This is a genomic window from Companilactobacillus futsaii JCM 17355 (genome assembly GCF_001435505.1).
GTDB classification, from domain to species: domain Bacteria; phylum Bacillota; class Bacilli; order Lactobacillales; family Lactobacillaceae; genus Companilactobacillus; species Companilactobacillus futsaii.
Genome location: NZ_AZDO01000011.1, coordinates 57,672 through 115,342, shown reverse-complemented (window position 1 = coordinate 115,342; position 57,671 = coordinate 57,672). Strand labels below are relative to the sequence as shown.

The 57,671-nt window shown below is 35.6% G+C and carries 66 protein-coding genes, 1 tRNA gene and 2 pseudogenes (2 of these 69 cut by a window edge); 47 read left to right on the top strand and 22 right to left on the bottom strand.

What is annotated here, in order from left to right; all coding sequences use genetic code 11:
- On the top strand, nt 1-2,051 hold the 3' portion of the coding sequence (locus tag FC88_RS01765) for an ATP-binding cassette domain-containing protein (RefSeq protein ID WP_057812163.1). The gene continues 214 nt to the left of window position 1, outside the view; 2,051 of the gene's 2,265 nt are visible here — the last part of the coding sequence; its start codon lies off the left edge, out of view; the stop codon is at nt 2,049-2,051.
- Nucleotides 2,052-2,093: 42 nt separating this feature from the next.
- On the opposite strand, the gene FC88_RS01760 is transcribed toward FC88_RS01765, so the two are convergent.
- From FC88_RS01760 to FC88_RS01735, 6 genes are all read right to left on the bottom strand, one after another.
- Nucleotides 2,094-2,720 (bottom strand): NUDIX hydrolase, encoded by a 627-nt coding sequence (locus FC88_RS01760; protein ID WP_057812160.1) that lies wholly within the window; start codon nt 2,718-2,720, stop codon nt 2,094-2,096.
- Nucleotides 2,721-2,781: 61 nt separating this feature from the next.
- The gene (locus tag FC88_RS01755; protein WP_057812158.1) at nt 2,782-3,603 is read right to left on the bottom strand and encodes a helix-turn-helix domain-containing protein; all 822 of its coding nucleotides are present in this window, start codon (nt 3,601-3,603) and stop codon (nt 2,782-2,784) included.
- A 150-nt stretch (nt 3,604-3,753) separates the two neighbouring features.
- Nucleotides 3,754-4,491 carry an oxygen-insensitive NADPH nitroreductase gene (nfsA, locus tag FC88_RS01750; RefSeq protein ID WP_057812156.1) on the bottom strand — a complete coding sequence of 246 codons (738 nt, stop codon included), beginning with the start codon at nt 4,489-4,491 and terminating at the stop codon, nt 3,754-3,756.
- Nucleotides 4,492-4,544: 53 nt separating this feature from the next.
- Entirely contained in the window at nt 4,545-4,925 is a 381-nt protein-coding gene (locus FC88_RS01745) for a PH domain-containing protein (protein WP_057812154.1), read from the bottom strand.
- A gap of 301 nt (nt 4,926-5,226) precedes the next feature.
- On the bottom strand, nt 5,227-6,405 hold the full coding sequence (locus FC88_RS01740; protein WP_057812151.1) for a site-specific integrase: 1,179 nt from the start codon (nt 6,403-6,405) through the stop codon (nt 5,227-5,229).
- Between the two features lie 50 nt (nt 6,406-6,455).
- Entirely contained in the window at nt 6,456-7,253 is a 798-nt protein-coding gene (locus tag FC88_RS01735) for a helix-turn-helix domain-containing protein (protein WP_057812149.1), read from the bottom strand.
- 142 nt (nt 7,254-7,395) lie between these two features.
- Here FC88_RS01735 and FC88_RS01730 point away from each other — a divergent pair, with 142 nt between their 5' ends.
- The 9 genes from FC88_RS01730 (at nt 7,396) to FC88_RS01695 (ending at nt 12,509) form a co-directional block, all read left to right on the top strand.
- On the top strand, nt 7,396-7,674 hold the full coding sequence (locus tag FC88_RS01730; RefSeq protein ID WP_057812147.1) for an excisionase family DNA-binding protein: 279 nt from the start codon (nt 7,396-7,398) through the stop codon (nt 7,672-7,674).
- 54 nt (nt 7,675-7,728) lie between these two features.
- Nucleotides 7,729-7,923 (top strand): hypothetical protein, encoded by a 195-nt coding sequence (locus FC88_RS01725; protein WP_057812145.1) that lies wholly within the window; start codon nt 7,729-7,731, stop codon nt 7,921-7,923.
- A gap of 2 nt (nt 7,924-7,925) precedes the next feature.
- A complete protein-coding gene (locus tag FC88_RS01720; RefSeq protein ID WP_057812144.1) occupies nt 7,926-8,147 on the top strand; it encodes a hypothetical protein in 222 nt (73 codons plus the stop codon).
- Nucleotides 8,148-8,418: 271 nt separating this feature from the next.
- On the top strand, nt 8,419-8,556 hold the full coding sequence (locus tag FC88_RS12745) for a hypothetical protein (RefSeq protein ID WP_157060406.1): 138 nt from the start codon (nt 8,419-8,421) through the stop codon (nt 8,554-8,556).
- 6 nt (nt 8,557-8,562) lie between these two features.
- Entirely contained in the window at nt 8,563-9,393 is an 831-nt protein-coding gene (locus tag FC88_RS01715; RefSeq protein WP_149029849.1) for a bifunctional DNA primase/polymerase, read from the top strand.
- Entirely contained in the window at nt 9,393-10,796 is a 1,404-nt protein-coding gene (locus FC88_RS01710) for a virulence-associated E family protein (RefSeq protein ID WP_057812140.1), read from the top strand. The genes FC88_RS01715 and FC88_RS01710 overlap by 1 nt, the downstream gene beginning before the upstream one ends.
- Nucleotides 10,797-11,075: 279 nt before the next feature.
- The gene (locus FC88_RS13045; RefSeq protein WP_057812138.1) at nt 11,076-11,498 is read left to right on the top strand and encodes a hypothetical protein; all 423 of its coding nucleotides are present in this window, start codon (nt 11,076-11,078) and stop codon (nt 11,496-11,498) included.
- A gap of 42 nt (nt 11,499-11,540) precedes the next feature.
- Nucleotides 11,541-12,125 (top strand): hypothetical protein, encoded by a 585-nt coding sequence (locus tag FC88_RS01700; protein ID WP_057812136.1) that lies wholly within the window; start codon nt 11,541-11,543, stop codon nt 12,123-12,125.
- A 42-nt stretch (nt 12,126-12,167) separates the two neighbouring features.
- The gene (locus FC88_RS01695; protein ID WP_057812134.1) at nt 12,168-12,509 is read left to right on the top strand and encodes a hypothetical protein; all 342 of its coding nucleotides are present in this window, start codon (nt 12,168-12,170) and stop codon (nt 12,507-12,509) included.
- Nucleotides 12,510-13,155: 646 nt separating this feature from the next.
- On the opposite strand, the pseudogene FC88_RS12560 reads toward FC88_RS01695, so the two are convergent.
- From FC88_RS12560 to FC88_RS13040, 8 genes and pseudogenes are all read right to left on the bottom strand, one after another.
- A pseudogene (locus tag FC88_RS12560) lies at nt 13,156-13,266 on the bottom strand (Arm DNA-binding domain-containing protein); the annotation flags it as partial.
- Between the two features lie 131 nt (nt 13,267-13,397).
- Entirely contained in the window at nt 13,398-13,946 is a 549-nt protein-coding gene (locus FC88_RS01690) for a DUF5067 domain-containing protein (protein WP_057812132.1), read from the bottom strand.
- 40 nt (nt 13,947-13,986) lie between these two features.
- Nucleotides 13,987-14,217 carry a hypothetical protein gene (locus FC88_RS01685; RefSeq protein WP_057812130.1) on the bottom strand — a complete coding sequence of 77 codons (231 nt, stop codon included), beginning with the start codon at nt 14,215-14,217 and terminating at the stop codon, nt 13,987-13,989.
- Between the two features lie 130 nt (nt 14,218-14,347).
- Nucleotides 14,348-14,713 (bottom strand): hypothetical protein, encoded by a 366-nt coding sequence (locus FC88_RS01680; protein WP_057812128.1) that lies wholly within the window; start codon nt 14,711-14,713, stop codon nt 14,348-14,350.
- A 102-nt stretch (nt 14,714-14,815) separates the two neighbouring features.
- A complete protein-coding gene (locus FC88_RS13350) occupies nt 14,816-15,235 on the bottom strand; it encodes an IS5 family transposase (protein WP_057812126.1) in 420 nt (139 codons plus the stop codon).
- An 11-nt stretch (nt 15,236-15,246) separates the two neighbouring features.
- Nucleotides 15,247-15,584: pseudogene (locus tag FC88_RS13340) on the bottom strand (transposase); the annotation flags it as partial.
- The gene (locus FC88_RS01670) at nt 15,580-15,774 is read right to left on the bottom strand and encodes a hypothetical protein (RefSeq protein ID WP_157060405.1); all 195 of its coding nucleotides are present in this window, start codon (nt 15,772-15,774) and stop codon (nt 15,580-15,582) included. The gene FC88_RS01670 and the pseudogene FC88_RS13340, both read right to left, overlap by 5 nt.
- Nucleotides 15,775-15,844: 70 nt before the next feature.
- Nucleotides 15,845-16,177, bottom strand: coding sequence for a helix-turn-helix domain-containing protein (locus tag FC88_RS13040; protein WP_187323350.1), 333 nt, complete (start codon nt 16,175-16,177; stop codon nt 15,845-15,847).
- Nucleotides 16,178-16,444: 267 nt separating this feature from the next.
- Between FC88_RS13040 and FC88_RS01660 the strand changes: the two genes are divergently transcribed.
- Together FC88_RS01660 and FC88_RS13335 are read left to right on the top strand one after the other, a co-directional pair.
- On the top strand, nt 16,445-16,669 hold the full coding sequence (locus FC88_RS01660) for a hypothetical protein (protein WP_057812122.1): 225 nt from the start codon (nt 16,445-16,447) through the stop codon (nt 16,667-16,669).
- Nucleotides 16,670-17,034: 365 nt separating this feature from the next.
- Nucleotides 17,035-17,178, top strand: a complete 144-nt coding sequence (locus FC88_RS13335; RefSeq protein ID WP_083484530.1) for a head-tail connector protein — start codon at nt 17,035-17,037, stop codon at nt 17,176-17,178.
- Between the two features lie 700 nt (nt 17,179-17,878).
- Here FC88_RS13335 and FC88_RS01655 read toward each other — a convergent pair.
- The 3 genes from FC88_RS01655 to FC88_RS01645 form a co-directional block, all read right to left on the bottom strand.
- Nucleotides 17,879-17,951, bottom strand: a tRNA-Glu gene (locus FC88_RS01655).
- A gap of 53 nt (nt 17,952-18,004) precedes the next feature.
- Nucleotides 18,005-18,235 carry a hypothetical protein gene (locus tag FC88_RS01650; RefSeq protein ID WP_057812120.1) on the bottom strand — a complete coding sequence of 77 codons (231 nt, stop codon included), beginning with the start codon at nt 18,233-18,235 and terminating at the stop codon, nt 18,005-18,007.
- Nucleotides 18,232-18,930: a CPBP family intramembrane glutamic endopeptidase gene (locus FC88_RS01645; protein WP_057812118.1), complete on the bottom strand. Its 699-nt coding sequence runs from the start codon at nt 18,928-18,930 to the stop codon at nt 18,232-18,234. Before FC88_RS01645 ends, FC88_RS01650 begins: the two co-directional genes overlap by 4 nt.
- 97 nt (nt 18,931-19,027) lie before the next feature.
- Between FC88_RS01645 and FC88_RS01640 the strand changes: the two genes are divergently transcribed.
- The 3 genes from FC88_RS01640 (at nt 19,028) to FC88_RS01630 (ending at nt 23,663) form a co-directional block, all read left to right on the top strand.
- Entirely contained in the window at nt 19,028-20,749 is a 1,722-nt protein-coding gene (locus FC88_RS01640) for an ABC transporter ATP-binding protein (protein ID WP_057812115.1), read from the top strand.
- Nucleotides 20,749-22,629, top strand: coding sequence for an ABC transporter ATP-binding protein (locus FC88_RS01635; protein WP_057812114.1), 1,881 nt, complete (start codon nt 20,749-20,751; stop codon nt 22,627-22,629). The genes FC88_RS01640 and FC88_RS01635 overlap by 1 nt, the downstream gene beginning before the upstream one ends.
- Before the next feature lie 65 nt (nt 22,630-22,694).
- Nucleotides 22,695-23,663 (top strand): serine hydrolase domain-containing protein, encoded by a 969-nt coding sequence (locus FC88_RS01630; protein ID WP_057812112.1) that lies wholly within the window; start codon nt 22,695-22,697, stop codon nt 23,661-23,663.
- Between the two features lie 24 nt (nt 23,664-23,687).
- Here the strand turns inward: FC88_RS01630 and FC88_RS01625 are convergent, their stop codons facing one another.
- Nucleotides 23,688-25,031: a Mur ligase family protein gene (locus FC88_RS01625; RefSeq protein WP_057812110.1), complete on the bottom strand. Its 1,344-nt coding sequence runs from the start codon at nt 25,029-25,031 to the stop codon at nt 23,688-23,690.
- A gap of 153 nt (nt 25,032-25,184) precedes the next feature.
- On the opposite strand from FC88_RS01625, the gene FC88_RS01620 reads away from it, so the two are divergent.
- The 22 genes from FC88_RS01620 (at nt 25,185) to FC88_RS01515 (ending at nt 41,944) form a co-directional block, all read left to right on the top strand.
- A complete protein-coding gene (locus FC88_RS01620) occupies nt 25,185-25,766 on the top strand; it encodes a thymidine kinase (protein ID WP_057812108.1) in 582 nt (193 codons plus the stop codon).
- Nucleotides 25,767-25,787: 21 nt separating this feature from the next.
- Complete coding sequence (gene prfA, locus FC88_RS01615; protein WP_057812106.1) at nt 25,788-26,885, top strand: peptide chain release factor 1; 1,098 nt, start codon at nt 25,788-25,790, stop codon at nt 26,883-26,885.
- The gene (prmC, locus tag FC88_RS01610) at nt 26,863-27,711 is read left to right on the top strand and encodes a peptide chain release factor N(5)-glutamine methyltransferase (protein ID WP_083484529.1); all 849 of its coding nucleotides are present in this window, start codon (nt 26,863-26,865) and stop codon (nt 27,709-27,711) included. The genes prfA and prmC overlap by 23 nt, the downstream gene beginning before the upstream one ends.
- Nucleotides 27,712-27,713: 2 nt before the next feature.
- Nucleotides 27,714-28,724 (top strand): L-threonylcarbamoyladenylate synthase, encoded by a 1,011-nt coding sequence (locus FC88_RS01605; RefSeq protein ID WP_057812104.1) that lies wholly within the window; start codon nt 27,714-27,716, stop codon nt 28,722-28,724.
- A gap of 11 nt (nt 28,725-28,735) precedes the next feature.
- Nucleotides 28,736-29,365, top strand: coding sequence for a uracil phosphoribosyltransferase (gene upp / locus FC88_RS01600; protein WP_057812102.1), 630 nt, complete (start codon nt 28,736-28,738; stop codon nt 29,363-29,365).
- Between the two features lie 87 nt (nt 29,366-29,452).
- Nucleotides 29,453-30,163, top strand: a complete 711-nt coding sequence (gene atpB / locus FC88_RS01595; protein ID WP_057812099.1) for a F0F1 ATP synthase subunit A — start codon at nt 29,453-29,455, stop codon at nt 30,161-30,163.
- Between the two features lie 23 nt (nt 30,164-30,186).
- Nucleotides 30,187-30,399, top strand: coding sequence for a F0F1 ATP synthase subunit C (atpE, locus tag FC88_RS01590; protein ID WP_010020175.1), 213 nt, complete (start codon nt 30,187-30,189; stop codon nt 30,397-30,399).
- Between the two features lie 82 nt (nt 30,400-30,481).
- Nucleotides 30,482-31,003 (top strand): F0F1 ATP synthase subunit B, encoded by a 522-nt coding sequence (gene atpF / locus FC88_RS01585; RefSeq protein WP_420838811.1) that lies wholly within the window; start codon nt 30,482-30,484, stop codon nt 31,001-31,003.
- Entirely contained in the window at nt 30,990-31,538 is a 549-nt protein-coding gene (atpH, locus tag FC88_RS01580) for an ATP synthase F1 subunit delta (protein WP_057812098.1), read from the top strand. The genes atpF and atpH overlap by 14 nt, the downstream gene beginning before the upstream one ends.
- A 15-nt stretch (nt 31,539-31,553) precedes the next feature.
- On the top strand, nt 31,554-33,098 hold the full coding sequence (gene atpA, locus FC88_RS01575) for a F0F1 ATP synthase subunit alpha (RefSeq protein ID WP_057812096.1): 1,545 nt from the start codon (nt 31,554-31,556) through the stop codon (nt 33,096-33,098).
- 17 nt (nt 33,099-33,115) lie between these two features.
- A complete protein-coding gene (locus FC88_RS01570; RefSeq protein ID WP_057812094.1) occupies nt 33,116-34,033 on the top strand; it encodes a F0F1 ATP synthase subunit gamma in 918 nt (305 codons plus the stop codon).
- Nucleotides 34,034-34,053: 20 nt separating this feature from the next.
- Complete coding sequence (gene atpD / locus FC88_RS01565; RefSeq protein WP_057812092.1) at nt 34,054-35,505, top strand: F0F1 ATP synthase subunit beta; 1,452 nt, start codon at nt 34,054-34,056, stop codon at nt 35,503-35,505.
- A gap of 17 nt (nt 35,506-35,522) precedes the next feature.
- A complete protein-coding gene (locus FC88_RS01560) occupies nt 35,523-35,951 on the top strand; it encodes a F0F1 ATP synthase subunit epsilon (RefSeq protein ID WP_057812090.1) in 429 nt (142 codons plus the stop codon).
- A 115-nt stretch (nt 35,952-36,066) separates the two neighbouring features.
- Complete coding sequence (locus tag FC88_RS01555) at nt 36,067-36,297, top strand: DUF1146 family protein (protein WP_010020165.1); 231 nt, start codon at nt 36,067-36,069, stop codon at nt 36,295-36,297.
- Nucleotides 36,298-36,325: 28 nt separating this feature from the next.
- Nucleotides 36,326-37,648: a UDP-N-acetylglucosamine 1-carboxyvinyltransferase gene (gene murA, locus FC88_RS01550; RefSeq protein ID WP_057812088.1), complete on the top strand. Its 1,323-nt coding sequence runs from the start codon at nt 36,326-36,328 to the stop codon at nt 37,646-37,648.
- Between the two features lie 105 nt (nt 37,649-37,753).
- Nucleotides 37,754-38,743 (top strand): rod shape-determining protein, encoded by a 990-nt coding sequence (mreB, locus tag FC88_RS01545; protein ID WP_057812086.1) that lies wholly within the window; start codon nt 37,754-37,756, stop codon nt 38,741-38,743.
- 8 nt (nt 38,744-38,751) lie between these two features.
- Nucleotides 38,752-38,934: a DNA-directed RNA polymerase subunit beta gene (locus FC88_RS01540; protein ID WP_057812085.1), complete on the top strand. Its 183-nt coding sequence runs from the start codon at nt 38,752-38,754 to the stop codon at nt 38,932-38,934.
- Between the two features lie 4 nt (nt 38,935-38,938).
- Complete coding sequence (gene yidD / locus FC88_RS01535; RefSeq protein ID WP_057812083.1) at nt 38,939-39,232, top strand: membrane protein insertion efficiency factor YidD; 294 nt, start codon at nt 38,939-38,941, stop codon at nt 39,230-39,232.
- A gap of 10 nt (nt 39,233-39,242) precedes the next feature.
- Nucleotides 39,243-39,464, top strand: a complete 222-nt coding sequence (locus FC88_RS01530) for a DUF2969 family protein (RefSeq protein ID WP_057812081.1) — start codon at nt 39,243-39,245, stop codon at nt 39,462-39,464.
- Nucleotides 39,465-39,475: 11 nt separating this feature from the next.
- Nucleotides 39,476-40,678, top strand: coding sequence for an FtsW/RodA/SpoVE family cell cycle protein (locus tag FC88_RS01525; protein ID WP_056945167.1), 1,203 nt, complete (start codon nt 39,476-39,478; stop codon nt 40,676-40,678).
- A gap of 8 nt (nt 40,679-40,686) precedes the next feature.
- Nucleotides 40,687-40,983 (top strand): glycine cleavage system H family protein, encoded by a 297-nt coding sequence (locus FC88_RS01520; RefSeq protein ID WP_057812079.1) that lies wholly within the window; start codon nt 40,687-40,689, stop codon nt 40,981-40,983.
- 103 nt (nt 40,984-41,086) lie between these two features.
- Nucleotides 41,087-41,944 (top strand): helix-turn-helix domain-containing protein, encoded by an 858-nt coding sequence (locus tag FC88_RS01515; RefSeq protein ID WP_057812078.1) that lies wholly within the window; start codon nt 41,087-41,089, stop codon nt 41,942-41,944.
- A gap of 79 nt (nt 41,945-42,023) precedes the next feature.
- On the opposite strand, the gene FC88_RS01510 is transcribed toward FC88_RS01515, so the two are convergent.
- From FC88_RS01510 to FC88_RS01500, 3 genes are all read right to left on the bottom strand, one after another.
- Nucleotides 42,024-42,497, bottom strand: coding sequence for a universal stress protein (locus FC88_RS01510; RefSeq protein ID WP_057812076.1), 474 nt, complete (start codon nt 42,495-42,497; stop codon nt 42,024-42,026).
- Between the two features lie 87 nt (nt 42,498-42,584).
- Nucleotides 42,585-42,863 carry a hypothetical protein gene (locus FC88_RS01505; RefSeq protein WP_010020152.1) on the bottom strand — a complete coding sequence of 93 codons (279 nt, stop codon included), beginning with the start codon at nt 42,861-42,863 and terminating at the stop codon, nt 42,585-42,587.
- Nucleotides 42,853-44,157 (bottom strand): replication-associated recombination protein A, encoded by a 1,305-nt coding sequence (locus FC88_RS01500; protein ID WP_057812074.1) that lies wholly within the window; start codon nt 44,155-44,157, stop codon nt 42,853-42,855. Before FC88_RS01500 ends, FC88_RS01505 begins: the two co-directional genes overlap by 11 nt.
- Before the next feature lie 51 nt (nt 44,158-44,208).
- Between FC88_RS01500 and FC88_RS01495 the strand changes: the two genes are divergently transcribed.
- A complete protein-coding gene (locus tag FC88_RS01495; RefSeq protein ID WP_057812071.1) occupies nt 44,209-44,814 on the top strand; it encodes a DUF1054 family protein in 606 nt (201 codons plus the stop codon).
- A gap of 347 nt (nt 44,815-45,161) precedes the next feature.
- On the opposite strand, the gene rpsD is transcribed toward FC88_RS01495, so the two are convergent.
- Complete coding sequence (gene rpsD, locus FC88_RS01490) at nt 45,162-45,773, bottom strand: 30S ribosomal protein S4 (protein WP_057812069.1); 612 nt, start codon at nt 45,771-45,773, stop codon at nt 45,162-45,164.
- Between the two features lie 320 nt (nt 45,774-46,093).
- On the opposite strand from rpsD, the gene FC88_RS01485 reads away from it, so the two are divergent.
- The 9 genes from FC88_RS01485 to mreD form a co-directional block, all read left to right on the top strand.
- A complete protein-coding gene (locus tag FC88_RS01485) occupies nt 46,094-47,782 on the top strand; it encodes a septation ring formation regulator EzrA (protein WP_057812067.1) in 1,689 nt (562 codons plus the stop codon).
- A gap of 76 nt (nt 47,783-47,858) precedes the next feature.
- The gene (locus tag FC88_RS01480) at nt 47,859-49,004 is read left to right on the top strand and encodes a cysteine desulfurase family protein (protein WP_057812065.1); all 1,146 of its coding nucleotides are present in this window, start codon (nt 47,859-47,861) and stop codon (nt 49,002-49,004) included.
- Nucleotides 49,005-49,013: 9 nt separating this feature from the next.
- A complete protein-coding gene (gene thiI, locus FC88_RS01475; protein ID WP_057812063.1) occupies nt 49,014-50,231 on the top strand; it encodes a tRNA uracil 4-sulfurtransferase ThiI in 1,218 nt (405 codons plus the stop codon).
- Between the two features lie 349 nt (nt 50,232-50,580).
- Nucleotides 50,581-53,229 (top strand): valine--tRNA ligase, encoded by a 2,649-nt coding sequence (locus FC88_RS01470; protein ID WP_057812061.1) that lies wholly within the window; start codon nt 50,581-50,583, stop codon nt 53,227-53,229.
- Between the two features lie 72 nt (nt 53,230-53,301).
- A complete protein-coding gene (locus FC88_RS01465) occupies nt 53,302-54,567 on the top strand; it encodes a bifunctional folylpolyglutamate synthase/dihydrofolate synthase (RefSeq protein WP_057812059.1) in 1,266 nt (421 codons plus the stop codon).
- Between the two features lie 9 nt (nt 54,568-54,576).
- The gene (radC, locus tag FC88_RS01460) at nt 54,577-55,215 is read left to right on the top strand and encodes a RadC family protein (RefSeq protein WP_057812057.1); all 639 of its coding nucleotides are present in this window, start codon (nt 54,577-54,579) and stop codon (nt 55,213-55,215) included.
- A 94-nt stretch (nt 55,216-55,309) separates the two neighbouring features.
- A complete protein-coding gene (locus FC88_RS01455) occupies nt 55,310-56,311 on the top strand; it encodes a rod shape-determining protein (protein WP_010020136.1) in 1,002 nt (333 codons plus the stop codon).
- Between the two features lie 45 nt (nt 56,312-56,356).
- Nucleotides 56,357-57,217: a rod shape-determining protein MreC gene (gene mreC / locus FC88_RS01450; protein ID WP_057812055.1), complete on the top strand. Its 861-nt coding sequence runs from the start codon at nt 56,357-56,359 to the stop codon at nt 57,215-57,217.
- Nucleotides 57,217-57,671: the 5' portion of a rod shape-determining protein MreD gene (mreD, locus tag FC88_RS01445; RefSeq protein WP_057812053.1), read on the top strand. Its footprint extends 88 nt past the window's final position; only the first 455 of its 543 coding nucleotides appear in the window; it begins with the start codon at nt 57,217-57,219; the stop codon falls past the right edge of the window. Before mreC ends, mreD begins: the two co-directional genes overlap by 1 nt.

Sequence of the window (57,671 nt, the reverse complement as noted above, 5' to 3'; positions counted from 1 at the left end):
CTAAGTATGGTCAACCACAATTTGATAGTATCGAACATTTGCCAGTAGCAATTGTAGTTGAACAAAAACCAATTGGACGTAATTCACGGTCTACTTTAGCGACTTATACAGGAATTTATTCAGTTTTAAGACTGATGTTTTCACGGATTGGTCAACCTTGGGTAGGGTATTCGGAATGGTTTTCCTTTAATTTGCCCCAAGGGATGTGTCCTAATTGTCAGGGATTGGGTTTTATCGATGATGTCGATGAGAGTCAATTGATTGACCCTAACAAATCTTTGAATGAAGGGGCAATGACCTTTGCTGGTTTTCAGCCGGGAACGTGGCGCTGGAAAGAGTATGGCAACAGTGGTCTCTTTGATCTTGATAAAAAAATCAAAGATTATTCTAAAGAGGAGTATGAAATGTTTATGCATGCTCCCAAACAAAAATTGAAGAATCCTCCTAAAACTTGGGCTAGAACTGCTCAATATGAAGGCTTGGTACCAAGAATGCTTCGCTCGGTAATTCATAGTGCTTCTGGTCGTCATCATCAAGCTGCATTGGAAAAAATTGTCACGAGAAAAACTTGTCCAGTGTGTCATGGAACTCGTTTAAATAGTAAAGCCTTGACTGCTAAGATTGAAGGAAAGAATATCGCTGAAGTCGGTGAGATGGATTTGGTTAACGTTTTGAAATTTTTAGACAGTATTACTGACTTTAAGGCTAAAACAATGGTTCGTGAACTTCGTAGTAAGGTTCAGTCATTAGTGGATATTGGTTTGGGTTATCTTTCTTTGAACCGTGGAACCGATACTTTGTCTGGCGGTGAGGCACAACGAATCAAAATTGCTAAATATTTAACTAGTTCTTTGTCAGATTTAGTTTATGTTTTAGATGAACCTAGTGTTGGATTGCATCCACATGATATTCAATTGATTACAAAATCATTGAAAAAACTGAAAGATCAAGGTAATACGATTGTTCTAGTTGACCACAATCCAGCAATTATTTCAGCGGCCGATTATGTAGTAGAAATTGGACCCAAGGCTGGTAAAAGTGGCGGAACGGTTACTTTTAAGGGAACTTATTCTGAATTATTGAAATCTAATACTATTACTGGGCAAATGTTGCGGACTCCTGTAAAATTTTCTCAGCCTAGAACAACAGCAGATTGGCTCAATGTGAAAAATGTGACCTCGCATAATTTGAATAAAGTCAGTGCTAAGATTCCTAAAGGTGTTTTGACAGTTGTTTCTGGGCCAGCTGGTTCAGGCAAAAGTACTTTAGTTGATGCATTTAAGCAACAGATGTCAGGAATTGATTATGTTGACCTCAGTCAAGATTCTGTCGGAGTAAATATTCGCTCAACGCCGGCCACTTATTTGAATATTTTGAATCCTTTGCGAAAACTTTTTGCCAACGCAAATAAAGTCTCAACACAATTATTTAGCTATAACGGCAAGGGTGCTTGTCCACGCTGCAAAGGTAAAGGCGTGACGATAACAGAAATGGCTTTCATGGATCCCGTCGTTCAAACTTGTGAATTATGTGGTGGAAAGAGATATAGTCGAGAAGCTTTACAATACAAGTATCATGGCAAAGATATTTCTGAAGTAATGAACATGTCAATCGATGATACTTTGGACTTCTTTAAGGACGTTCCTAATATTTTGAAAAAAGTCGACTTACTTGAAAAAGTCGGTTTAGGTTATTTGAATCTGAGTCAATCAATGACAACACTTTCTGGTGGAGAAGTGCAACGAGTTAAATTGGCGATGGAATTAGACCACAAGGGTAGTGTTTATTTCTTAGATGAACCAACTACAGGTTTGCATTTGAATGATACGAAACGCCTGATTGATCTATTTGAAAAGCTCGTTGATAATGGCAACACTTTAATTTTAATTGAGCATAATTTGTCACTTATTTCTCAAGCTGATTGGTTAATAGACATGGGACCTGATGCTGGTAAATATGGTGGTAAAGTTTGTTTTGAAGGCACACCTGAAGATAGTATGAAGTGTTCAAAATCACGAACTGGAGTTGCTTTGAAAAAATTAATTGGATAAAAAATGTCTAACTGAAATTATCAAAATTCAGTTAGACATTTTTTAGTCAAAATAAGTTTCCCAATTATTGGCTTTATGACAATCAAATGCACGTTTGAAGTCGTCTGGCATATTTCGGGCTAATGATAAATTTAATTTTAAAGCTTCATTTAAGGTGAAGTATCTAACATCGGAAGTTTCTACGCCGCTGTGAATGTCGTTTTCTGTAGGAATGCATTCAAAAAATAATTTGTATATGTAATTGAGGTTTTTCTTAGGGTAGTGATTTTTTTGCATGTCTTTGATGGAAATCATTCGTTTGGGTTTGACCTTGATACCAGCCTCCTCGAAAGTTTCTTTGACAGCAATTTCAGCAGCGGAATAGCCAATGTCGCCCCAACCACCCGGGATTGACCATTCGCCACTACTTTTTTCGCGGACGAGTAGTATCTTATCATCCTTGAAGGTTGCAGCGCGAATATCAACTTTTGGTGTAACATATCCAGTATCAGCATCAAAGAAAATATCCAATTGTTTTTGAGAAGAATTTTTAACAAGTTTAGTAATTAGTTGTTTTGAAACCTCTTCTAACTGGTCATATCGTTCACGATCAAAGACATCTTTACTGTAATGTTTACCAGTTTGTGCAATTGCTTGCAATTTTTCGATTAGTAATTCAATATTATCCATTTTTTTACCGCCTTTAATTGGATTATATCATTGGAAGACTAATCTTTAGAAAACGATTTCTTTAAGTGGCTTCTTCAAACGGTTGTTGAATGAAAGAGTTAAAGATGTTATAGCTCTTGAGAGTTAGACTGTGGTTTTCTTCTTTGACGATTTCAGCAATATTAGCCATTAGGTAAAGACTGTTGATCATCATAAAATGAGAATTATTTGAAAGGGCAAAATTAATTCCTTTTTCCAAAGTTTGAATTGCTAAATCAAATTTGGAAATATGGAAGTAAGATAGGGCAGCAATATAGAATAGTAAATTTAAATTCTCATTGTAGTTTGTTTTTTCAAGGTGTCTAAAGGCTAGTTTGATTTGATCAAAGGTAGAAGTCTTAAGTCCTTGCTGAGCATAAACATAAGCTAGAGTGATATTACCCAATCTAGTTAGAGTTTTTTGTTTACGGCCATTAGTTGAGCAGGCCAAAGATAATTTGAGATATTCTTTAGCCTTATCAAACCCTCGATCGAGATGCAATGAACACAATGCCAAATAAAAGTAGTAAGCTTGAGTTTGTTCGTCATTTTGAACGGTCTCTAAAACAGTTGGGCGATTCAGGAAAGCTTGCAATTGTTGATATTTTCTTTTTCGATAAAAACTAGCTGCTTTTTGATTGAAATATTTTTCACGACAAATTTGGAAACTTCCTACTAAACAAAGATCGTCAAAATCGACTGCTAATCGCTCACAAAGATTAATTAGTAGTTTCATATTGGGGATATATTTGTTGTGTTCGATTTCTGAAAGGGTTGATTGTGAACAAATATCTTCAGAGATTTCGCTTTGGGATATTTGTTGTTGTTGTCTAGTTTCTCGCAAGATATCGCCTAAATTATTCATATAATAAACACCCACTATTTATTTCTATGATTAAATAATATAGAACGAGTGTATATTTTCTGTTCAATTAATGTAAAGTTGTGTAATTTTTTTGTAAATATTTCAAAAAAAGCTATTTCCAGCAGAAAAAGGAAATAGCTTTTTTATAATTTAATGAAGTGAAAAACCTTGTTCCAATAAAAAGTCGGCAACTTCTGGACGGTGAACATGATTGAAAATAGTCAAATTCTTTTCAGTCCATGTTGTATCTTGAGGATTAGTCTTTCGATTAGCATAATAATCATTTACCTTATTATCATAGGAAGATAAATCGTTAAAGAGATTATTGTTGTAAGTATTTACTGAAACTTGATTTGCTTTTGGAAGTCTTGGCTTAGTTTGATTAAGTACTTTAGGAACACCAATAGTCATTCCAAAAAGTGGGAAGGTATATTTAGGGAGATTCAACAACTTAGCAACTTGTTTAATATTGTTGCGAATACTTCCAATATAGCAAATCCCTAATCCCATAGATTCAGCGGCCACAGCCATGTTTTGGGCAGCAATGGTCGTATCAACTGTTGCAACCAGTAGTGATTCCATATTTCTGATACTATCTAAATTTTGATTGTATGCTTTTAAAATTGTTGCTTGTCGATTAAGGTCAGCAACGAAGACATAAAAAGTATCGGCTTTTTTGACGTGTGGTGAACTGATGGTAATATCTGATAATTGATTTCGTAAATTAGAATCAGTAATTTCAATAATAGAGAAAGCTTGAACAAATTCAGAAGTTGAGCCACTCTGAGCAGCTTTAACTAATTCTTCTTTTGCATTTTCACTAATAGTTTCATCTTTAAAGTCCCGAACTGATACGTGTTTGATTAAGTTTTCAATGGTTTGGTTCATTTTGTTCCCTCATTTTTTGAAAATAATATTACTTGTTTTTGTATCATAACACTTTAAAGTAAAATTGCGGTGGCTAAAGCCTTTTGGATCGTAGTGATACTGTTGTCTTTTCTAAATTGTAATACTTGTGCTGGTTCAACTGCTCCGGAGATCCAAATTTTTAATTCAGCATCTAAATCAAAATGACCAGTAGTTTCAACAGAAAAACGAGAGATACTCTTATAAGGGAAAGTCTTATAGTCAACTTTTTTACCTGTAACGCCTTGTTTATCAACAACGATTAGTCGATGGTTAGTGAAGACCACTAAGTCACGAACTAATTTAAAAGCTAAGTCCACCTCTTCATTTGGGATTAAAACATCTTTTAATTCTTTTTTAATAGCGTCTCGATCGACATTAGTTGCATTACCAAGTAGTCCATCTAGTAAACTCATAGCTTGTAGCCTCCTTAATGTTTGTTAATATAATTATTTACTAGGAGTAGGTGTGAAAGCAAATAAAAATTGACTAAGCTTTTGACTAACTAGCTTTGTAAATTTTGTTAATCAAAGAATAAAATATAACAACAAAAAAGCTGTTATATCAGTCTCATTTTGACTAATATAACAGCTAATAGAATTTCACAATCACCCGTATGGGGGTTATATCCCCACATGATGAAATCCTATAATACCAGTGCTTACAAGGGCTTAATAGCGCTTAAACACCTAATGGCTCCGCTCGTGGCTCCGAAATTTAGAAGCCTACATAACTGGTAAATTTATCTATTGTTTCCTCGGTGGCTTGTTTGGTAACATGAGCATAGGTCGATAGGATTACGCTCACATCACTATCCCCAGCTTGCTTTTGAATTTGTTTGATTGTTAGTTGATTAGATTCAATAGCAAGTGTTATCCAGGTATGACGTAAACCGTGTGGTGTAATACGTTTCAATCTCTTTTTGTTATCATTATTGTATGAGTCAATAACTGCATCCATCCACTTGTTTGGTTTCATCATAGATAATAGTTGGTTGTGAGTATTAGGAAATATCCATTGGTTCCGTGAACCAGTATTATATCCAAGCATAAACATTTCTTTGTGCATTGTACTTATCCAATGGTTCAAAATATCCGCAGTATTTTGATCTAAGTGTAAAGTACGATAGCCATTAATAGTTTTAGGTGTACCAATAGTCTGGTGGTTATCAATATCCCTTGTAACAGTTTTATTAATTAATAATGTCTTATCTTTATAGTCAAAGTCAGCAACCTGTAAAGCCAATATTTCAGCTTTCCTGGCTCCCGTGAAGGCTAGTAGTCTAAACAATGCTACTGCTTTCTCATTTCGACCACCATAATACTTGTTAGTTTGATTTATGAAAGCCTGTAATTCGTTTTTATCCCAAAATTTATTATCATCATCACTTTGTATTTTAGCTTTCTTTTTTGGCATAATTACAAGATCCATAGGGTTTTCATATATGATACTCAAACGTCTGGCTTCTTTAAAAACAAGATTGGCATAATTCTTAATCTTTTTATAGTCTGAGAAATCATCATACCAACCGTTTACTATCTTTTGACAGGTAGTAACGGTTATTTTTTTTATCTTATATTTCCCGAAAGCTGGCAAGATATGTATTCTAAACATTCCTAAGACGTGGTTTAGCGTGCTTTCTTTGACCGTCTTCCTATAAGACTCAATGAAACTATCGTACACGTCTTTGTACGTTGCGTTAGTGTCTTCTTTAAAACCGTGATTATCTAAGTCAGCCAATTGATGAGCTACATAAATTTCACATTCTTTGCGTGTCTTAAAACCACGTTTTTGTCGTTTAGTTCTTTTGCCAGTTAATGGATCAGTTGCAATGGTGTACTGGCAACGCCAAAATTTACTACCATCTTTTGTTTTGTATTGTGTAAAACTTGCCATAGTTTAGTTTCCCCATTTCTAGCTTTGCACGGCGCTTTATGGGGAGATGGTTAATTAGATTTTTTTATGTTTAATAACTTGATTAAATCGCCATTAGAAAGAATCGATAAACTGTGAGTAGAATTCTCTACTTTGGAATTAATAATATCATCGGGTAATTCAAAGATATAGCCATCTTTATTTTTTTTGATATTGATAAATTCTACTTCCTGAATACCGAAACAATCAATCAAAAAAGGCAGTGAACCAGTCTTTAATGACTCTTCGTATAAATCTGTATCAGGTGAAACAAGATCAAGAGCGGTAGCGAACAATACAAATAATTGTTCTTTAGAAAATTTAGATAAAATTTTATTTATTCTTTTCAGTTCTTTTAGGACTTCATTCTTAGTTTCGTCTGCAAGCGCCTTATATTGTTGATCATTAAAGTCTAGAAGTTCAAATATTGAGATACCAAATATTTTAGCGCTATTTTCGCCATTCAAAAAACTTAAGATTATAGGATAAGAATGATAATAGAGTTTATTGTCATTGTTTTCATCAGATACTAGTTGCAATAATAACAAATTATTTTTATCAATATCAAGGTTTATATCTACTGGAATTGTAGTTTTATCATTATCAAATTTAATTATTGAGGCATAAGTATTGTCTATATTTATAAAAAAACTTTCGACTGGCAAATCAAAATGTTCCATGAGTTTTTGGAGGGTATTCAGTTGAATCCCCTTACTATCATTGTTTGATAATTGTGTGAGAGTTTTTCTTGATAAACCCGTTTCACGTGATAGTTCACTAATGTTCTCGTTATTATCTTTTAGTATTTTATCAAGATTAAATTTAAGCATTTTTCATTGCCTCCAATGCACTAAGAGTATCATTTGCTGGTGAAAATGGCAATTAAAGGTTGCACAATTATATCTATTGAGTATAATAGTAGTCAAAAGGTGATTAAATTGTTACCTTTAAGAACGGAAAGGAGAAATCGTTATGCAGATGAACGTACAGATGCCATCAAACTTTGATGAAGAAATTCAGATGGCAATTGATAAAGCAGTTACCGAGATATTAAGCAAAAGCCAGAACAGTTCAAAATATCCCGAGTATATGGATATTGGAACAGCAGCAGAATATTTAGGAGTATCACGAAATACTATGACACAAAAGGTTTTAAAAAATTCTAATATCCCAATGACTTTAATTGGTGATAGAATTACACGTTTCAAGAAGTCAGACTTGGATAAATATATGTCTGATAAAGCAATCTAAAAAAATATAATAGTGGCTTTGCACGGCGCACAGTTATATATGGAGATGGTGCCAATGGAACAAGAATTAATTGATGCAATTCAAGAATTAACCAATGATATTTCAGAAGTAACACGTGATTACATTTTTTTCAGAAGTGAAGATTACAGTGTTACTGGTGCATCAGACTTGTGCCAAGGTATTGCAGATAATGCAATGAAGGCAAAAGAGATCTTTAAAATTTATGAATCAATAATTAAGGAGAAATAATCATGTTTGAAAATGATGAAGAAGAAATGAATTTCCTTAAAGCACAAGATGAGGATATTCAAGCACACATTCGCAATATTGAAACAAACCTAGATGCTTTAAAAGGAAATAGCACGATCACAGTGAACGATGGTGAAAAGAAAGTAGTTGTACCAGCTATCGTATTAGCAGATGAAATTGCTCAATATGCTAAAGCTATTAGTGATGCTATTTTATTACAGTAATGAACCAAAAAAATGACAAAAAAAATAACCATTACTAACCGACCAAGTAAGTAATGATTATCCTGTATTTTTCACAACAAATACATTTGTCATTTTATCATGTATCAAAGATTTTAGTTAATAGATCAATGAGGTAAATAAATAGTGAAGATACAAAAAAAGACATACCCCCCGTGGATAAGCCCTTTAGATAAACTATTTAATACCTTAACTATACCAAAAATTAGGGAGTTTTTAAATACTTGAAAATGAATTAGAAGATATTGTTTGTATGAATTTGAACAATAAACAAAAGATTGATCTAGCGACAGCATTTATAGATGCGGTTCAAACCGTGTCGGCTTCAATTAATACAGTTGATAGTCGATTAGGTGATCTAATTGAAAAAATCCCCAATGAGGATAAATAAATTTGTTTGCGTACGCAACGAAATCAAGGAAGTGATAAATTGACCACTTATGAAATGGCACTAGAACTAGCCAAAAGAAATATATACTACTATCCTACTGCACCTGGTAGTAAGTCGGGTATGAAAGATACCCACGGTTTCAGTGATGCCGTAAATGATGATTCTATGGCACAGGAATGGTTTCAAGGAACTAATAACAATATCGGTATTAATTTAAAGAAGTCGGGCTTAATGGTGGTAGACGTTGATATGCATGGCAATGGCAACGGCAGACACAACCTACTGAAAGTATTTCAAACATATGGACGGTTACCAGATGATACGTTAATAGAACGAACACCGCACAATGGAATACATTACTTTCTAAAAGTCCCCTCTGGTGTCAAGGTCAAAAGTCAAACAAGTGCATTCTTTGACCAGTCTGGAATAGACCTAATGTGTAACAATATTTTGATTGCTCCCAGTACCATTGATGGTGCTAGTTACGCTCACGTGTCTGGTTCTTATGATGACATAAAACAAGCCCCCACCTGGTTACTAGAGTTTGCCCAGGATAAGCCAGCTAATAATGTTAATTCTGGCACGCCACGATTGAAAAAGTATACAGGAGCTTTGTTGGATAAGATCGTTAAGGGTGCTACCAAGGGACAACGAAATGATTTTATCACAAGTGTTGCAGGTTCAATGCTAGCAGTTGGTACCAGTGCTAGTAATGTTTATGAATTATTGTCGGTTATTAATAATAGTTTCGTGTCGCCAAGTTTACCACAAAAGGAACTTGAAACTATTTACAGATCAGTTCTTATGAGGGAAATAGAAAAATTGAAGGCGGACTGATGGAAAAAAAGCTAACAAGTTTAATGCAAGAAGCAGACCAATTAAATAGTACAAAAATAGTAGAAATTGAACCATGGAAGGAACAATTCCTTAAAACTGATAAAGGCACGATGCGATCTAGTTCAAGCAAAAATGTATTCTTAATACTTCAAAATGATGCCAGATTGAAAGACCTACTTCAATACAACGAGTTTTCAGAACAGCTTCAAAAATTGAAGCCTAACTACTCACTTGATACTAAACCAGGTGACTGGCTAGATAGTGATGATTCTAAACTCAAGTTGTTTATTGAGGATAATTACAATTACGTTCCTACAAAAGATGCTATCAGTGATGCAATTGTAAAGTTTGCTATGGATCACTCTTTTAACCCCGTCAAGCAACGTATTGAATCCGTCACATGGGACGGCGTGAAGCGAGTTGAAACTTTTTTCATAGACTACTTAGGTACAGAAGATACCGAATATACACGTGAGATATGTAAACGTTGGTTAACGGGTGCAGTCGCTAGAGTTTATAACCCTGGTGTGAAGTTTGAAATTGTTCCTATCTTATTTGGTGGTCAAGGTATTGGTAAAAGTACCCTAGTAGGTTCTATATACCGTGATTACTTTTTAGATGAGCTAGAGTCCATGGGTAAAACTAAGGACGACTTCCAGCAACTAAAAGGTAAATGGATTGTAGAAATTGGTGAGTTGTCAGCCATGCGTAGAACTGATGTGGATCACGTCAAGGCTTTTATATCAGCACAGTTTGACAATTACAGACCGTCGTACGGACACTACACGACAGATCACCCACGTAAGATTGCTTTTATTGGTACTTCAAATCCACCAGAATTCTTGAAGGATAAGACAGGAAACAGACGTTTTTTTCCTATTGAATGTAATGTTCAAGAAAAGAAGAAAGATCCGTTCAATATAGATGATGCTGATATTCTGCAAGTTTTGGCAGAAGCCAAAGTTTTATATAACAATGGTGGACAAATCTTTATAACAGATTCCTTACAGAAAATTGCAGAGAAATATCAAAAAGATGCTATGGTTCAAGATCCTAGCGAGGAACAAATATTGTCTTATCTTGATATGCCAGTACCAGTCAATTGGAATGAATATCCTGCTGAAAACAAACGTTATTATTTTAACGATTATATGAACGATCGTACTTGTGTTGACATGGACAAAAAGCCAGTTAAGGAAACTACAACCATTGACCAGGTAACCACCAATGAAATTCTACAAGTTGCTTTTCATATTAGTAACGATCAGTTAATTTCCGCATCACGTGGGAACGTAGGTAAACAGATTTCTGATGTTATGAATAGCTTACAAGATACCTGGCAAAGAAGTACCAATGTGAGAATTAATAAGACAAAACGCGGACGTGGATATAAACGTAAATGATACATGATACATGTGTGATACATGACACGTATCACTTCTTATCCTAACTGTATCAAGGATTACAGGAATAATGATACATGATACATGTAAATAACAAAGTATTAAAAAAGGTATTACTAAGTGTGTAACCGTGCTTTATTTGAAGTTTTAAAACATACATGTATCACGTATCACATAAGAGAAAGTAACTCTTATCCCTTGTGGCGCAAAGGTTACAGAGATGATACATGTTAAAAGCATGATGTATCACATGTATCAATTTAAGAAAGGAACACACAAATGGAACTACAAGATAATTACACCCGACTATACAGGTGGATAAAGCAACGACACCACTTAGTTAAGAATAAATTACCCCCCACTATCGGGGTATTAGATCCCGATGGTTACGATGATCCCATTAGATTTTTAGACCTGTCACCGTTGGAGCAAGTGGAGCTGGTTACGTGGGTACTCAATACATTGGCACCCAGTAAAGGAATTAATTACGCTGATGATTCTTACAGTCTTAAACACTATTTCAGTGATTCAGGTTGTGGCTTTTACATTATGAATGGAATGTTTAAAGGTGCAATGTTGGTTACTGGTTTCAAGGTTGCGGACAAGCAGAGTAAGAACTGGTGCTTCAATATTAAGCCGTCCAGTACCACCAACCTATATCGTACGAAGGCAAACATTATTGATAAGAAAATCAAATATTAAATTAATTGATTGATCTAATTTAAACAGAGGAGAATATAAAAAATGACAACTTTAAAAGAAATTGAATCAAAATTAACTAACTTAGTGACAGACAACCAAAGCAAAATTGATAGCTATCAAAAGAAGATTGAAACCGCTGATAAAGCTATCCAGGATGCAAACAAAAAATTGAAGAACGCCGAAGATACCGTAAATGTAGATGATTATAATAAGGCGAAAAATGCAATTTGGTCAGCAGATCACGCCAAAGAACTTTATACGAAAACTAAAAATAAGGTTCAAAATACCCCACTAATTAGTAAAGCAGAATATAGTTCATTGTTAAAAGAAATTACTGAAGGCGCTGATAATGAACAAGAGGCATTAAACGAAAAAGCGATAAAACTTATTTCAGACATTCGTTCACTTGCTAACGAATCGAGTGGAGTTACAAATAAAGCTAATAAATTAATGAACGTTTTACAACGAAAAATTTATAAAGAACCCGAGGGACGTATTTTGAAAAGCGATGGGGGTACAACCTGGTCAAGTGATAAGGAATACAGAAGTAAAATTTCAGTAAGTGGTTTTTACAATGCTAAAGTTAAGGGAACATCACTATCAAAATTAGCGGGTGAAGAAAAATAGAAATTCAATAATTATTGGTTATAAAAAAGGAGTATTAAAACTATGGATGAAAATAAATATATTAGTATAGATAAAATGCAAAAAGAAGTAGATGAAAAATTTGAAAAGGAAGTAAGAGAGCATAACGCCAAAGTAGATGCAAAACGTAAAGCTATACAAGATGCGGAGAATGCTGAAATGCAAAAACTTTATAAAGGCATGGCGGAAAGTATTAAAACCGAACAAGAAGAACAGAAGTCCCGTGAACTTGAAGAGGCTGTTTCAAAGGCATCCAAAGAAGTTGAAGATAAGTATGATAATAATTCAATAATAAAATCAGAAAAACGAACTTCTATGGATAAGGGTTACAAGAATTTGTTAGATGGCTTGGATTTAAATGATTGATTAGAACCCTGGTTTATATTGATACCCGCCATATAGTTGGGATAACAACCTCACTAGCCCGTGTACCTTGTGCCTGGTTGGGTTAATGAATAGAACAATAGTATTGGTATTAAAGGTAATCAAATGGCATAAGGAGCCTGTTAATAGGTTGCTACAATAGTTTGTAGTTACTTGATTTAGTTTGAAATATATTTTTAAAATAAATTTCTGAATCGCAGAGTTGCATCCGTCACTCCCTCGCCCCACTCACCTGGGTACTGGGGTGGATGGGTGGAGCTAGTCTGATGCTGACAAGATTTGAATTAAAAATAAAATAAAAAAAATAAATTATTTTTATTATTTGTTGGTGATTAAATAAAAAATAATTTATTTTTAAAAGTCCCTATTAAGCCGTGTACGGCGTTTATTGATGTTGCTTGGTAAATTGTAACGTGCCTGGTAATGGGGGGGCGTACCCACCCCCTCCCCGTTATAGCCGTGGTTCACGCCGTCACTGTACATTTTTTCTCATGAATTTGATTAGGGGGGTATCTATGGTAGTGATGTCAATGAATATAGAACAACTTAAATTCAAAATAATTGATGAAATGTGTGGGTACACTTTTACTTATAAAGGTGAGCCTTGTGGTATGGAACCAACGGTATAAGCTTCTTTTTTAGTCTTAAATCCGCTCTTAGATAAAGATTTACGTTTACCATTAGTATCCTTGTATCTGATACGATAAGTCCAAGCTTTACCACGTTTATATACTTCCATGAGTATTCCTCCAGTATGGTATACTAAAGGAGCTAAATAGGGGAGTTTTAGCCCATTTAGTATAGATTTCGTTTAAGTCATATTCCATCTACTTTGGTCGGTGTAGGAATATGGCTTTTTTTATTTTGTCTTTAATTTAACTTGTATGTCATTGATCCAAGACTTTTACCAGTAACAATATTTTCAGCGGTTAATTTAACCGGTGTGGTTGTATCATCTAATTCATATGAAACAGCCATTTCAACGGTTCCACCAACTTTAATTTCTTCAGATTGTGAATCTAAAAATCTATCATCAGGAAGTGAACCAACATCCAATTCATTGACTGAATCTTTATTATTATCCTGAATTGCTTTGAAAACACTTATCCAAGCCCCGTTTGGATCTAAGTCTTTAGCTTTCTTATTATGAACTTTGAACCAAAATGCCAATACAGGTTTTTCACCATATTCGTTTCCAGTTTCGCCAACTTGGATTACTTTTGTTTGAGTAATATCAATATCGTAATCCTTGGTTACTAACTTATTATCCTTGAAATAAGTTGATGCTTTCTTTTTAACCTTCACGGTTTTATCAGCTGTATCAGATTTTGAAGACGATTCGTTGCCACCGGAACAAGCTACCAATGTTGAAGCTAAAAGAATAGTTAATCCCGTTAATGCTAAACTTTTGGTTTTCATTTTCTTTTCCCCCGAAACAAATTTCAGCTTTTAAAGTCAGTCAGATTTTGGACATAGAAAGACCGTTGTTTAAATTGAATTTATAGCCCTTATACGTGAAGTCAATTCCACGTTTAATACGATAAGTGTCAATGGCTTTCCACATGTAAGATTCAGACACTTCAAAGAAGTCTGACATTTCCCAAGGCGTTCTAATTCCGGCTTGATAGCAAGCTATAATGCTATCCAAATCAACTATTAGACAATACCCTAGTGGCCGTTTTTGATCCATTATCAATGGCTTTTTAAATTAGGGCCTAGTACTTTTGGAATGGAAATACTTTCCAACACCAAAAATTCTAGACCCGTTTAAGTTGCTACGTTTTGCATCCAATAAAAGCCCCAAGTAGGGGCTTCGATTGTTACTTAGTTGCTTGTTTACGTAGTGCAATAAAGTGCCAAACGAAGAAGCCAACACCAATGACGAATGAAACCCAACCCCAGATTTGCAAGTCTGAATATACATGCGCGTTGCTGATCGCGAATAACCATGAAATGATCATCAAGACAAGACCGGCAATGTCACCACCAAGCTTTTCTGATTTGCGAGTGGCAATATAAATAATTCCAGAAACGATGAACAGGATTGCTACCACAAAGCCAGCACTTCCACCCACGTCCTTTGACTTATCAATAGCATTACCAACACCCACGGCGAATGATTGTAGCAAGATAAACAAGGACAAAACAATCTGCAAAATCCCAACAACTAATTTTGTTGTTTTCAATATATGATACCTCCAAAATATTCAGCTTTTATAGTCGTCAGTATTTGGACTGATTTTGAGTCACAGAAAGTGATTTTACAGGTTATAACCCTAAGAACGTATTTAGAATCTTTTCAAGAGTATTCGCAGGAAGGCTAAGCTAATCATCATCTTACTGGTGTTCAGCTTTCGCTCACAATTGCGCCAGAGGCGCCGATATTTTCCTAGCCAGCTAAAACTGCGTTCGATAACCCAGCGTTGCGGGGTCACTTGACCGTGCCTAAGGTCACTCTGTTTAGCAATAATGACTTCAGCGTTAATCATTGCCTGAACTGATTGAGCAAAGTTGTTACCAGTATAACCACCATCGGCCATTACTCGTTGAACCAGGTCAAACTGTGATTTGTTTAACGCCAGTAGCGCATTGGCGCCATCACGCTCAGAAACATTGGCGGTTGTCACATGGACTGCCATCGGCAGCCCATTGATATATACAGCAAGATGGCGCTTAATCCCACTCACCTTTTTACCGCTTAATCCCACTCACCTTTTTACCGCTTAATCCCACTCACCTTTTTACCACCATCGTAGCTGCTACTTTCAGCAGGATCGGTATTCTTGACACTTTGAGCATCTAGAATGACGAACGATGTATAAACTGAACGCTTCTGAGCCAACCGATGTTGGCTGACAATTTTTTTAAAACCTTATCCAGAGGAGTGATACCAGCAGGAGATGGCGTTTTAGTCCAAAGTAACCAGTAATAATAGACGGTTTCCCATTTAGGAAAATCGCTGGGTAAATCGCGCCAAACGCACCCATTTTTCAAGGTATAAAGCAGGGCACAAAAGATATCATATAAATCAACCTTTCTTGGCTTAGTCCGCTTACGTATACCCAAGTTGACGTGCTTTACGTTCTTGACTTAGGTCATCAGCAGTTTTGTATTTGCTAATATTACCAACTGTAGTTTGAACATGTCCTATTTCTTCACCAATATGCTGTAGTGTGTCAGTGAATCCACACCTGGTGGTTAGAAAGACATTGTTACCAACGGTTAAAGCATCTAACCCTGGTGGCATGTCGGTTTTATAAACAAAATTAATATTTGATTTATATTTATTAATTGTGCGTTCAAGTCTATTCATCCAATCAGTCTTTCTTATTATCTTTAGTAATAAAGTCTATATATTCAGTGATTTTTTCTAGTTGCTCTGGTGTTACATCATCATTTAAATGAGCTACTATAGTTTTTACATTATTATCTTTTTTTATTTTAGATTCATCATGATCGTTTACATGTCCCAAAATTAAATAATCAGGTGTCGTACCGAGATATTTAGCCACATGAACTAATTTATCTGTAGGTGCGCTATCTTTCCATTTACGTAAACTACCATTACTAAATCCTAAATCCATTTCAATTTGACGAATAGAAATTTTTTTCGGTTTAGCTACACGCTGAATATGTTGATATACCGTCATTTTCTTGCATCCATTTCTAAGCATAGTCTAAATATAGACTATGAATCTAAATTAAAGCATTTTACCTATAGACTACAGGTATATATAATTGCGCTTGTAAGTTGATTGAGAGTATTAAAAACCTATCGCAATTCCTAACTTATTAGCTTTGGCGGGCGAATAAAGGAATAACGGTGTTCTTTAATATGCCTCATCGTAGAATATCAGTCTATTTTTTGCAAGAGATATGTCGACCAACTTACTAAATTATATAAGGTGGTGAACGTATTGATTTATGAAACAATTCAAAACATTGCTAAGAAGAAAAACATTCCAATTAGAAAAATTGAAACTGATTTGGGCTTTAGCAATGGAACCATTAGAAAATGGGACACTTCACAAACTATTTCTATTAAGAGAGTGAAAGCAGTTGCCAATTATTTGAAGGTTGATCCATACACACTTTTATTAGTTGGTATTGCCACTTTTGGCAATGCCTTTTTTGATAGATGAGGCCGTTTCAACTGACCGCAAGAGGTCTGCCCAATTTTGCGCAACCCCCTCTTTTAAAGTATGCCGTGTACGCTGAAATGGAGTACATGAAAGATAGCTTTTACTTTTTTGAGTAATAGCTTTTTTATCACTTGTGGCAGAAAGACGGTTTATGACAATTTTGTCCTTTACCCCAATTTCGGGGAAAAGTTTCGTTAACCATTGGAAAGATAAGGGTACACAAAAAGTGAGTACCCTTTAAAGGTTGCCATCTAAAACATATCTTTTTGAAGGATATGAAACAGATTGCTTGAAACGATCTGTTTTAACTAAAATACCTGGACTGTCAAAATGGAGGTTCAGCTCAAGAAAGGAATTTAATATAAATGGTTACATTACAAGATGTTAAAAATAGTTTGCGTGTGACACACGCGCTAGACAACACTCTTTTACAAAATTACATAGACACTGCACAAGATTACATTATGAGCGCCGTTAATCACAACGTACCAGTATATAGGTTCATATAATCACTATCAATCTTTAATCTTATAAGATTGGATCATAACAAAAAATATTTTGCATCCATTGGTTAATTGCTCCGTGTCTATGTAGATATTTTGAATAACTCATTAACTAGTATAGTATATAAAATCTTTATAATTAACATATTGGGCAAATGAAACGCTCTGTATTTTTATATTAAATTAAATGCTGATAGGCGTGATATATAACGAAGTACATTAAATAAATGAATAGTCGTATGTACTTATTGTTACAGAGGATAGGTAAAGAAGATTAAAAGAAGATCTTGAGAAATCCTATTATAGCAGTGGTTGTAGATGATAAAGTGTAGGGCATGTGGTTGAAATTTGTTGCTTTTGATTCATTGAAATTAAGGTATAATTAAAGATGGTAGGTATTGAAATATCTATCAAATATAAATCTATATACATAAAATTCATGAGAAAATTTAGTATAGTTTTTTTAAATAGTACCGGGGGGTATTATTTATTTTAAGTCTGGTAGAGGTACCAGGCTTATTTTTGTACAAAAAAAGAACACCGATCAAGTCGATGTTCAAGCGCCGTACAAACTTAAATGTTTTTCGTGGCTCCGTCGTGGCTCCGCTTTATTGTAAATAAGTGATAACCAGTGAAGAACTCAATTTATAAAACGTTGATTTATCAAGGGCTTTGACGACCCATGACAACCTGTAAAACTCAATTATCACCCGTATGGGAATCGAACCCATAACTCCACCTTGAGAGGGTGGCGTCTTAAACCATTTGACCAACGGGCAATTAAACAACATTCATAATTTTACCCGTAAACAGGTAAATATGTCAATACGAATTATTGTTTTTTATGATTATTCTCATCCTTTGCCTTAATTATCAGTACATAGATCATTATGCTAATTAGAATTATTGTATAAATAGCACTTGCAAAACCAGCATATTCCATAATTATCCAACCAGTTATTCTTGCACTAGCTAACAATAACATTGATAAGACACCAAACATGACGACCTTCCGAAGTAAATCTTGATAGATTTCATTAAATTTCTTTTTATTATTTCTCATAGAAGAATAACTCCTGAAGCAATTGTTCCTGCCAAAATAGCTAGAATGTTATTTAAGAAGTGAACAGTTATATTAGCTTTAATATTTTTAGTTCGATAGTAGACCCCTGCTAAGACGACTCCTAGTAAAATTTTTGATAAGGCGTAGAACCAATCAGTATTGCTGCCAAAAGGTGCATGCACGTATCCGAAAATCACACCACTGACAATAACTGAAATTAGGGGATAATCAATGAAAAACCAATTCATAAAAATTCCTCTAAAAAGAATTTCCTCTAATATCGGTGCCACAAAAATAGTAAATATTATTAAAATAATCATGCTATTATTAGCAACTAACTGCAATGCTTCAACGTTTTCATTACTACTTTTCATAAAAGGTAGCGTTACAACATTAATTGCAAAAGTTAAAACAGTTGCAATTATGATGATGAACCAAGTACCTTTAGAAAAGCCTTGTGTTGGGAATTTTTGAGCTTTTTTGAAGGTCCAAATAATAATGGTTGCAGCGATTATCAATAGAACTAAGGTTACCAAAGGAGCCATTTTAATGTAGGATGAATATTTAGTGCCGAGATCTTTTTTTGTCAAAGTCAAAACACTTAATGGCAATTGTTCCATTAAAAATAACGCTAAAAAGGCTATAATATGGAGTATGACTTTTATAGGATGATAAGTATTTTTGGTATTATTCATTAAAGTACCACCTTTATCGGAATAATTATTAGAATTTTTTGATGATTAGTGCTTTAATACTATAATGCTATTAGTCAATTTTAAAGGGAGTGAATAAATGTTTAAGATTGCTAGAGGTCGGATTAATAACTGGCAAGTGCTTGCTGCAGTCATTTTTATGATATTCCAAGTCGTTGCAACGTTATATATCCCTAATCTTACATCAGACATTGTTAACAAGGGTGTCATTACTGGTGATACGGATTATATCATACATACTGGTATTGAAATGGTCGTTGTATCGTTAATCACAGCAATTGCTGCCTTCGGAAATGTTTTGATGGCATCACAAGCCTCACAAGGTTTAGGTCGGAAGTTAAGGTCCGATTTATTTAGAAAAATATTATACTTTACGCATGATGAATTCAATAAATTCGAGACCTCATCATTGACGACTAGAACAACTAATGATGTTATTCAAATTCAAAACGTAATGATCATGATGTTGAGAATGATGATCATGGCACCGATTATGTTGATTGGTGCAAGTTTCATGGCTTATCAAAAGAATGCTGAAATGACAAAAATCTTTTTGATTTCAATTCCAATTTTAATTGTTATCGTGGGATTAGTCATGTTCTTCGCTGTGCCATTGTTTAAAGCTATGCAGAAGAAGACTGATCGTTTGAACTTGGTATTCCGTGAGGGTTTGACTGGAGTACGTGTTATTCGCGCTTTTAGACAAGATCAATTCGAACAAGATCGTTTTAAAGAAGCTAACGAAGATTATACTAACAATGCTGTCAAAGTATTCAGTATCGTTGCTGTTATGTTTCCAGTTGTTACGTTAGTTATGAGTGGAACTAATGTTGGTATTACTTGGTTGGGAGCACATTATATTGCTAATCAATCAATGGAAATTGGTAACATGATTGCTTTCATGACTTATGCTATGCAAATTTTAATGAGTTTTATGATTCTTTCAATGGTATTTGTTTTTGTACCACGTGCCTCCGCATCTGCTGCTCGTATTCAAGAAGTTTTTGAAACTAAGAGTAAGATTGATGTAGTTGCAAAACCCGCTAAATTAAAGGATGAACCATCATTAAGCTTTAATGATGTTAACTTTAGATATCACGGTGCTGAAAAGTTAGCTTTGAATACTTTGAACTTCAAAGTTACTAAGGGTCAAACTTTGGCCATCATCGGTGGTACAGGTTCTGGTAAGAGCACTTTAATTAATTTGATTCCTAGATTTTATGATGCTGAAACGGGTGTTGTAAGTATCAACGGAACTGATGTCAAAGCTTTGAGTACAGAAGATATCAACAGTCAAGTTTCAATGGTTCCACAAAAGGCAATATTGTTCAAAGGAACTATTCGTGAAAACATGGCTTACGGTAAAGAAAATGCAACTGATGATGAAATTTGGCATGCATTAGAGATTGCTCAGGCAGCTGATTTTGTCAAGGAATTAGATGGTCGACTAGACGGTGAAGTTGAACAAGGTGGAGATAACTTCTCTGGTGGTCAAAAACAACGTCTAGCAATTGCCCGTGCATTGGTTAAAGATGCTTCAATTTATGTCTTCGATGATTCCTTCTCAGCATTGGATTTCAAGACTGATTTGAATTTACGTACTGCTTTGAAAAATGATGAAAAAATCAGTCAAGCGGTCGTTGTTATTGTTGGACAACGTATTTCAACAGTTGCTGATGCTGACCAAATCGTTGTTTTAGATAACGGCGATATGGTTGGATTAGGTACTCACCAAGAATTAAAAGAGAATAATGAAACTTATCAAGAAATCATTAAATCTCAATTAAAGGAGGGTAAGTAATGGCTGAAAAGAAAAACGAAACACAATCACCTTCAGTAGGACATGGTCATGGTCCTGGTCGTGGGCCTAGTGTTGTTGTCAAGCCTAAGAATTTTTGGAAGACTACCGGTCGCTTGGCAAAATATATGTCAACATATGTGATCGGAATTATCGTTGTTTTGGCTTTGGCCATTGCTTCAGCTGTTTTCCAAATTAAAACTCCAAAGATTTTGGGTGAAGCTACTACTGAGATTTATAAAGGTTTGATGACTGGTGTAGCTCAACAAAAAGCGGGTTTTAAAATCAATGGTTTGCCAATTAATTTTGACAAGATTGAACACATCATTTTCATTGTTATTTTGATGTATCTAGCTTCAGCCTTGTTTAACTTTATTCAACAGTTTGTTATGACACGGATTTCACAACGAACAGTTTATAAATTAAGACGTGATTTGAAAGGTAAGATGAGAAGATTACCAATCAATTATTATGATACACATTCTAATGGTGACGTTATGTCTCGTGCTATCAACGATATGGATAATATTGCTGGTACTCTGCAACAAAGTTTGACCCAATTAGTAACTAGTTCGGTTACCTTCGTCGGTATTATCTGGATGATGTTGACAATCAGTTGGAAATTGACTCTGATTGCTTTAGCAACTGTTCCATTGAGTTTGATCGTAGTTGGAATCATTGCACCACAATCACAAAAATTCTTTAAGCGCCAACAAGATTCATTAGGATTTTTAAACAACCAAGTCGAAGAAAACTATTCTGGACATGTTGTTGTTAAGAGTTTCAATCACGAACAAGAATCAATCGAAGAATTTGAAAAAGAAAATGCTAAGTTGTACAAAGCTTCTTGGAAAGCTCAATTAATTTCTGGTATCGTTATGCCAATGATGAACTTTTTGAACAACTTAGGCTACGTTTTCGTAGCTATGTATGGTGGTATTCAAGTTGCCAATGGTGGAATTTCTCTTGGTAATATTCAAGCCTTCTTACAATATATGAATCAATTCTCACAGCCAATTGCTCAACTAGCTAACTTGACTAACACGATTCAAGCAACGATTGCATCAGCTGAACGTGTCTTTGAAATTTTGGATGAACCTGAAATGGAAGACACAAACGTTGATGTACCCGATGTAAAAACCGATGATAAAGTTACCTTGGATCACGTTAAGTTTGGTTATGAAGGTAGTCCAATTCTTTTGAAAGATTACAATTTGGAAGTTAAGCCGGGCGAAATGGTTGCTATTGTAGGTCCAACCGGTGCTGGTAAGACAACTATTATCAACTTACTTGAACGTTTCTACGATGTCAGTGGTGGTTCAATCAAGTTAGATGGTAAAGATATTCGCAATATGACCCGTGAAGAAGTTAGAAGTCACTATGCTATGGTTCTTCAAGATACTTGGCTCTTTACTGGTAGTATTTACGACAACTTGAAGTACAGTCGTGAAGATGCCACTAAAGAAGAAATTATTGAAGCTGCTAAAGCGGCCCATGTGGATAACTTTGTTCGTCAATTGCCACAAGGGTATGACACTGTTTTGAATGAGGAAGCTTCTAATATTTCTCAAGGACAAAGACAGTTGATTACGATTGCTCGTGCCTTTGTAGCAGATCCTGAGATTTTGATCTTGGATGAAGCTACTAGTTCAGTTGATACAAGAACTGAATTACACATTCAACATGCGATGGAACGTCTATTGAAGAATCGAACGAGTTTTGTTGTCGCCCATAGACTTTCAACTATTCAAGATGCTGATAAGATTATTGTGATGAATCATGGTTCAATAGTTGAAACTGGTAATCATAAAGAACTTATGGCTAAGAATGGTTTCTATGCGGATCTTTACAATTCACAATTTGCTGGAAATGTAGCAATGTAAAAATTTAAGTTTTATAATTAGGACGTGTTTTTATAACACGTTCTTTTTTGATAGGAGAGGTTATTATGGCAGATTTTGAAGAAATCAAAGCACAAATTATTGATTTAGTTAATAAACAGGTTGTTCCAGGAGTCAGTTTTGGCTTCATAAACTCTTCTCAGACGAATAAATATTTTTATGGTGATAAGGAATGGCGTCCGCAAAGAAAACCGCTTAGAGGGACAGAATTGCACGATTTAGCCTCTTTAACGAAGGTCATGGGGACAATTCCGTTGATTATTAAATTAATAAATGAGAAAAAAATCGATTTGCATGATCCAATCAAGAAATATTTATCTGATTTTTCAGACGGACAAGTTGAGTTATTTCACTTGTTGACGCATACCTCGGGAATTCATGGTTATATTCCTGATCGTGATTCTTTAAACTGTGGTCAGTTGATTCAAGCCTTGATTAAATTGCCAGTGACTGACACTTTCAATAAAAAAGTCGTATATACTGATACTGGCTTGATTTTTCTAGGTTTGGTGATTGAACAAATCTACCATATGCCTGTTCAAGATGCGATTATGAAATACATTGTTGAACCAGAAGGATTAAAAGATGCCACATTCGACCCTAATCCTAAAGATTGTGTTCCAACTTATGAAGTCAATAATCAGATGCTTTTTGGAATTGCTAATGATCCTAAAGCTCGTCAGCTGGGTAAACATTGTGGATCGGCTGGGATGTTTGCTAGTTTAGATGACGTCATGAAGTTTGCCAAAGACATGTTGAAACCAGATAAGAAATTTTTGTATCACAATTTTACAAAATTAAATCCAGGTCGCTCACTCGGTTGGGATGTTAAACCAGATGGAACAGGACATGTTTTGTTTCATACGGGTTATACGGGACATTTCATTGCTTTAGATTATCAGCACCAAAATGCAATGGTTGTTTTAACGAATCGAGTTCATCCAATTGAACATAATCAGATTTTTCTGGAACGACGTGAAACAATTTTGAATTCATTTTTAAACGAGAGCAAATAAAAAAAGCAGCCGTTTTGGCTGCTTTTATTTTTGCTTGATATAACCTTTTTCCATTAAACTCTTACGTAAACTTAGCATGGCTGTATAAGTTGCTAGGACATAGATTTTGTCAGTAGGTATCTTTGGTATTTCTTTAACAAAATCTTCGATCTCAGCGGTTTCGATATTTTTCTTCATATCCAAACCAGCAATTTTAAAACGATAAGTGACGTCTTTAACACGTTTGCCACCAGTGATGACTAACGGCAATTTGTTATAGTCAAAATCTTCGAAATTGGCGTCCCAGATCCAACTAGTATCGATTCCGTCAGCGTAATTAGCATTTAACAAGAATGCTAGAGTATAGGGATCTTTGTCACTGAGAACAGTTTCGATAACTTGATTTAAGCCAACGGGATTCTTAACTAGAATAATATTGACGTCTTTACCATCAACATTGATAGTTTCTTGACGACCAAAGACTTTTTCATCATAAGTGAAGGCTTTTTGCATTTGTTCGATGCTGATACCCATTTCCGAAGCAACTGCATAAGCGGCTAAAGCGTTATAAACGTTGTATTTTCCACCAATATTCATAGTGAACTTGTTACCGTCGATTTCAAATTCTGTCTTATTAGGGAGCAAAGTTGAGATATCAGTGACTTGATATTTCAATTCATGACGCTTGAAACCACAATTAGGACAGAAATAACTTCCTAAGTTAGCATAAGAAATCATGTGATAATGAATAATGTGGTTACACTTAGGACACAAGACACCGTCAGTATTGGTTGGTGCTTTGAAGTCTTCAGTTTCATGACCTTTATCGCTGAAACCGTAGTAGATAAACTTGTTTGGTAAATCCTTTGAAGAAAAGATTGCTGCGTCGCCGTTAGCAATGACTGTAGCGTCTGGCGCCATTTTGATACCATCGACGATTTTTTGATAAGTAGTATAGATTTCACCATAACGGTCCATCTGATCACGGAAAATGTTAGTTAAGACAAAATATTTTGGCTTGATGTATTTACAAATGATTGGAACATTAGCTTCATCAACTTCCAAGACTGCCAAAGGTTTTTTGCTCGTTTTGTGATGAGTAACGAAACTAGTAACGATTCCTTGGATCATGTTGGAACCAGTTGGATTAGTTAAGACATCGTTATATTTTTGAATCAACATCTTATTGATTAAAGAAGTTGTCAAAGTTTTCCCATTTGTACCCGTAACGACAATCAAATCGTAATCCTTACCAAGACTTTTTAAAATATCTGGATCAATTTTATAAGCAATTTTTCCGGGATACGAAGAACCACCGTTAAAAAATTTACTCAAAATAAAATATGATGTTTTACCTGTAATTGTTGCTATACTTGATTTAAATGTCATTAATAAAAACCCCAAATTGAATTAATTAAAAATATATTATCATACCTGAACTATATTTTATCCGTTTTTGATTGAAAATGGGAAATCTTTGCTGTGTTCAAGAGCCATTTTTTTCGTTATAATCTTGAAGGACATATTTTTGGAGGCGTAAATTTGGCTCAATTATTTTTTAAATATGGTGCTATGAATAGTGGAAAATCGATTGAGATTTTGAAAGTAGCCCATAACTATGAAGAACAAGGCAAGTCAGTTATCTTAATGACTAGTATTTTGGACACTCGCTCTGGACATGGAAAAATCGAAAGTCGTATGGGATTGAATCGTGATGCGATTGCTTTAAAAGATGATTCCAATGTTTATAAAATCGTTAAAGAAGAAAATCCTAATGCATCTTGCGTTTTGATTGATGAATGTGAGTTTTTGACTAAGGACCAAGTTTTACAAGCAACTCGAGTTGTTGATGATTTAGGGATTCCTGTTATGGCATTTGGTTTGAAGAATGATTTCAAGAATGAGTTGTTTGAGGGAACTAAGTATCTTTTGTTGTACGCAGATAAATTGGAAGAAATGAAGACAATTTGCTGGTTCTGTACAAAAAAAGCTACAATGAACATGCGTATGGCTAATGGTAAACCAGTTTATGATGGTGAACAGGTTGTGATTGGTGGCAATGAAATGTACTACCCAGTTTGTCGTCGTCACTATAACCATCCTCCAATGCTTGATGAAAACTAATAAAAAGAAAGGATAGTTGAGTTGGATAAAATATTTGAACAACTAGAAACATTGCTTGAAAGATATCAAGAACTTCAAGAATTAATGAGTGATCCTGAAGTTATCAACGATACAAAACGTTATATGGCTTACTCAAAAGAAGAAGCTGACATGCGTGATGTTGTTGCTGCTTTCAAGCATTACAAAGAATTAAAGCAAAGTATCAGTGATAGTGACGAGATTCTTCGTGAAACTGATGATCCAGAAATGGAAGCAATGGCAAAGGATGAATTAGAAAGCTCCAAGAAAGAACTTGATGAGGTTGAACATCAAATTACTTTGTTGATGCTTCCTAAAGATCCTAATGATGATAAAAATATTATTATGGAAATTCGTGGTGCCGCTGGTGGTGACGAAGCTAGTTTGTTTGCGGCTGATTTATTGACTATGTACAGTAAATACGCTGAAAAGCAAGGCTGGAATTTTGATATCATCGATGAAACTGACACTGAAGTTGGTGGCTACAAAGATGTTGCGGTCATGATCACAGGAACAAAAGTTTACTCGAAACTTAAGTTTGAAAATGGTGCTCACCGTGTTCAACGTGTTCCTTCTACTGAGTCACAAGGTCGTGTTCATACCTCAACTGCAACAGTTGCTGTTATGCCCGAATACGATGAAGTAGATATTGATATCGATCCAAAAGACATTAGAACTGATGTTTATCGCTCATCTGGTGCCGGTGGTCAACATATCAATAAGACTTCATCAGCTGTTCGTATGACCCATTTGCCAACAGGTATTGTTGTTGCCATGCAAGATCAACGTTCACAACAACAAAACCGTCAAAAAGCTATGCAAATTTTGAAATCTCGTGTTTATGATTATTATGAATCACAAAATCAAAATGAATACGATGAACAAAGAAAATCTGCTGTTGGTACTGGTGACCGTTCTGAACGTATTAGAACTTACAATTATCCACAAAACCGTGTTACCGATCACCGTATCGGTCTATCTTTGAATAAACTTGACCGTATTATGAATGGTGATTTAGAAGAAATAATTGATGCCTTGATCGTTCATGACCAAGCTCAAAAGTTGGAGCAAATTCAAAGTGGAGAAGCTAAGCTATTCTAACGCCCTGAAAAGGGCTTTTTCTGTGTTAAAGAGCCAAAATAAATTTCCTGAAGATGCACAATACTTAATGGAAGAGTTAAGTGGTTTTAACTATACCCAATTACAATTGCATCGAAATGATGAGGTCCCTCATGATATCATGAGGAAATTTCGTGATGGATTGATGCGCTTAGGGATGGATGAACCTGTGCAATATATTTTAGGGTACGCATATTTTATGAATCGTAACTTTTCTGTTAATGAGAACGTACTGATTCCAAGAAATGATACTGAAGAAATGGTTCAACAGATTATCGATGAACATCCGAAGAAAAATTTATCTATATGTGATATTGGAACAGGTTCAGGAATTATTGCGATAACTTTGGGAATTGAATTTCCTGAAGATAATATTTTGGCAACTGATATTTCAAAAGGAGCTCTACAAGTGGCACGGTTAAATGCCGATAATTATCAGACAAACAATGTCTTTTTTAAGCAAAGCGATTTATTTAAAAACATCGAATCGCAAAAATTTGACCTTGTTGTGTCTAATCCACCATACATTGCCGAAGACGAAAAAAAGGACATGGATCCGAGTGTTATTAAATTTGAACCGGATTTGGCTTTATATGGGAAGGATAATGGGTTAGAATTCTATGAGAATATTACGCAACAGATCGATAATTATCTTTCTGATGATGGTATTTTGTATATGGAATTCGGTTTTCGACAAAAAAACGCAATAAAAGCGATTTTTCGTGATAATTTACCTAATTATGTTGTAGAATTTCATAAAGATATAAGTGGGAATTACCGATATCTAAAAGCTAAAAAGGAGATGTAGTATTGGAAACTGAGATACTAGAGAATACACAGATTCAAGAAGCTGCAGATTTCCTGGCCAAAGGACAACTAGTTGCTTTTCCGACTGAAACTGTCTACGGCTTAGGTGCTGACGCGACGAGACCTGATGTAGTCAAAGATGTCTATGCTGCTAAGGGACGTCCAAGTGACAATCCTTTGATCGTCCACGTTGCTAGTCCAGAAATGGTCTGGGAATATGCCGATAACAGCTATCAACCTTTGGCCCAGAAGCTGATGAAGGCTTTTTGGCCGGGTCCATTGACGATCATTATGCCAATACAACCTGGAAAACTTTCTAAGGCAGTTACCGGGGGACTGACGACTGCTGCTTTTAGAATGCCTAATAATAAGGCGACTTTGGATCTTATTAAGACTTTTGGCAAGCCAATTGTAGGGCCTTCAGCTAATACAAGTGGCAAGCCTAGTCCAACTTTAGCAAAACATGTTTACCACGATTTACATGGCAAAATTGCAGCTATCTTGGATGATGGTCCAACTAAATTGGGAGTAGAATCGACTGTCATTGATTTATCTGTTGATGTACCAACGATTTTACGCCCAGGGATGATCGACTCAGATGACCTATTGAAGGTTATTGACAATGTCAATTCAGATCACCACAAGGTAACCGCAACAGAAGTTCCAAAGGCACCAGGGATGAAGTACAAGCATTATGCACCAAGCGCTCAAGTCATTATTGTTGATGACGTCAAAGACTTTCCAGAAGCGATTGCAAAATACAGCAAAAAAGATGCTTCGTTAGGAGTCTTAGCTACTGATGCAATTCTAAAAGAAGTACCTGAAAACATCACTACTTTTTCTTTGGGTGATGATGTTTATAGCGCTTCCAAAGAATTATTTGCAGGATTGCGTCAATTGGATGTAGATCATATGGATTACATCTTGGCTCAAGGTTTTCCTGATGAAGGTCATGGAGTTGCATACAACAACCGTTTGAATAAATCAGCAGGCAATGCACATTACAAAAACTAAGGAGATTTAAAATGTCTAAATTTACAGTATTGAACCACCCATTGATCCAACATAAACTTACAATTATCCGTAACAAGCACACAGGTACAAAGGTATTCCGAGAAGTTGCCAACGAAATTGGTAAATTAATGGTTTATGAAATTACTCGTGACTTGCCATTAAAGGATGTTGAAATTGAAACACCAATGGGTAAATCTACCCAAAAGGTGCTTGCCGGTAAGAAATTAGCAGTTATTCCTATTTTGCGTGCTGGTTTAGGAATGGTTGACGGTGTACTAGAATTGATTCCAGCGGCCAAAGTTGGTCACATCGGAATGTACCGTGATGAAAAAACATTGAAACCACATGAATATTTTGTAAAACTCCCTAGCGATATTGACCAACGTGAATTATTCATCGTTGATCCAATGCTTGCTACTGGTGGTTCTGCAAATATGGCCATTGACGCTTTGAAGAAACGTGGTGCTAAACACATGCGTTTAGTAGTCTTAGTTGCTGCTCCAGAAGGCGTTAAGGCAGTTCAAGAGGAACATCCAGATGTTGATATCTACGCTGCTTCACTAGATGAAAAGATTACAGACAGTGGTTATATTTTCCCAGGTCTAGGTGATGCCGGAGACAGATTGTTTGGGACAAAATAAGAATTTCATTGTTTGAATATATAAAATTTAGTGTTATTATTTTGTGGTATCAATTGTTTTCAATAAGCGAAGAAAGGAGGGTTATTATTGGATGATAAGTATAAGTTTATTGATTTCTTAGGCTTAAGATTCAATGTTGCAAATGACTTGTCAGTACTTGTCTCTGCAGTCCTTGTTTTCATTTTGGTGTTTGCATTATCTCGTAAAGTCACAATGAGACCAGGTAAAGCACAGAACGTACTTGAATGGATGATTGATTTTACTAATGGTATTGTAAAATCAGCAATGCCAGATGGTTCAGGTAAACAGTTCAATCTTTACGCGTTTGTATTATTCCTATTTATTTTCGTTTCTAACCAATTAGGATTATTCTTCCAGCTAAAGATTGGCGGTTTCACATATGTTAAGTCACCAACATCTAATCCTTTGATTACAATGGGGCTTGCGACGGTTTCATTGTTGCTTTCACACTATTATGCTGTGAAAAAGTTTGGATTTGGTGGTTATTTATCCAATTATGCGAGACCGGTAAAGTTTTTACTACCAATTAACCTTCTGGAAGAATTTACCAACTTCCTAACATTGTCACTACGTCTTTACGGTAATATTTTTGCCGGTGAAGTACTTCTTGCACTTATTGGAACTGTTGCCAAAAGCGTTGGTGCTGTGACATTTATTGGCGCAATGCCATTAGCCATGATTTGGCAAGGTTTTTCTGTATTTATTGGAGCCATCCAAGCGTACGTATTTACCACATTATCTATGGTTTATATTTCACGTAAAATGGAACAAGAATAACATTTATTGGAGGATTTTTAATTATGAAGGATATTGCGGCAGCTCTTGCAGCTGGTATCGCTGCTCTTGGAGCATCAATCGGTAACGGACTTGTTATTTCAAAAACTCTTGAAGGTATGGCTCGTCAACCAGAAGTAGCTGATAAATTAAGAGGAACAATGTTCATTGGTGTTGGTCTTATCGAAGCTGTTCCTATCATTGCCATTGCTATTGCGTTCGTTATTCTTTTCGTTTAATACATACGATTTTAAACTTGGCGATGTCTAAAGATAATCGCCTTTTAATGCTATGTATTTATTAGAAAGGAAGGAGTGAAGAATATTGGCAGGTTTATTAGTTCTCGGAGCTGGTCAAGTAGCTTTGGGTGACATGCTTTTCATTCTTATTTCTTTCATCATTTTGGCACTCTTAGTAAAACATTTTGCTTGGGGTCCTGTTACAAAGATGATGGATGCCAGATCTGAAAAGATCACTGGCGATCTTGATTATGCGGATCAGGAACGCACACGTGCTAAAAAGTTGGCTGAAGAACGTGAAGATGCTCTTAAAAATTCACGTGCTGAAGCAGTTGAAATTGTTAACAAAGCAAAGGAAAGCGGTGAGACTCAAAAGAAGTCTATCGTGTCCGATGCTCATAGCGAAGCTGAAGAATTAAGACAAAGAGCTAAATCTGATGTAGCTAAAGCTAAACAAGATGCTTTGTCAGGTGCTCAAAATGACATTGCAAACTTGTCTTTGGAAATTGCTTCAAAAGTTATTTCTAAAGAGCTTAATGCAGACGATCAAAAGTCACTAATCGACTCTTATATTAAGGAGTTGACGGTAAATGAAACTAAGTAAATATCAAGTGGGAAAGCGATATAGTAAGGCACTTTTTGAAGTAGCCGAAGAACAAAATTCCGTAGAAGAAATACTTGAAGACTTGAAGTCTTTAAAAAAGGTCTATGAAGAAAATCCTAGCTTGAGTTTTGCTCTTGCGGGACGTTCTATTTCTCGCACTGAAAAGATCAAAATTTTGGATACATTAAAGAGCCAGTTTGGTGAATTGATGCAAGATTTCTTGGGATTAGTTTTTGACAACAATCGTATGGACTGTGTGATCGATATTGCTGATGCATTCATTGAAAAATATGATGAAGTTAACGGTATCGTTGAAGCAACAGTTAAAACAGCGATTGATTTGGATGAAGCACAAATCAGTCATCTTGAATCCGTAATTAAAGAGAGATTTTCAGTAAATAAAGTAAATTTAACGAAAATAGTTGATCCTACTATTATTGGTGGAGTTGTGATCCGTGTTGGAGATCAAGTTATCGATGGTAGTGTCGTTAAGAGATTTAATGACATCAAGAGGACACTATTGGTTAATAATTAAGTCGAGGTGAAAAGAATGAGCATCAAAACTGAAGAGATTAGTTCACTGATCAAAGAACAGTTAAAGAACTATAAAAATGAACTCTCAGTTGATGAAGTAGGTACAGTTACATACGTCGGTGATGGTATTGCTCGTGCTAATGGCCTTGAAAATGCTATGGCAAGTGAATTGCTAGAATTCCAAGACGGTACTTTTGGTGTGGCTCAAAACCTTGAAAGTGATGATGTTGGTATTATCATTTTAGGTAACTACGATAAAATTCGTGAAGGCGATACTGTTAAAAGAACAGGTCGTATCATGGAAGTTCCAGTCGGTGATGAAATGATTGGACGTGTCGTAAATTCTTTGGGACAACCAGTTGATGGTCAAGGAGAAATCAAGACAGACAAAACAAGACCTATTGAATCACCTGCACCCGGTGTTATGCAACGTAAGTCAGTTTTTGAACCTCTACAAACAGGTTTAAAATCAGTTGACTCACTTGTTCCTATTGGTCGTGGTCAACGTGAGTTGATCATTGGTGACCGTAAAACTGGTAAAACATCAATTGCTATTGATACAATTCTTAATCAAAAAGATGAAAATATGATTTGTATCTATGTTGCAATTGGACAAAAGGAATCAACAATTAGAGCCCAAGTTGAAACCTTAAGAAAGCATGGCGCAATGGATTACACAATCGTTGTTGAAGCTGGTCCTAGTCAACCAGCACCTATGCTTTACTTTGCACCATATGCTGGTGCTGCAATGGGTGAGTATTTCATGTATAACGGCAAGCATGTTTTGATCGTCTATGATGATTTAAGCAAGCAAGCTAATGCTTATCGTGAAATATCACTATTGCTTCGTAGACCACCTGGGCGTGAAGCATATCCTGGTGACGTTTTCTACTTGCACTCACGTTTGCTAGAACGTGCTGCTAAGTTGAGTGACGATTTGGGTGGCGGTTCAATGACTGCTCTACCTATCGTTGAAACACAAGCCGGTGATGTGTCAGCCTATATTCCAACTAACGTAATTTCTATCACTGATGGACAGATTTTCTTGAGTAGTGATATGTTCCACTCAGGTACACGTCCAGCTATTGATGCTGGTACTTCTGTTTCTCGTGTTGGTGGGGATGCCCAAATCAAGGCTATGAAGAAAGTTGCTGGTACTTTACGTCTAGATCTTTCTTCATATCACGAATTGGAATCATTCGCTCAATTCGGTTCAGATCTTGATGAAGCTACAAAGGCAAAACTAGATCGTGGTCGTCGTACAGAAGAAGTTCTAAAACAACCTGTACACTCACCAGTTCCTGTTGAAAAACAAGTTTTGATTTTGTTTGCTTTGACAAGAGGATTCTTGGATAAAATTGATGTAGATAATATTAAAGAATATGAAACTTCACTTTCTGAATATTTCGATGCAAATCATGCAGATATTTTACAAACAATCAAAGAAAAAGGTACATTGCCTGATGAAGATAAGTTCAAGGCTGCTGTAAAAGACTTTACAGAAAACTTCTTAGCTTCAAAATCAGGAACAGATTCAGATAGCAAGCAAGCAGAAAAATAATACAGGAGGTTTAAATAATGGCTGAGTCCCTTATGGATATTAAAAGAAGAATTTCTTCTACTAAGAAAACCGGTCAAATCACAAAGGCCATGCAAATGGTATCTGGTGCTAAACTCTCTCGTATTGAAAAGAAATCTATTGCTTATCAATTGTATGAAAAAAAGGTTGAAGATATTGTTAGACATTTGAAAGCAGCTGATGTTTTCAAAGAATTGTCAATTGCTGATGATTCTGATGATCCATTAAGTCTAAACAGTCTTCTAAAAGTTCGTGAAGTCAAAAAGACCGCTTACGTTGTTATTACTAGTGACCGTGGTCTTGTTGGTGGATACAATAGTAATATTTTGAAAGCTATGATGGAATTGTTCGAAAAGAAATATCATGGCGACCAAAGTAAATTTACTATTATTTCCTTAGGTGCTACTGGAACAGAGTTCTTCAAAGCACGTGGTTATGATGTATCGTATGAATATCGTGGATTACCTGATATTCCAACGGTTAAAGATATTACTCCAATCATGAAAACAATTCTTCAAATGTATCAAGCAGAATTGTTCGATGAAATTGATATTTGTCATAATCATCACGTAAACTCATTAGTTTCTGAATTTACGAATCAAAAGCTTTTGCCATTAGGTGATCCTGATGACGTTACACCAGAAGAACAACAAGCTGCAACAGAATACATCACAGAACCAAACCCTAAAGCAGTTCTATCTGCAATTGTGCCTCAATATATTGAGTGTTTAGTTTTAGGAGCAATGATGGATGCAAAAACAGCAGAGCATGCCGCTTCTGTAACAGCTATGAAGAGTGCCAGTGATAATGCCGATGATCTTATTTCAAGTTTGTCACTACATTATAACCGCGCTCGTCAGGCTCAAATCACAACAGAAATCACCGAAATCATCGGTGGTGCTGCTGCACTTGAATAGTTTAGAAAGGAGCCAAATTAATGAGTAGCAAAGGTAAAGTTATTCAGGTAATCGGTCCAGTTGTCGATGTTGAATTTTCTTTAGATGCAGATTTGCCAGAAATCAATGATGCTCTTAAAGTTAAGAAAAACGACGGATCAGAGATTACCCTCGAAGTTGCTCTAGAACTAGGTGATGGCGCCTTGCGTGCTATTTCCATGAGTTCTACTGATGGACTTCAAAGAGGTGCACAAGTACTTAACACAGCTAAACCTATTTCTGTACCAGTTGGTAAAGAAACTTTGGGCCGTGTGTTTAACGTTTTGGGTGAATCTATCGATGGAGGCAAGGAATTTCCTGCTGACTTTAGAAGAGATAGTATTCACAAACAAGCACCTGCTTATGATCAATTAAATACATCAACAGAAGTTCTTGAAACAGGAATCAAAGTTATCGATCTTCTCGAACCTTACGTTCGTGGTGGTAAAGTTGGTTTGTTCGGTGGTGCCGGTGTTGGTAAAACCGTTTTGATTCAAGAATTAATTCACAATATTGCTGAAGAACATGGTGGTATCTCAGTATTTACTGGTGTTGGTGAAAGAACGCGTGAAGGTAATGACCTTTATTATGAAATGAAGGAATCTGGTGTTCTTTCTAAGACTGCCATGGTTTATGGACAAATGAACGAATCACCTGGTGCTCGTATGCGTGTCGCCTTAACAGGTTTGACAATTGCTGAGTACTTCCGTGATGTTGAAGGACAAGATGTTCTATTGTTTATCGATAACATCTTTAGATTTACACAAGCTGGTTCAGAAGTTTCTGCCTTGCTTGGTCGTATGCCTTCTGCCGTTGGTTATCAACCAACACTAGCTACAGAAATGGGTCAATTGCAAGAACGTATTACATCAACTAAGAAGGGTTCAATCACTTCTATTCAAGCTGTTTATGTTCCTGCCGATGATTATACTGATCCTGCTCCAGCTACAACATTCGCCCACTTGGATGCAACTACTAACTTGGAACGTAGATTGACACAACAAGGTATTTACCCAGCTGTTGATCCACTAGCTTCAACATCTTCAGCTCTTGATCCTGATATTGTAGGTCAAGAACATTATGATGTTGCTACACAAGTCCAAGAAGTTCTTCAAAGATACCATGAACTTCAAGATATTATTTCTATCTTGGGTATGGACGAATTGTCTGATGAAGAAAAAACAGTCGTTGCTCGTGCAAGACGTATTCAATTCTTCTTGTCACAAAACTTCAGTGTTGCTGAACAATTTACTGGTAAGCCAGGTTCTTACGTTCCTGTTTCAGAAACAGTTAAGGACTTCCGTGCTATCTTAGACGGTAAATACGATGATGTTCCAGAAGATGCCTTTAACGGTGTTGGTGGAATTCAAGACGTTATCGATAAAGCTAAGGATATGGGTTGGACACCAGCTGATAGCCAAGATGAAAATACTGATCAAGCAGTTGCCAATTAACGATAGGAGGAGATAATATGGCTGAAAACATTATGACGGTCAATATTGTTACTCCCGATGGTGTTGTTTATGATCATCATGCAAAACTCGTTGTTTTAAGTACCATTGATGGTGAAATTGGTGTTATGGCTCACCATGCGCCAATTATCGCTCCTTTGGTTATTGATGAAGTGCGTGTCCGTCGTGTGGACAAACCTCACCATGAAGATTCAATCGCTGTAAATGGCGGGTTCTTGGAGTTTAGCAATGATCTAGTGTCAATCGTCGCCAACAGTGCTGAAAGAGCTAGAGACATTGATTTAAGACGTGCAAAATATGCTAAGCAAAAGGCCGAAGATACTATCAAGGTTGCGGAAGAAAAACACAACGTTGATGAGTTGGCTCGTGCCCAAGTATCCTTGCGTAAGGCTATTAATAGAATTAACGTAAGTTCGCATAGAAATTAACTCAAAGGATTAGGGAAACCTAGTCCTTTTTGTTTTAAATAATTTTAAAGTATTTGACTTCTAGCAGAATAATTTGATTAAAAATGTTACTATCTAGAAAAGTGAGGTTTATAAAATGACAAATATCGGAATAAATGCCATAATAACGCTTATAAGTCATGTTATATTTATTTGGATCAGCTTCAACGTTTTACAAGTAGTTGATTGGAAAAAGATTTATAACAAAACCAATCCTAAAATGTTACAATTACTTGTAGCGTTTATAGCAATCGCTCTAGGTTATACAGTTAGTTCATTTTTCATGAGTATTTTTAGTTTAGCTCGAAATATAACCTTACTTTTTTAAATGATCCCAGGTTTTGGAGGAGAATATTGTGCAACAAATAATCGTTAATGGACCTACGCAATTAAAAGGAACTGTAAGAATTGAAGGTGCAAAGAATGCCGCTTTACCAATTTTGGCGGCGACTATTTTAGCCTCAAAAGGTAAGACCTTCTTGACTAATATCCCTCCGTTATCGGACGTTATAACGATGTCTAAAGTTTTAAAAGCTCTAAATGCCGAAGTTTCTTATGATGAGGCTGACGAGGTTTTGACTGTTGATACATCTAATGGAACTGCTACAACTGCACCAGAAGACTTGGTTGACAAAATGCGTGCCTCAATCGTTGTTTTAGGACCTCTCCTAGCTCGTAATAAGGAAGCCCATGTTGCAATGCCTGGTGGTTGTGCAATTGGTTCTAGACCGATAGATTTGCATCTTAAGGGTCTAGAAGCTATGGGTGCACAATTCAGCCAAAGAGGCGGTTTCATCGATGCAAAAACTGATGGTTTGCACGGAGCTAATATTTATCTAGATTTTCCAAGTGTTGGTGCAACACAAAACATTATGATGGCAGCTACTTTAGCCGATGGTGAAACGGTTATTGACAACGCTGCTAGAGAACCCGAGATTGTTGATCTTGCCAATGTTTTGAGCAAGATGGGTGCAGATGTTACTGGAGCCGGTACTAATACCGTAAGAATCAAGGGAGTATCCACTTTGCATGGATGTGAACATTCAATCATGCAAGATCGGATTGAAGCCGGTACCTTCATGGTTGCTGCTGCGGTAACAAATGGTGATATCTTTATTAAAGACGCTGTTGGCGCACACAATCGTCCTTTGATTTCCAAATTAATCGAAATGGGCGTTTCAATTGAAGAAACTGATGATGGAATTCACGTTATTGGAACTAATCAATTAAAACCAGTTGATGTTAAAACTATGCCACACCCGGGTTTTCCAACCGATATGCAAGCTCAAATGACTTTGGCTCAATTATTGAGTGTTGGAACTACGGTTATGACTGAAACGGTTTTTGAAAATAGATTTATGCATTTCCCAGAATTTGGAAAAATGAAGGCCGACTATAAGATTGAAGGTAATTCAGTTATTATGTTTGGTCCAGCGCAATTAAGTGGTGCTAACGTTGCTGCTACTGATTTACGTGCTGCTGCAGCACTAGTATTAGCAGGATTAGTTGCTGAAGGCGAAACTAGAGTTTCAAACCTTCAATATTTGGACCGTGGATATTATCATTTCACTGAAAAATTAAGAGATTTAGGTGCTAAAATCAGAAGAGTCTCAATTGATGAATCTGGTAGAGAAAGATTAGTATTGAATACAATACCAAGTGTTACAAAATTGGCTTAAAGTTCGCTTAAGGAAGTGGAAAAACCACTTTCTTTTTTTATTGGCAATTTAATGATTAGGCTGGTTATGATATACTTTTTGTGTTCAGATTTTGGAGGATATAGTATGTCGAAATATCTAGGAATTGATTTAGGTACAGCAAATGTACTGATTGATGTCAAAGGTGAAGGAATTGTCTTAAATGAACCTTCGGTTGTGGCAATCAATACAAATAACAATGATGTAGTAGCAGTTGGTAAAGACGCTTATATGATGGTTGGTAGAACTCCAGCTAACATTAAAGCTATTCGCCCTTTAAAGGACGGTGTAATCGCTGACTTTGATATTACTGAAAAAATGCTTCAATATTTTATTGAAAAGCTAAATGTCGGTGGACGTTTCTCGAAGCCAACAATTATGATTTGTGCACCAACGAATGTAACACCGGTTGAACAAAAATCGATTATCGAAGCAGCCGAGCAAGCTGGTGGCGGTAAAGTTTATCTTCAATTGGAACCAAAAGTCGCTGCTGTTGGAGCTGGTTTGGATATTTTCAAACCACAAGGAAACATGGTTATTGATATTGGTGGTGGTACAAGTGATATCGCTGTTATTTCAATGGGTGACATTGTAACTAGTCAATCACTTCGTTTTGCTGGTGATAAGATGACTAGTGCCATTCAAGCTTACATTAAGCAACATCACAACTTGATTATCGGTGAAAGAACAGCCGAACAAATCAAGATGGAAATTGGTTGTGTCATGGATGCTGATGAAAGTAAGACATTTTCAGCTAGCGGTATCGATATCGTTTCTGGTTTACCAAAGGAAATAACTACTAATGAAGTAGAAATTCAAGAATCTTTGGCTGACGGAGTTGATCAAATCGTGGCTGCAGCTAAAAATGTTTTGGAACAAACACCTCCAGAATTATCTGGTGATATTATCGATCGAGGTATTATGTTGACTGGTGGTGGTGCTTTGTTGAAGAACTTAGATAAGTTGTTGTCTGAAAAGCTTCAAGTACCAGTTCTTTTGACTGATAGTCCATTAGATTCCGTTGCTTTAGGTACAGGTGTATTATTGGATCATATTGAAAAACATCAAAAATACTAGGGTGAAAAATGAAAAGAGACTTTGGCAAAGAATATCGTCGTGATATTTTTAAAAAAATTGGCTGGGTATTATTATTAATGCTCATTTTCTTGGTTTTAGGTATGTTGATTGGATCAGCACTAGGTGGTTCAAATCCGTTGGCTGTTTTATGGCCAGGAACATGGATGCACATGTTTGAATTCTTAAGGTAACTAGATGCTAAAAAAACTTTTAATTGGAATAGTTCGTATTTATCAGAAATTTATTTCGCCAGTTTTGCCACCTAGTTGTCGCTATTATCCAACGTGTTCGACTTACTTTATTGATGCGGTTAAAAAGCATGGTGGAATTTTAGGTACGGTCATGGGGTTAGCACGTATTCTACGTTGTAATCCCTTTGTTCGCGGCGGAGTAGACCCAGTACCTGATAATTTCACTATTTTTAGAAACCCTCATCCTGAAAAATATGAAGATGAAATCATCGCCAAAAAATTTCATAGCAAAGAATAGGAAAGATTTAATGTCTAATAGAAAAAAAACAGTTGAAATCAACTTAAAAGATATCAGTGATGATCCTGAAACTTATGAACTTTGGGATCGTAAGAAATATATTGGTACCATAAAAAAAGATGGAGATCGTTATCTTTCATTTGTCGAAAGTAATGATACTCCATTCAAATCAGTAAAATTGGACGATGCAATCAATGAATTGTTAATGCAATATAATTTACATAATCATTAGCAGGTGTAAATATGCAAATAAGAGAAAATAGAAAAAAGAATGATGTGGATTCTCGAATCGATTACGGAATTATTTTTTCTGTGATGATGCTTGCGATGATTGGACTAATGTCTATTTACGTAGCCACGATTCAGGATTCACAAAATCCATTAAGAAATGTAGTTTCACAGTTAGCATGGTATGTTATCGGTGCAATTGGGATAGCAATTATCATGCAATTTGATGCGGAGCAACTGTGGCAAGTAGCTAATTATGCTTATTTTGCCGGGATTGCTTTGCTGTTCTTAGTTTTGATTTTTTATAGCCGCTCGTATGCCGCCAGTACCGGTGCTAAGAGTTGGTTTGCTATTGGGTCATTTACGTTTCAGCCATCAGAAGTAATGAAACCGGCATATATACTGATGCTGGGAAAAGTTATTACTAATCATAACAGTGAATATCAAGTTCACACTATAAAAAACGACTTTATCTTATTGGGCAAATTATTCTTGTGGACTTTGCCAGTCATGGTTCTTTTGAAATTACAAAATGATTTTGGTACTATTTTGGTTTTCGTAGCCATTTTAGGTGGAATGATCTTAGTTTCAGGAATCGATTGGCGGATCCTCTTAACTGGTTTTCTGATTGTTGCCGTGATCGGTGGAACAGCTCTGTTATTTGCTACAACTGATTGGGGCCGTGAGATCTTAGGACATTTTGGCTTTAGATCTTATCAATTTGCTCGTATTGATAGTTGGCGTAATCCGTCGGCTGATACGTCAGAAAACGGTTATCAGATTTGGCAGAATATGAAAGCTATCGGATCTGGTAAGTTGTTTGGAAAGGGCTTTAATGTTTCTAATGTTTATGTCCCTGTTCGTGAATCTGATATGATTTTCTCCGTTATTGGTGAGAATTTTGGTTTTATTGGCTCATGTGTTTTAATTTTGCTTTATTTCTTATTAATTTATCAAATGGTTCAAGTTACTTTTGATACTAAGAATGAATTTTACGCTTACGTATCAACTGGTGTAATCATGATGATTTTGTTCCACGTTTTCGAAAATATTGGTATGAGTGTCGGTTTATTGCCATTGACAGGTATTCCGTTGCCGTTTATTTCGCAAGGTGGTTCAGCTTTGTTAGGTAATATGATCGGTATTGGCTTAGTAATGTCGATGAGATTCCATCATAAGAGTTATATGTTTGAAAATGGTACTTTTAAGCAAAGGTAGGAATTTTTATGAGTGAAAAGAAAAATTATTATTGGATAAAAAAGGGTGACAAGACAACTCGTATAGGCTTAACAAAAGAGGCTCAAGAAGCTTTAGGCGATGTCAAATATGTTGAATTACCTGATCTAAATTCTGAAATTAAAAAAGGTGAATCCAGTGGTGAGATTGAAGCTCAAAAGGCTGTTATAGAGCTAGAATCACCAATTGACGGGAAAATCGTTAAGGTAAACGATAAATTAAATGATAATCCTGAATTATTAAATGGTAGTGAAAAAGATGCATGGTTCTTTGAAGTAAATAATTAAATTTTTAAAATTTATCTTTTTATCGTTGCTTATTTCTTGCAACATTTTTTAATAACTGTTTAAATTATCCATGGAATTAATAAATGAATGGGGATAGTTTAGAATGAAAATTTTAGGTGAAAAGATTCGCCACTACAGAAAACTCAGAGGAATTTCTCAATCTGAGTTAGCTGATGGTATTTGTACACAGGCAACTGTCAGCCTGATTGAAAAAAAAGACAAGATTCCAAGCATGGAAATTTTGGTTCGCATTTGTGAAAGACTGGGTATCACAATGAACCTTGTAATCGTCAATGACGATAGTCAAATATATTCCATCATTAGTGATATTAAGAAATCATTTTATCAAGATGACTTCGAAGGTATCAGTGACAAACTGGGTAAATTAAAAAACATCAATGTCAATAATAAGCAAGAAATCAAATTGATCCACTTCTTCAATGGATTGATTGAATATGTAACTAGCAAGAATTATGACAAAGCTATTTTTGACTTCAACCGAGCTATGAATGTCAATATTGCTAATGTGGATATGTATGACATTTTAATCGATGTCTTTACTGCCAAAGCATACATCAACAAGAAGTCAATGGACGAAGCTCGAGTTTATTACAATCAAGCAAAAGATCTCATTAAGTCAAGTCTTGATAAGATTGGCGATGAAAATTACCACGATAGTATTTTGATTTATAGCAACATGGCTGACTTGTCATTGAAACTAGATGAAAATCAAAAAGCTATGGAATATGCTAACGAAGGTATCTTCATTGCTAGAAGAGAACAAACTTTGTTCAAACTAGATGAAATGTACTGCTACTTGGCAGATGCTGGTACTCGTGAAGGTCAAAAGACTGACGAGGATTATATCAAAGCATATGTAATCTCAAGCATCAGTGAAAATAAAACAGTTTTTGAAAAATTAAAGATTAAAATGAAAGATATGCATTTGAATATCTTTTAAATAAAAAAATAAGTTTATTAATTTCAACCAAAAAAAAGAGGGTCGATTCTTTTCAGAATCGATCCTCTTTTTAATATTACTATTTCTTTGGTTTTTGAATTGTTTGATTATTCAAGTCGGTTCTGACTACCAAGACATCACAAGCAGCTGTTCTAGTTACGTATTCAGTAACTGAACCAATGAGAAGTCTTTCCATAGCATTAAGACCAGTAGCACCAATCATGATCAAATCGACACCTAACTTCTTTGGAAAGTCAGTAGCAATGATGGCTTTTGGTGAGCCATATTCAATGCTATAGTCAATTTCGTCCAATCCGGCATCTTTAGCCGTTTTAACGTATTTTTTAACCGTCTCTTTAGCTTTTTCAGTAATTTGTTCTACCATTGTTGAATCGAAGCTAGAAACGTTTTGGAAAGCTCTAGTATCAATGACGTGGATTAAATGGATCGCAGCCTTATTTCTCTTAGCTACTTCGACAGCTTTTTTAAATGCTAATTCTGCCTCAAATGAACCATCAATTGGTACGAGAATGTTTTTATATTGTTGTAACATAAGTATCACCCCGTTAATGTAATATTACTGCTTTTATAATTTCATTTTAGTTTATTTAGGGAAATAAATACAGTAATCCAACGATATTTAACGTATATTTGCTAAATAAATTGAAAATCCTGCTGCAATCAAACTTCCTAATAATAATGTGATGAAATTAGCTTCACGACTTCCAAAGAAAGCAATGGCAATTCCCATGATAGCGACTAAAACTAATAATACTGCTGTATAGCGCATGACATTTTTAAGGGTTAAATTTTCATCCGGTGAGTAAATTAAAAATTTCCCACTACTATGTGACCAAAGGATGTAGGCTAAAGCTAATAAAAAAATCACAAAAAAGATCATTAAAATTTTAATTATCATAATTATTCTGACTCCGTTTCGAATTCTTTTTCCAAGATTGTATTTGTTGGATTCTAAGGTTTAAAGCTTGCTCGTATTTACCGGTATTGTTTGGTTGGTAATAGTGGCGATTGCGTAAGTTATTAGGTAAATATTGTTGCTCAACCCAAGAGTTTGGATAATTGTGGGGGTACTTATATTCAACGCCGTGACCGAGTTTTTTGGCTCCAGAGTAATGGGCATCTTTGATATCGTCAGGAATGGAATTGGCCTTGCCGCTGCGAACATCTTCTAAAGCTGAATCGATAGCAACCATACCAGAATTTGATTTGGGACACAGACACAAGTCAATTACAGCATCTGCTAGTGGAATCCTAGCTTCAGGCAAACCGACCATTTGAGCGACTTGGCATGCTTGAACAGCTCTAGCACAGGCTTGAGGATTAGCTAATCCCACGTCCTCATAGGCACAGACCATTAATCTTCTAATGGCTGAGGTCAAATCACCAGCTTCTAGTAAACGAGCCAAATAAAGAATTGCTGCATCAGGATCACTACCACGGATCGATTTTTGAAAAGCTGACATAACGTCATAGTGACTGTCGCCGTCTTTGTCAGAAGAGATAGCTTTTCTTTGAACTGATTCTTCGATTGATTGTAAGTCGATGTGAATTAAATCATCTTTTGCTGGCTTAGTTGAAAGAACTGATAATTCTAAGCCGTTTAAAATACTCCTCAAATCACCATTTGTCGAACTAACTAATAGTTCAAGCGCATTTTCATCAAGTTTTACATGATATTTTCCTAGACCGTTCTCTGAATCATTTAAAGCACGTTTAACGGCCTTTTTTAGGTCATCACTATTAAGTGGCTTCAATTCAAAAATTTGGACTCTAGAGCGAATAGCAGGGTTTATATTGATATATGGATTCTCAGTTGTAGCACCGATCAAAATAATTGAGCCACTTTCCAATAATGGCAATAAAAAATCTTGTTTAGTTTTGTCTAAGCGATGGATCTCGTCGAGCATTAACACAACGGTACCACTCATTTTAGCTTCTTCAGCTACAATTTGTAGATCTTTTTTAGTATCAGTTGCAGCATTCAACATGCGAAAAGCATATTTAGTAGAGCCAGCAATTGCACTGGCGATACTAGTTTTGCCAATCCCTGGGGGTCCATAAAGGATCATTGAGGATAACATTTTACTTTCAACCATCCGACGAATGATCTTATGTGGTCCGACTAAATGCTTCTGACCCACAACTTCATCGATATTAGTAGGGCGCATTCGATATGCTAATGGTTTTTGCATAGCTCCTCCTATATAATTAATACATATATTCTACAACAAAGGATTGAGAACATGTTTGATAAAAATGATTTTAAAGTTTTTGAGGATATGACATTATCTGGACGTTTAGATTTAATTAAAGCAAATCTTGATCCAAAGTTTGAAATTTTTGGCTCAGATTTATTAAGACATCTAGAAGATGAGTATCAACAAAAATTCTTTATGAAAATAGCTAAGCATCAAAGGAGGACCAAAAATCCACCTCCTGATACATGGTTGGCTATTAATCAAGATAAAAAAGGTTATAAAAAAACACCACATTTAGAGTTTGGTTTGTGGCCAGACCGTTATTTTATCACATTTAGTCTCTTAGCAGATATTCGTGACCGCCAAAAGTACTATCCAATTTTAAGAAAGTATCAAAAGAAAATAGTTAGTGAAGGCTGGGGAGTATCTAATGATCATACTTCCAGCCAATTATTGCCAGCTGATAACTTTGAAAAAATCATCACGCACTATCAAAATGTAAAATCTAGTGATTTAGTAGTTGGTTTTGAATTATTAAGTAGTTCTCAGACAGTATCAGATGGAAATTATGATCAATTATTAAAAGAAAAATTTTTACAATTGAGTAAATATTTGGTCGATTTCAATCAAGAAATTTCTTCACAAAATTAATTTTTTATTATTAGTTTGATTTGTATAAAAGATATCCTATAATGATGTTGAATTAAAGAGATATCATTAGGGGATGATAAAGATGGAGTGGTATAAATGTGCGGAATTTTGGCTTGGCGTAATAGTAACATTAGCATTTTTCCAATTATTTTTTAACGAAACCTTTGGAATCATGTGGTGGATCGGTTTAGTGGCTAGTATTGTTGGTTTACTGCTAATCCTAAGATCTTTCAGCAAAATCAAATTTAAATAAAAGACTTGACTGGGACGTGTTAGTGTTTCAGTAAGGTCTTTTTTTAGCGCAAAAAAATACATCCACCAAAGAGTGAATGTATTTTGTCCAAATATTAAAGTACTTGGTTGTAGTATTCAACAACTAGTGATTCGTCAATGTTTGGTTCTAGTTCGTCACGTTCTGGGTTACGTACTAGTGAGCCAGTCAATGTGTTTTCGTCGAAGCTAACAAAACCAGGACGACCAACAACGTTTTCAAGGTTTTCCTTAACAATAGCAAGGTCCTTTGACTTTTCACGAAGGCTGATCTTTTGACCAACTTGAACTTCGTATGAAGGGATATCAACACGTTTGCCATCAACAATGATGTGACCGTGGTTTACAAGTTGACGAGCTTGTGGACGTGAACTTGCAAGACCTAAACGGTAAACAACGTTATCCAATCTTGTTTCAAGAAGGATCATTAAGTTGATACCATGGATACCATCCATCTTACCAGCACGGTTAAATAGGTTACGGAATTGACGTTCGTTAACATCATACATGAAACGTAATTTTTGCTTTTCAGCTAATTGTTGACCGTATTCTGAGATCTTACGACGGCCACCATTTGGTCCGTGTTGACCAGGGGCGTAATTTCTACGAGCGATTTCCTTACCAGTACCTGAAAGTGAGATACCTAAACGACGTGATAATTTCCAGCGTGGGCCAGTATATCTTGACATATTTTAATTCCTCCAAAATGTTTGTCTGGAGTAAAATAATTAACTAGAGCTTAGCATTCGTGCAGTTATCGTTACAAATTTCACCTTGTGCAGCCACAGGTTACTGATTGAACTAAATCGTCGATAACTGTTGACGTTCTTGCCGCTCTTTGCTGCATATTTTACACGAAGGCTAGTATACCGTGATGACAGGTGATTGTCAAAATTATTTTGAGAATAGTTTAAAACTTTATTATGAAAAGCTGACTTAGATAATAATAGGAGTAATATTTGTTATAATTTTAAAGAGACAAGACTGAATCGTCATTAGGGGTGTAAATGTGTTTGTAATTATTATTGGAATAATCTTAATCGTTCTATTTTTCTTATGGTACATGTGGTTTTTGCAGAAGAAAAATGCTTCTACGCTAAATGAGTATAAGGATAGAACTGATCATTTAAAAGAAGCCCGCTTAGAAGGCAAAATAGAAAAATTAACGAAAATGAAACTGTCTGGTGCCAGCGATGACCGTTTTAATCAGTTAAAAGTTGAATATCACAAGCAAGAAGAGGAGATCTTTTCGGATATTCTTAGGCAAATGCGTGGGGCTGAATATAAAAATACTGAATTCAAGGTTTTTGGAGCTAATAGTGATCTAAAAAAGGTTAATGCCAGCTTGAAACAGTTTGAAGAAGAAATCACCCGAATTTCGCAAGGATTTGATGAATTGCTGAAGAGCAACGAGTTGAATGCTACTCATAGTGAAGAATTACAAAAGAAATATCAAACGTTACGTAAGCAAGTTTTGACACAGTCATTTAGTTATGGGCCAGCCACTGATAAATTAGAGAATGAGTTATCAGAAATTGCTAACTTATTGGATAATGAAAAGCAATTGACCACTAAAGGCGATCACATTGAAGCTAGTCAAATTTTGGATGATATTAAAATCAAATTAGGCTTGATCACAGACCAATTGAAAGTTATTGAACCTTTATTTCATGATTTAAATGAGGTCTTCCCAGGTCAAGTTGATGAAATTAAATTTGTTTTCCAAAAGCTAGACAAACAACATTTCAAATTTAATGATGATATCGTTGCTTTGATTCAAGAAGTTCAAAAAGAAATTGAGGAATCAGATAACAAGTTAGGCGAATTGAATTTTGATGCCGTCAATACTAATAATGAAGATATCAAACAAAGAATTGACGATTTATACGAAACATTGACCTTGGAGATTGATGGTAAACGTGATGTTTTAAAGGAACAAAAACCGGTTCTAGATTATATCAATCATGCGGTTTTCCAACATAATCGCTTGGACAAACGAATTCAAAAACTTCAAGAAGGTTATATTTTAACAGATAAGACCTTGGATACTTTTAAGAGTAATTTTGATACTTTGAATGAAGTTCGTCGTGAGTACGATGCTGATGTTCAAAGTATTGCTGACCGACAAGTGATTTTTTCGCAAGTTAGAACTGATTTTAAAAACATCGTTAAGGAATTGGATGAAATTGAAACTAGTGAAAAAGATATCAATGATGAACTCAATCAAATGCTAACTAGTGAACAAATTGCCCGTAATAGTGTTGATGAATACGCCAAACGTTTAGAGATTCAAAAGAAAATGATTGAACAATTACGACTAAATGGCCTACCTGACGATTATCTTGACTATTTCTATATGGTTTATGATGAAATCAACAAACTGTATGATGATTTAGATGCTGATCAAATTAATATGGAAGATATTAGTAAGGCAGTTATCATCACTCAAGAAGATCTAAACAATTTGGTTGAGAAAACTTCTAAGTTGAAATACAATGTCCAATTGGCTGAAAAACTGCTCCAATATGCAAATCGTTATGCGAATAAAGATGATGCTTTTGATAATGAATTGACGCATGCACGTTCATTATTTGATGATGACTACTCTTATCAAGAGTCGGTTGATGTGATTTCAAAAGCCTTGGAGGAAGTTGAATCTGGTTCAGTTGACCGAATAAAAGAGACAATTAATTCTTAATTTTTCTAAAAGTGTGTTAAATTATAATAGATGAAAATTTGGGCCGTTGAGGCCTTTTTATTTTGGTGAGGCAAAAATGATATATTTTGATAATAGTGCAACAACTAAAGTTAATGATTCAGTTCTAAAAACTTACAATGCTGCTAGTGAAGAATATTTTGGTAATCCTTCTAGTTTGCATAAGTTAGGACTAAGAGCTTATGAATTATTGGAAACATCTCGTAAACAAATCGCAAAATTAATGGGCTTCAAACAAGATGAAGTCGTTTTTACCAGTGGTGGTACCGAGGGTAATAATTGGATCATCAAAGGTACAGCTTTTAAGAAACGTGAATTTGGTAAACATATTATTACCACACAAATTGAGCATCCATCTGTTTTGAATACGATGCACCAACTTGAAGAATTAGGCTTTGAGGTTACTTATTTACCAGTTGATAAAACAGGTCATATCAGTGCCGATGATCTAAAAAATGCTATTCGTGATGATACGATTTTAGTTTCAACGATGGCAGTTAACAATGAAATTGGTGCTATTCAACCAATCCATGAGATTGCTAATGTTTTAAAAGACTATCCAAATATCAGTTATCACGTTGATTCAGTTCAAGCAATTGGTAAGAATATTCAAGATAAATTCATGGACCCACGCGTCGATTATTATACTTTCTCTGGCCACAAGTTCCATGCACCTCGTGGAATCGGCTTTATTTATATGAAAGAAGGTAAACAACTCGAACCATTAATGGCTGGTGGTGGCCAAGAATCAAACCTTCGTAGCGGTACTGAAAACACGCCGGCAATTGCAGGTATGGCTAAGGCTATTCGTCTTTTAAAAGAAGATGAGGCTAAAAAAGCTGATAAAATGGAACAACTAAAGGAAAAATTAGTTAACCATCTAAAAACAATGGATAACGTTCACGTCTTTTCACGAATTGCTGATAATTTTGCGCCACATATTATCTGTTTTACAATCGATGGCGTTCGTGGTGAAACAATCGTCCATACATTTGAAGATCGTGATATCTACATTTCGACAACGAGTGCTTGTTCATCTAAAAAAGGTTTGGAATCAGGTACTTTAAAGGCAATGAATGTTAGAGAAAATGTCGCAACTAGTGCTGTACGTGTTAGTTTAGACGAGAGCAATACTGAAAAAGAAATGGATGAATTCATTAAAAATTTAGATGAAATTCACGATCATTTCCAAATTTTGAACTAGGAGAAACATATGGAATATACTGAAATTATGGTTCGTTACGGCGAACTGTCAACAAAGGGTAAAAACCGTAAAAGCTTCATCGACCGTCTTCACGGAAATGTAGCTAAAGTTTTGAAGGATTACCCTGATCTTAGAATGCAACCACATCGTGATCGTCTACACATTAAACTAAACGGTGTCGATGCAAAACCCGTAATGGAAAAATTAAAGAATGTCTTTGGTATCCAAACTTTCTCACTCAGTGTGAAGGTTTCTCGTGATTTTGAAGATGTTAAGAAAAAAGCTGTTGAAATGATGCATGAAGCTTATAAGCCTGGCATGAGTTTCAAAGTGGGAACTAAACGTGCGGACAAGACTTATGAACTGGATACTAATCAAATCAACTTGCAATTAGGGGATGCTATTTGTGAAGCTTTCCCAGGAATTGATGTTGAGATGAAACGTCCTGATATCAAGATTTCTGTCGAAGTTCGTCAAGATGGAATCTATTTATCCTACTTAACAGTTAAAGGTGCTGGTGGGCTCCCCGTTGGTACAGCTGGAAAGGCTATGTTGATGCTATCTGGTGGAATCGATTCACCAGTTGCTGGATACCTTGCTATGAAGCGTGGTGTTGACATTGAAATGGTTCACTTCTTCAGTCCTCCATACACTTCAGAGCAAGCTTTGAATAAGGCTAAAGAATTAACTTCTAAGTTGACTGCTTTTGGTGGCAATATCAAGTTTATCGAAGTTCCTTTTGCTGAAATTCAAGAAACAATCAAATCCAGTGTTCCTGAAGGATATTTGATGACGATTCAACGTCGTTTCATGTTGAGATTGACTGATATGATTCGTGAAAAAGAACATGGTTTAGCAATTTTTAATGGTGAAGCTGTCGGTCAAGTTGCTTCACAAACATTGGAAAGTATGGCCGCAATTAACGATGTCACGACAACACCGATTTTGCGTCCTGTGGCAACAATGGATAAGACAGAAATCATCCGTTTAGCTGAAAAAATCGATACTTTCAATCTTTCAATTCAACCATTCGAAGACTGCTGTACTGTCTTTGCGCCACCATCACCAAAGACACGTCCAAGTATCGAAAAGACTCGTCACTTCGAGAGTGTTCTAGATATTGACGGATTAATTCAACGTGCAATGGATGGTATCAAGATCACAACCATCGAACACGGCGACAAGTTCATGGAAAGTGATCAAGAAAACATCAGCAGTTTGCTATAAAATTAATTGACGTTTAATAAAGAATGTTTTATTATCAGGATATCAGCTTTGAGCAGGAGGGTTGATTGAAGAGATTTCAGAGAAGGCATGTTGTTGAGAATTGCCGAATCGAATCAATTGATTGTTGCCTGTGAGCTATCATTAAATGATCGGGCCACCGTTATCTGTAGAGTGAAGAGTGAAAACTCTTAATTTAGGTGGTACCGCGAGCATTCGTCCTATTAAGGATGGATGCTCTTTTTATATCCTCTTAGTGACTTTGTCACTTAGAGGATATTATGGGGATACGTAAGCATCCGTATACCTTGCATTATTAAGTTATTACAGAGTAAAAAACGGAGGAAACAACATGAGAGAAATCGACATGGATACAAAATACAATCCTCAAGAAGTTGAAGCAGGTCGTTACCAAACATGGTTAGACGAAGATGTTTTCAAACCTTCTGGAGATAAGAAAGCTAAGCCTTATTCAATCGTTATTCCACCACCAAATGTTACTGGTAAGTTACACTTGGGTCACGCTTGGGACACAACGATTCAAGATACTTTAATTCGTTACAAGAGAATGCAAGGCTTTGACACTTTATACCTACCTGGTATGGATCACGCCGGAATTGCTACACAAGCTAAGGTTGAAGCTAAATTACGTGAACAAGGAATTTCTCGTTATGATCTAGGTCGTGAGAAATTTGTTGATGAAGTTTGGAAGTGGAAAGATGAATTTGCTTCTATCATCAAGTCTCAATGGGGTAAATTAGGACTTTCATTGGATTACTCACGTGAAAGATTTACTTTGGACGAAGGTTTATCAAAAGCTGTTCGTAAAGTCTTTGTTAAGTTGTATAACGAAGGTTTGATCTACCGTGGTGAATATATCATTAACTGGGATCCACAACTACAAACTGCTTTGTCAGATATTGAAGTTATCCACAAGGATGACCAAGGTGCTTTCTATCATGTTAAGTATCCATATGCCGATGGCTCAGGTTACATTGAAATCGCTACAACACGTCCAGAAACTATGTTTGGCGATGTGGCCGTTGCTGTTGCTCCTGATGATGAAAGATATAAAGATATCGTTGGTAAAGAAATTGTCGTTCCATTAGTTGATCGTAAGATTCCGATTATCACTGACCACTACGTTGATAAAGAGTTTGGTACTGGTATGGTTAAAATCACTCCAGCCCATGATCCTAACGATTTTGCAGTTGGTAATCGTCATGACTTGAAACGCATCAACACAATGAATGCTGATGGTACAATGAACGAAAATGCCGGTAAATACAATGGCATGGATCGTTTTGAGGCTAGAAAAGCTATCGTTAAAGATCTACAAGATGAAGGTTATATGATCAACATTGAACCTTATGTTCACAGTGTTGGCCATTCAGAACGTTCTGGCGTACAAGTTGAACCAAGACTATCAATACAATGGTTCGTTAAGATGAAGCCACTTGCAGAAATGGCTTTGAAGAATCAAAAGGGTGACGAAAAAGTTAACTTCGTACCAGACCGCTTTGAAGATACCTTCACACAATGGATGGAAAATGTTCATGATTGGGTAATTTCTCGTCAACTATGGTGGGGACACCAAATTCCAGCTTGGTATAACAAGAAGACCGGTGAAACTTACGTTGGGGAAGAAGCCCCTAAGGATATTGAAAACTGGGATCAAGAACAAGACGTGCTTGATACTTGGTTCTCAAGTGCTCTATGGCCATTTTCAACTATGGGTTGGCCAGATACTGACGCTGAAGACTTCAAGCGTTACTTCCCAACTAATACTTTAGTTACTGGTTACGATATTATTTTCTTCTGGGTTTCAAGAATGATTTTCCAAAGTTTGAAATTTACTGGTAAGAAACCATTCGACCACGTTGTTATCCACGGTTTGATTCGTGATGAACAAGGTCGCAAGATGAGTAAATCACTTGGTAATGGTATCGATCCAATGGATGTTATTCAAAAGTACGGTGCTGATGCTTTGCGTTGGTTCTTGATGAACGGTTCAACTCCAGGACAAGATACTAGATTCAGCTATGACAAGATGGACTCTGCTTGGAACTTTATCAATAAGATTTGGAATGCTTCTCGTTACGTTATCATGAACCTTGACGACGACACTCCTGCTATGGATGATCTTTCACAAGTAACTAGTTATGATTTGTCTGACAAGTGGATCTTAGCTAAATTGAATCATACAGTTAAAGAAGTTAACCGTTTGATGGATAACTTTGAATTTGGTGAAGTTGGTCGTAGCCTTTACAACTTTATTTGGAATGACTTCTGTGACTGGTACATCGAAATGAGTAAAGCTACTCTAACTGGTGACGATGAAGCTGCTAAGAAACAAAAGAAGATGATTTTGACTTATGTCTTGGATCAAACTTTGAGATTGATGCACCCAATTATGCCATTTGTTACTGAAAAGATTTGGCTAACAATGCCACATAACGGTAAGTCAATCATGCAAGCTAAGTATCCAGAAGATCATGCTGAATTTGACGATGCTGATGCTATGAATCAAATGGATATTTTGATCGACTTGATCAAGTTATTGAGAAAGATTCGTTTGGAAGCCAATGCACCAATGTCTAAGGCTGTTGATATCTTGATAAAACCTCAAGATGAGTCGGTCAAAAGTGTAGTCTTGAACAATAAAGAATATATCGACCGCTTCATGCATCCAAAGGATTTGAAAGTTGCAACAGATATTACAGCTCCAGCTCTAGCAATGACTGCTGTTACTAATGGTGCAGAATTGTACGTTCCTTTGGCTGAATTGATCAACATTGATGATGAAATTGCTCGTCAAAATGAAGAAAGTGCTAAACTTGATAAAGAAATTGAACGTATCGATAAGAAACTTTCTAATAAGAACTTCGTTGAAAAGGCTCCGGAAAAAGTAGTTGCCGAACAAAAAGAAAAATTAGCTGATTATCAATCACGTCAAGCTAAGGTGCAACAAAGAATTCAACAATTGCAAGCTAATAAATAATATTTGAGTATATAATAATGAGGGTTGGAAAAAGTCCAGCCCTTTTTATTTAAGAAAAATTGGAGAAAAATATTGTTAGAAACTTATGAAGAAACATTAAAATTTATTCATAGTTTGCCTAAATTCAAACGTACGAATGATTTGGACAATATTGAAGAAGCTCTGAGTCGATTAGGTAATCCTCAAAATAGTTATGAAACGATTCATATTACTGGGACTAATGGTAAAGGTACGACCACCAATTTTTTAGCAAACTTACTTGAGGCTAGTGGTAAGCAGGTAGGAATGTTCACGTCGCCTTTTATCAAAGAATTTAATGAGCGTATTCAAATTAATCATCAATACATTTCTAATGATGAATTAGTCAAAGAAGTTAATTATATTAAGGCAAAAGTTGCTGGAATTCCTTTAGCAGAATTTGAATTTGTTACGATTTTGGGTTATTTTTATTTCCGTGGTCGTGTCGACGTCGCCGTAATTGAAGCTGGAATTGGTGCTAGACATGATAAGACTAATGTCATAACTCCAATTCTCTCAATTATTACTTCGATTGATTTAGATCATGAAAAGTTAATTGGACCAACCTTGCAAGATATTGCCAAAGAAAAAGCGGGCATTATCAAACCTGGTCGTCCTGTCATAACTGGAAAATTGCATGAATCAGTTCAAGGTATTATTCAAGCTGAAGCAAAGGTTTTGAACAGTCCGTTGTTTAGTTATGGACGTGATTTTTCAATAAAAAAGTATAAAAATAATGATTTTTCTTTATTGTTTATATATTATGATGATAAGCTATCAATAGAAGATATGACTTGCTTAGGATTTGAAAAAACTACGGCAATTAATGCTTCGATTGCGATACGAGCATTTCTAGAATATCAAAGGCTACATGGATTGAATTTGGATGTAGCTTTGATCAGGAATAACCTTGATAATTATCAACTGCCAGGACGAGCTCAAGTCGTTCAAAAGAAACCATTGATATTATTGGATGGTGCTCATAATATTTCAGCAATTTACAATTTAATCAATTCTTTGTCATTAAATTATGAAAATAAGGATATAATTGTTCTATATGCAGGGATGAAGGATAAAGATCGTCATGATATTTTGGACGAATTAGTACCGAAATCTAAGCATATTTATATTACAAAGCTCGATATGGCACGTTCTGCTACTAAAGAGGACTACAATTTATCGCAATATTCTAATGTTTCGTTTGTTGAAAATTATCACACCGGATTACAGAAAATTATTTCTCGATTGACTGATGATCAATTATTATTAATTACAGGTTCGTTTTATTTGGTTTCAGATTTAGAGAATTATTTTTCGTAATTTTAAGATATGATGATAAATTTAAGAGAAAGAATTTTAAGTTATGGTGTCACTACATTAAAAGATGAAGAATTATTAGCGGTAATTTTAGGCCGTGGAACTAAAAAATATTCTGTAACCAAGCTTGCAAAGCAAATAGTTTATGAATCTGATGGTTTAAACTTGAGTTTAGAGCAACTGATGTCTTTTAATGGAGTAGGTGTGGCACAAGCTTGCAAAATACTTGCGGCAATAGAATTAGGATCAAGAAAAAATCAAGCTGACACCTTGTCTAAAGAAACTGTTTCAGTCGATGATATGGGTCAACATTTAATTAAAAAAATTGGAAATGCTCCACAAGAAAAGCTAATAGCAATATATTTGAATAATAGTTATCATGTGATCTCAGAAAAAATTATTTTTATTGGTACAGTCGATTCAGCGACGGTTCATCCACGTGATATTTTACGAGAAGCAATTGGGATGTCGGCAACACAAGTATTGGTTGCCCACAACCATCCTAATGGTTCACTGATGTTCTCGCAAAACGATCAAGAGTTCAGTTTGAGGCTACAAAAATGTTGCCATTTAATAGGAATAAACTTAATAGACCATTTAATTATTACGAAAAAAGCATATTCTAGTCTAAAGTCTTTAAATTTAATTTAGGATATGATTTCGTCGTACTTTCATTCGACGTTTTCTATGATATAATTTTGATTAGCGTAAAATGTGGTGTGTACTTTAAAGGAGAGAAAATAAATTGTTTGGTATTGGATCAAAGAAGCTCGGTATAGACTTGGGAACTGCAAATACTCTAGTTTATGCTGAAGGAAAAGGTATAGTTTTAAATGAACCTTCAGTTGTTGCAAAAAATAACAACACTGGAGAAATCGTTGCGGTCGGTTCAGACGCACGTGAAATGATTGGTCGTACACCGGGTAGTATTTCTGCAATTCGTCCAATGCGTGACGGTGTAATTGCCGATTATGACACAACCGCAGCCATGATGAAGTATTTCATCGAAAAGACTGCTAATAACTCAAAACCATCAGTTATGGTTTGTGTTCCAAGTGGTGTGACAGAAGTTGAAAAACGTGCTGTCATCGAAGCAACACAACATGCAGGTGCTCGTGAAGCTTATGTGATTGAAGAACCATTTGCAGCTGCTATCGGTGCTGGTCTTCCCGTTATGGACCCAACTGGTAACATGGTTGTTGATATTGGTGGTGGTACTACTGATGTTGCTACTATTTCATTAGGTGGTATCGTTTCATCACGTTCAATTCGAGTTGCTGGTGACAAGTTTGACGAATCAATTTCTGCATATATTAAATCAAACTTCAATCTTCAAATCGGTGAAAGAACAGCTGAAGACGTTAAGATCCAAGTTGGTTCAGCTTCAATCGAGAAATCAAAAGAACTTGAATCAATGCAAATTCGTGGTCGTGATTTAGTAACTGGTCTACCTAAGACAGTCTCATTGACTGGTGAAGACATTGCCACAGCTATTCACGAAAACGTTGAAGAAATCATCGAAACAATTAAAGAAACTCTTGAGGAAACATCTCCTGAGATTGCCGCCGATGTTATCGATCATGGTATCGTGCTTACCGGTGGTGGTGCTTTGTTACATCATTTACCTGAAGTGATATCTGAAGCAACTGGAGTTCCCGTATTCATTGCTCAAGACCCACTAGATTGTGTGGCCATCGGTACTGGTGAATCACTTAAAAATATCGATGTAATGCGTCGCCAAAAATAAGCGGGTTAATCCCGTTTTTTTTATTTGATCTACTAGGAGGAAGCAATGCAAAAGTTCTTTTCAAATAAAAAATTGATTATTTTAATGATACTTATTATCGTAACTTTTGGACTTTTAGCGGTAACGGTCAATATCCGTGATAAAAAGAGTACACCGCCAGTGGTTCAACAGATCGGTAATGATGTTGTTAGTGTGGTTGGTGGAGTTTTTGCTTATCCAACTAATGCTGTAAAAAATGCTACCTCAGAGTTTTCTGATTTGTACAACACTTATACTGAGAATAAACGTTTAAAGGCTCGTATCGGTGAATTGGCTCAAAATCAAGCTAAGCTAGAAGTAGTTCAAGAAGAAAATAAAAAACTCAAACAGGAATTAAAACTTAATAGCACTTTGACAGACTATTCCACTGTCAATGCTTCTGTTTTGTCGCGCTCACCAAATAGTTGGCAAAGCTATTTGACAATCAATCGTGGTCAGACAAGTGGCATTAAGAAAAATATGCCAGTTATGTCTGGTAAAGGTTTGATAGGTCGAATCATAGAAGTCGATAAAGTTAGTTCAAAAGTTGAATTGATTTCGACTGATAATGAATTAAATGATAAATTTGCGGCTGAAATTTTAGGTAACAATAAGAATATTACTGGTGTTGTCAGTCGTTATGACAGTGATACTGGCGATTTAGTTATGGAAAACGTCACTTCAACAAAGAATATTAAAAAAGGTCAAAGCGTTATTACTTCTGGTTTAGGTGGTTTAACACCTCGAGGGTTATATATCGGTAAAGTTTACGGAATCAAAAAAGATAATTACGGTATGACTAACTCGGTATACATCACTCCAGCAGCTGAATTGCGCAATTTCACAGTTGTTACAGTAATCAAATCATCAGTTAGCGGTGAAAAGTAATGAATATTAAAACTCGCAAAGTAGTTGGACAAGTATTTTTTCTATTAATAGCGTTCTACTTAGACGGTTTAATGAAATGGGCCTTTTTGAATAATATGAATCACGGTGGTTTTAACGTTTTACCACAGTTGATGTTGATGTTAATAGTTATGTTAACGATGAGGATCGATGATCGTAGACATCTAATAATTTTAGGGATTGTCTTTGGACTTTTGTATGATTCCTATTATTACGGAATAATTGGATTGTATACGGTTCTTTTACCACTTTTGATGATCGGAATCGATCATTTTAAGTTTTTATTGTTGAAAAATAATATGGGATACGACTTGTCAATTTATTTCTTATCGTTGACATTTTTGCAGTCGGGAATTTATTTGTTGGAACGCTTGTTGCAACAAACTAGTACTGATGTATTGGATTTCATTACTTATACATTGGGTCCAACATTGTT

Coding starts and splice junctions, on each gene's coding strand:
- FC88_RS01760 (WP_057812160.1), bottom strand. CDS start 2,720: ATGGATAATATTGAATTACTAATCGAAAAATTGCAAGCAATTGCACAA.
- FC88_RS01755 (WP_057812158.1), bottom strand. CDS start 3,603: ATGAATAATTTAGGCGATATCTTGCGAGAAACTAGACAACAACAACAA.
- nfsA (WP_057812156.1), bottom strand. CDS start 4,491: ATGAACCAAACCATTGAAAACTTAATCAAACACGTATCAGTTCGGGAC.
- FC88_RS01745 (WP_057812154.1), bottom strand. CDS start 4,925: ATGAGTTTACTAGATGGACTACTTGGTAATGCAACTAATGTCGATCGA.
- FC88_RS01740 (WP_057812151.1), bottom strand. CDS start 6,405: ATGGCAAGTTTTACACAATACAAAACAAAAGATGGTAGTAAATTTTGG.
- FC88_RS01735 (WP_057812149.1), bottom strand. CDS start 7,253: ATGCTTAAATTTAATCTTGATAAAATACTAAAAGATAATAACGAGAAC.
- FC88_RS01730 (WP_057812147.1), top strand. CDS start 7,396: ATGCAGATGAACGTACAGATGCCATCAAACTTTGATGAAGAAATTCAG.
- FC88_RS01725 (WP_057812145.1), top strand. CDS start 7,729: ATGGAACAAGAATTAATTGATGCAATTCAAGAATTAACCAATGATATT.
- FC88_RS01720 (WP_057812144.1), top strand. CDS start 7,926: ATGTTTGAAAATGATGAAGAAGAAATGAATTTCCTTAAAGCACAAGAT.
- FC88_RS12745 (WP_157060406.1), top strand. CDS start 8,419: ATGAATTTGAACAATAAACAAAAGATTGATCTAGCGACAGCATTTATA.
- FC88_RS01710 (WP_057812140.1), top strand. CDS start 9,393: ATGGAAAAAAAGCTAACAAGTTTAATGCAAGAAGCAGACCAATTAAAT.
- FC88_RS13045 (WP_057812138.1), top strand. CDS start 11,076: ATGGAACTACAAGATAATTACACCCGACTATACAGGTGGATAAAGCAA.
- FC88_RS01700 (WP_057812136.1), top strand. CDS start 11,541: ATGACAACTTTAAAAGAAATTGAATCAAAATTAACTAACTTAGTGACA.
- FC88_RS01695 (WP_057812134.1), top strand. CDS start 12,168: ATGGATGAAAATAAATATATTAGTATAGATAAAATGCAAAAAGAAGTA.
- FC88_RS01690 (WP_057812132.1), bottom strand. CDS start 13,946: ATGAAAACCAAAAGTTTAGCATTAACGGGATTAACTATTCTTTTAGCT.
- FC88_RS01685 (WP_057812130.1), bottom strand. CDS start 14,217: ATGGATCAAAAACGGCCACTAGGGTATTGTCTAATAGTTGATTTGGAT.
- FC88_RS01670 (WP_157060405.1), bottom strand. CDS start 15,774: ATGCCACCAGGGTTAGATGCTTTAACCGTTGGTAACAATGTCTTTCTA.
- FC88_RS13040 (WP_187323350.1), bottom strand. CDS start 16,177: ATGACGGTATATCAACATATTCAGCGTGTAGCTAAACCGAAAAAAATT.
- FC88_RS13335 (WP_083484530.1), top strand. CDS start 17,035: ATGGTTACATTACAAGATGTTAAAAATAGTTTGCGTGTGACACACGCG.
- FC88_RS01650 (WP_057812120.1), bottom strand. CDS start 18,235: ATGAGAAATAATAAAAAGAAATTTAATGAAATCTATCAAGATTTACTT.
- FC88_RS01645 (WP_057812118.1), bottom strand. CDS start 18,930: ATGAATAATACCAAAAATACTTATCATCCTATAAAAGTCATACTCCAT.
- FC88_RS01640 (WP_057812115.1), top strand. CDS start 19,028: ATGTTTAAGATTGCTAGAGGTCGGATTAATAACTGGCAAGTGCTTGCT.
- FC88_RS01635 (WP_057812114.1), top strand. CDS start 20,749: ATGGCTGAAAAGAAAAACGAAACACAATCACCTTCAGTAGGACATGGT.
- FC88_RS01630 (WP_057812112.1), top strand. CDS start 22,695: ATGGCAGATTTTGAAGAAATCAAAGCACAAATTATTGATTTAGTTAAT.
- FC88_RS01625 (WP_057812110.1), bottom strand. CDS start 25,031: ATGACATTTAAATCAAGTATAGCAACAATTACAGGTAAAACATCATAT.
- upp (WP_057812102.1), top strand. CDS start 28,736: ATGTCTAAATTTACAGTATTGAACCACCCATTGATCCAACATAAACTT.
- atpE (WP_010020175.1), top strand. CDS start 30,187: ATGAAGGATATTGCGGCAGCTCTTGCAGCTGGTATCGCTGCTCTTGGA.
- atpH (WP_057812098.1), top strand. CDS start 30,990: ATGAAACTAAGTAAATATCAAGTGGGAAAGCGATATAGTAAGGCACTT.
- atpA (WP_057812096.1), top strand. CDS start 31,554: ATGAGCATCAAAACTGAAGAGATTAGTTCACTGATCAAAGAACAGTTA.
- FC88_RS01570 (WP_057812094.1), top strand. CDS start 33,116: ATGGCTGAGTCCCTTATGGATATTAAAAGAAGAATTTCTTCTACTAAG.
- atpD (WP_057812092.1), top strand. CDS start 34,054: ATGAGTAGCAAAGGTAAAGTTATTCAGGTAATCGGTCCAGTTGTCGAT.
- FC88_RS01560 (WP_057812090.1), top strand. CDS start 35,523: ATGGCTGAAAACATTATGACGGTCAATATTGTTACTCCCGATGGTGTT.
- FC88_RS01555 (WP_010020165.1), top strand. CDS start 36,067: ATGACAAATATCGGAATAAATGCCATAATAACGCTTATAAGTCATGTT.
- mreB (WP_057812086.1), top strand. CDS start 37,754: ATGTCGAAATATCTAGGAATTGATTTAGGTACAGCAAATGTACTGATT.
- FC88_RS01540 (WP_057812085.1), top strand. CDS start 38,752: ATGAAAAGAGACTTTGGCAAAGAATATCGTCGTGATATTTTTAAAAAA.
- yidD (WP_057812083.1), top strand. CDS start 38,939: ATGCTAAAAAAACTTTTAATTGGAATAGTTCGTATTTATCAGAAATTT.
- FC88_RS01530 (WP_057812081.1), top strand. CDS start 39,243: ATGTCTAATAGAAAAAAAACAGTTGAAATCAACTTAAAAGATATCAGT.
- FC88_RS01525 (WP_056945167.1), top strand. CDS start 39,476: ATGCAAATAAGAGAAAATAGAAAAAAGAATGATGTGGATTCTCGAATC.
- FC88_RS01520 (WP_057812079.1), top strand. CDS start 40,687: ATGAGTGAAAAGAAAAATTATTATTGGATAAAAAAGGGTGACAAGACA.
- FC88_RS01515 (WP_057812078.1), top strand. CDS start 41,087: ATGAAAATTTTAGGTGAAAAGATTCGCCACTACAGAAAACTCAGAGGA.
- FC88_RS01510 (WP_057812076.1), bottom strand. CDS start 42,497: ATGTTACAACAATATAAAAACATTCTCGTACCAATTGATGGTTCATTT.
- FC88_RS01505 (WP_010020152.1), bottom strand. CDS start 42,863: ATGATAATTAAAATTTTAATGATCTTTTTTGTGATTTTTTTATTAGCT.
- FC88_RS01500 (WP_057812074.1), bottom strand. CDS start 44,157: ATGCAAAAACCATTAGCATATCGAATGCGCCCTACTAATATCGATGAA.
- FC88_RS01495 (WP_057812071.1), top strand. CDS start 44,209: ATGTTTGATAAAAATGATTTTAAAGTTTTTGAGGATATGACATTATCT.
- rpsD (WP_057812069.1), bottom strand. CDS start 45,773: ATGTCAAGATATACTGGCCCACGCTGGAAATTATCACGTCGTTTAGGT.
- FC88_RS01480 (WP_057812065.1), top strand. CDS start 47,859: ATGATATATTTTGATAATAGTGCAACAACTAAAGTTAATGATTCAGTT.
- thiI (WP_057812063.1), top strand. CDS start 49,014: ATGGAATATACTGAAATTATGGTTCGTTACGGCGAACTGTCAACAAAG.
- FC88_RS01470 (WP_057812061.1), top strand. CDS start 50,581: ATGAGAGAAATCGACATGGATACAAAATACAATCCTCAAGAAGTTGAA.
- radC (WP_057812057.1), top strand. CDS start 54,577: ATGATGATAAATTTAAGAGAAAGAATTTTAAGTTATGGTGTCACTACA.
- mreC (WP_057812055.1), top strand. CDS start 56,357: ATGCAAAAGTTCTTTTCAAATAAAAAATTGATTATTTTAATGATACTT.